Origin of the sequence: Algoriphagus boritolerans DSM 17298 = JCM 18970, assembly GCF_900108085.1 — a bacterium.
In the GTDB taxonomy this organism is placed as follows: Bacteria; Bacteroidota; Bacteroidia; order Cytophagales; family Cyclobacteriaceae; genus Algoriphagus; species Algoriphagus boritolerans.
This window is the reverse complement of sequence record NZ_FNVR01000002.1, coordinates 57,672-115,342: the sequence shown is the minus strand read 5'-3', so window position 1 is coordinate 115,342 and position 57,671 is coordinate 57,672. Positions and strand designations below refer to the sequence as shown.

Below are 57,671 nucleotides of genomic sequence, written 5' to 3'. Positions count from 1 at the left end.
TGGTCAGTCTTTTACCGTCAATTCTTAGCGAAGAAAGTCGCTCAATCATCTGATCATATCGTGGTTTTAATCGCACTTCTCTCCCCTGAGGCGCATAAAATCCCGGACAGGTTAGGGTTACACCTTTCACAAAGTTTTGGTCAAGCTTTTCAATAAGACTAACCGAAGCAGAAGCTTGATAGGGTAGAAATGAAAGGCCTAACTCCGCCTGAATAGCCTTTGCCAAGCTTTGATCTCCCCTCAATTCTGGATAGTAAACCATCAAGGTATCCATGCCGATCGCTATCTCGGATGCCAACAAGGTCCCAACTGGCAAATCGGTCTGCATGCTACCTGAAGTCCCCATTCGAATGATCTGAAGGCTTGTTTTCTCAGGTTTGATTTCCCGGTTTTCCAAATCCACATTAACCAAAGCATCCAACTCCGTCATCAGGATTTCGATATTGTCCGTACCCATTCCGGTACTTATGCAAGTGACCTTTTTGCCATTTTTCAAACCGGTATGCGTGACAAACTCCCGCTTGCCCATCTTAAAATCAATCTGATCAAAATACTTTGAAACCAAATGGACTCGGTCTGGATCTCCTACAGTAAAAACAAGTGAAGCCAGATTTTCTGGCTTCAAATGCAGATGGTAAATGCTCCCGTCAGGATGGATGATTAACTCAGACGCAGGAATTTTCTGATTTTCCATGAATTTTTTTGTTGAGTTCCTTTTCTGGCCTACGGTGAAGACCCTTGTAAGGATTGTATCCGTTGGTATTTTTTTGATAATAGCCGGTCCCATCGTAAGGTCGCTTGTCGGGGTTCTCTTTGCACTCAACAGAGCAAGCGCCGTCCAGTTCCCAACCGCATTTTTCACAGATCGGGAGATGCTCGTTGCAAGTAGGATTGGCGCAGTTGACCATGCGGTCACTTGCCATGCCACACACGTGACATTTAGAAATAATGGTTGGGTTTACCTTGTTTACTTCTACAGCAATTCGATTGTCAAAGACGTAACACTTGCCCTCGAAATCTTCACCACCAGCTTCCATTCCGTATTTGATGATGCCGCCATGAAGCTGATACACATCTTCAAAACCTTGCTCTAAAAGGAATGCTGAGGCCTTCTCGCATTTAATTCCTCCGGTGCAATAGGTTAGCACTTTCTTGTTTTTCAGGTGCTCCAGCTCCTTTACTTTCTCAGGAAAATCCCGAAAATTGTCAATATCAAGCGTGATCGCATTCTTAAATCGCCCGAGTTCGTGCTCATAATTGGAGCGAACATCCAGGATTACCACATCCTCCTGATCTTTCAGTTTTTTGAATTCTTCAGGCTCGAGGTGCTTTCCTGTTTTCACATTTGGATCCAAGTGGCGAAGTGCAGAGTGTACAATTTCAGGCTTGTACCGCACATGAATTTTGGTAAACGCATGCTTGTCAAAGGAGTCGATTTTGAATTCAGTCTTGGCAAATCGAGGATCGGCGTGGATATAAGCCATGTACTTTTCACAGTCCTCGATAAGTCCAGAAACTGTACCGTTCAGCCCTTCATCAGAGATAATGATTCGGCCACGGATGTTGTTTTCGACGCAGAACAGGTGATGTTCTTCCCGATATTCCTCGGGATTATCAATTTTTGCGTAGCAATAGTATAGCAGGATGCTATAAGGCTTGTTTGTTGTTGTTTCCATAACTAATGCCCTGTTTCGGCAGGGTGTTTGGTATTTGTTTGATGTCCGATGCTGGATGACCGATGTTTTACTTCATCATTCGATATTCAACATTCAGAATTCAATATTCAACTTAATTTTTTTTCTACTTCACTCGAACAATGACTTTGATTTCACTAAGTCCTCGTGTTTCTTAAATCGTACTTCTTACTTAATCTTCGCCGCTGGATTCCCAAAGACTGTTTCATTTTTTCCAACGGAACCTATTACGACCGAGCCTGCGCCGACTCGAGCGCCTTTACCAATTGTTACACCAGCCACGATAGTGACTCCGGAACCGATAAATGCCCCTTCCTCGATCGTCACATCAGCATTTACTATCGATCCGGCACCGATCTGGACAAAGTCACCAATCACTACGTTGTGATCAACGATCACGGCGGTATGGAAGATGCAATGACTACCCACTTTTGCGCCGGCACCAATGGTCACTTTGGCATTGATAAAGTTGCCGTGACCCAAAGCTGCATCTGTGGAAATGTAAGCACGCTCATGAATGGCGTTTACCGGCTGGACCTTTCGGTTTTCGACCAGCATTTCGACAAGAAATTTGCGGTATTTCACATCGTCCACTGCAACGAAGGCTTCCGTCTTTTTCCCGATCAGTTTCAAAAAACCTTCATCTTCAGGATTTCCCAAAATCGGAATATTATTGATTTCTGTTCCATAAAGGCTCTGATCCTCATCCAAAAAGCCATAGACGATGACTTGATTGCTGTTGAAAATCTCAAGTGCGGGATGAGCGATTCCTTTTGCTCCCAGAATGATCACCGGTTTGTCCATGAATTCTATTGGTTTTGGCCTGCAAAAGTACGGGAAATGACTCGCTTACGCAAAGCTTCATTTGGATTGGGAAAGCGAAGCACGAATGGATAAGCGTATAATTATCTCTCAAAAAAATCGGATGAGGAACTTTTGTCTTTAACCCTTTTGATTTAAACCATTAAGGTTATTTAGGAAATTAAGAACCGATGATTGCCATCAATGAATAAAAACAGTCAAACCTCAGGATTGAACAAAATCCTTAATGTCCTTAATTCCTTCATGTTGAATTTTTTGTTTCGGTCAGTGGAGACACTGACCTAGGCTATGCTACGTCTCGCTTACGCAAAGCTTCATTTGGATTGACCCTTGAGGAGACTTTGTCCGATTTTGCAGGAAAGGCATTTCTGTGGCTGACAATAGTTGCGAAAAAGACCGATCATGCCTTGCGAGTCAAAAGCATTTTCAGCTTTCCAACCTTTCTCCCCATACTTTCGGATGATGAAATTATTCTCTGCAGGAATCGTCTGCATCAGGTCAAAGCAGCGCTCCTGCCACTCTGACTGCTCAAAGTATCGACCGTACGCAAACCAAAGCGGAATCACAAAGTTGATAATCAATAGCTCCAATGAACTGCCTGAAATGCCCTTGGAGGCGATTTTTTCGGTAGGCTTAGCAAAAGAATAATGATACTTCCAATAGTCGGATGGCGGAACTTGAAGGAGTTTTTTAAAAACTGAAAATTCCCGACTGTCTTCCATCACGGCTTGCAGCAAGTTTGGTGCTTTGGAAAGAATTGCTGCCAATTGCGCAATTCGTAGTGTCGGAAAATTAGTAGGCCGAGCACCCATGAAGGTCCAATGCTGACGGAGCATGTTTGTGGTGAACCCGAACTTTTTCTGATAAAAATTATACTCAGAAATCAAATGCTGAACGTAGGGTTCATCGCTTTTTTCGGGCAAAAGTCCGGCTTGACCCAAGAGCATCGCTTCCAATGCCGAAACCTGCGTCCGGTGTTTTTGAAGGATTTTATAGGGAACCAAAGCTGCCAATTCACCCATCGGCTGACTGTTGATTTTGAATCCAAAGCAAGTGAACAGCCAACGATAAGCAGTTTCTTCCCAATCACCTTTGGTTTGATCCAGGATTTTCAATATCATTTCTGATTTCTCCTGAAGCCGCTCCACCAGGGCTTTTTCAAGTGCCGAAAATCGAATGATTTCCGGAACCATACCCAAGGCATGGGCACAGGGTAGGTCGGATTTGAAATCGAGCAGTTGCTCATAATTTCTCCAGATTTCAAGATAGATTTTGCCTTTGAGCTCGATAGTTGGAAGTGGAGTTCCATCATTTCGTAGGACTTCCTGATCATTTTCCCAAACCACGTGAAGAATGACGGAATTGTATGCCGGATCGCCGCCGTGGGCATGCTGCTTCCATTCAGAGGCCAGCCGGTGAACTTCCACATGTCCATGAAGGGAAACGCCATCCAAGACCACTGTAGCATCTCTGAAGTCCGGACCTTCGCTTTGGTTGTGAAAGCCAACATTCATAATCTGTACGTTCTGACCATCTGTGGTCAACAGCGATTTTTTGTCGAAGTACTGATACTTCCAGACCAGCTGTAAAAAATCCTCTTTGAAATTCATAATTCCCAAAGACTAAAAGTTTATGGAATTTAGAGAATTCAGAAATAGAAGTCAAGGCTTGATTTAGGCAAACCCTCCAAGGGTTCGAAACCCTTGGAGGGTTAATCGTAGATCAAAGATACTTCTCCAACAGCACCTTCATCTCTTCCTGCAGCATTTGCGCTTCTTTTCTCGCAGCTTTCCCAAAGTCTTTCTCACCAGAAGCATAGATTATTCCCCGACTTGAATTGACCAAAAGTCCACAGGTCGAGTTCATTCCATATTTCGCGACTTCCGATAGGCTACCGCCTTGGGCACCGACTCCCGGCACCAAAAAGAAATGATCAGGTGCAAGTTTCCGCACTTCTCCGATCAATTCTCCTCGAGTTGCTCCGACAACATACATCAGGTTTTCGGGACTTCCCCATTCTTGGCTTTTTTCCAGCACAGACTGATATAGCGGTTTGCCATTTTGGTCTTCGATTAACTGGAAATCAAGCGAACCAATATTTGAGGTCAAAGCCAATAGGATCACCCATTTGTTCTCAAATTCCAAAAATGGCGTTACGGAATCCTTTCCCATGTAAGGTGCCACAGTGATCGAATCAAAATTCATGGACTCAAAAAATGCCTTTGCGTAGAGTTTGGAAGTATTTCCGATATCTCCCCGCTTGGCATCGGCAATGGTGAAAATATCCTTGGGAATGAGCTCAGTTACTTTCGCCAGCGTCTCCCAACCTTTAGCTCCTAAGGCTTCGAAAAAGGCAATGTTGGGCTTATAGGCCACTGCAAAGTCCGCAGTTTCTTCAATGATTTGCTTGCAAAAAGAAAAAATCGGATCAGGTTCAGACAACAAATGAGCGGGAATTTTCTCCAAATCCGGGTCAAGACCGACGCATAAAAAGGATGATTTTTTCTGGATTTGGGAGAAAAGCTCGGCTCGGGTCATGTTTTTTTGAATTTAGGCAAAGGTAGGGAAAATGGCATTTAACCATTTCCCCCTATTAATCTAATCTTTTGTAAAATTCCCATCAACCCAATCGCATTGGCATTTTCCGACAGCGGAAATTCTTCTTTTCCTGCATAAACCAAGAATCGATGGGTGGCTTCCACATCTTCTGCAGCGATCGAAAAGCCCTTGGACAGCTTGGGACTAAGCGTTCGCTTGATCTCGATGGCCCAAAGTTGGGAGCCCATTTGAACTACCAAATCCAACTCTGCTCCGGCAGAGGTTCTGTAAAAACCATAATCTGCATTCTTGGGCAAAACCGACAGGATATGCTCAATCACCAAGCCTTCCCAGCTAAGTCCTGCTACAGGATGCGCCAGTAGATTATCCATTGAACTGATCTGCAAAAGTGTATGGACGATTCCCGAGTCTCGGATATAGACTTTCGGACTTTTCACCAATCGCTTCCCGACATTACTCATCCATGGTCGGATGGATCGGATCAGCAAAAGATCTTCCAGCAGCTCCACGTAGGATTTGACCGTCGGTGAACTCAGATCCAGACTTGCCCCAAACTTGGAAAAGTTGATCATTTGCCCCTGCTCATGAGCAAGCATTGTCCAAAGCCTGCGTAACCGATTTGTCGGCACAAACTGTGCGATTTGAGGGATGTCTCTTTCCAGATAAGTCGTGATGAAGTTTTGCCGCCAAGTCATACTTGCCCGGTCCGAACTCGCTAGAAATGAATCCGGAAATCCACCGCGAAGCCACAGCTTTTCCATGTTTTTTCCCTCATCTCCGACTTCCAAAATGGTGAAGCCAGGAAGCTCTTCATAGGCGATTCGACCAGCCAGTGATTCTGAAGATTGGCGTATCAGCTCCAGCGAAGCAGAACCCAAAATCAGAAACTGACAGGCTCGAAATCCCTTTTTCCTTCTTCGGTCGATGAGTCCCCGCAGGACAGGAAACATATCCGGCATCCGTTGGATTTCGTCCAAGATGATCAGCTTTCCTTCGTGAAGGTCAAAGTATTGCTCCGCTTCAGCGAGTTTAGAACGGTCCGATGGGTTTTCCAGATCCAAGTAAATGAACTCTTGATCAAAATGCTCCGCCAGGCTTTGCGCAAGCGTAGTCTTCCCAACCTGCCTGGATCCCAGGATAGCAATAGCCGGGAAATCCGGCATCAGTTCTTCGAGTTTATGGAAAAGTAATCGCTTAATCATCCTTGCAAATTTAAAATTTGATTTTAAATTTGCAAGGATGATTTTTTATAAAAGTGTTGAATTACAAGTTTTTATGATTTTTTAGATAAATCAACTTTAATAAAAGATCCAACCAAAGAAACAGCTGCAGAGATCAGAAAAAACAGTAAACTGAAAGCAACCGCAACTGTCTCCTCTATGCCTGCATAAGCATGCGCATAGACAAAAACCAACTCACGGGCACCGACACCGCCAATCGTCAGCGGAAGCACTGCCACAATAGAGGATAGTAAAAACACCAATTGGTAAGCAAGAATATTCTCGGTAATCCCAAGGGACTTTAAAATAAACCAAGCACAGATGAGCTGTGCGATTTGTCCGGCAAATGACCACCCATTGGCAGGCCAGAATGAGGGCAAAAAGTCAAGAAAGAAGAACTTTTGTGCCAGCCAAAAAGCGGGAATGGTCAAGAGCAATCCAGCAATCATCAGTCCGTTCCAAAGCTGACTTTCCAGAAAATCCAATTGGATATCTACAATCAAAAACAAACCAAAAAGCAGGAAAACAATCGCCACCAATCCTCCTAATCGATCCAACAAGGCCGATTGAATCAACTTTTTTACAGGAGTTTTAAAGTGTTTGTTGAGTAGGTAAACTTTGTAGCCGTCACCACCGATACCTCCCGGAAGAAAGAGGTTGTAAAACATCCCGATCAGGTAGAGTCGCCAGTTTTGGTTTTCGGATATCTGTAATCCGATATTTTTAAAATAAAGGTTAAGGCGAAAAGCTGTGAAAACTTTGCTTGCTACAAAAAGTAGAACTGCCGGAATCAACCAGATCCACTGAATGGTCTTGGTAATCTGCCAAAGTTGCCCGGTATCGATTTTTCGAAAAACCAAGTACAAAGCCAATCCTGTCAGCAACAGCTTCAGGGCAGTTTTGAGCTGGTTTGAAAATCCCTTAGATCCGTCTTTCACCTAACTAATTAATCTTCACCGTTTACTCTTACCGGATCACTTTCTGGAATTAAATCAGGTCTAGCAACTACGCCTTGATAAATCGCCTTCACCGAGTACGTCTTTTTATTCTGAGACTCAAAGTAAGTTCGGACAATGATCTCCGCGATGATTCCCGTGGTGATCAATTGAATTCCTCCCAATAGCAAAATGAAGCCCACAATCATGATCGGTCGACCCCAAATATCCTCTCCCATGATTTTGATTACCAGCAAGTAGAAATTGATCAAAAAACCTAAAACTAAAGCCATTAAGCCCAATCCACCAAACAGGTGAATCGGCCGCTGAAAGTACTTTTGAAAGAACAGCATCAAGATCAGATCGGCCATGACCTTGAAAGTCCGGCTTAGTCCATATTTCGACGTACCATGAATCCGTGGATGATGCTTGACATCTACTTCCGTCATTTTTGCACCCTGCTGCTTAGCCAAAACCGGGATAAATCGATGTAATTCACCGTAAAGCCCCATGTTTTGCGCAATCTCCGCTTTGTAGACTCGCAACGTACAGCCGTAGTCATTGAGATATACTTTGGTCGTATTGCGGATCACCCAATTGGCGATTTTACTGGGAATTTTTCGGAGGACAAAACCGTCTTTCCGCTTGGCACGGCGACCAGCCACGACATCCCATTCCTCATCTATTGCTTTATTGAGCATGAAAGGAAGATCAGTAGGATCATTTTGCAGATCTCCATCCATGGTGGCGATGTACTCCCCGGTTGCCATATCTATCCCGGCTGCCAATGCAGTCGTCTGGCCGAAATTGCGATTAAAAATAATCAGCTTCGTCCGCTCATTCGCATACTTTTTTACTTCTGCCACCGTCCGATCCGTGGAGCCATCTTCGATCAAAATGACCTCGTAATCTATCTCAGCAAGCGCTGCGTAAGTCGCGTCCAAAAGTGGCTTGATGTTTTCTTCTTCGTTGTAAATGGTAATGACAACGGACAAAAGTGGCTGGCTCATAAGGTAAAATTTGGTCAAAAATACCGAATAAACCTTCCTGCAGCAAAAAACACCGAATTAGCTTTTAGCCGCAAAAGGAAATTTGGTATGAAAAAGCCCAATAAACCTATCTTTGCGCCATGATTTCCCAAGAATTGCGAATCAATCCCTGGATCCTCATGCTCGCCTTTACCGTACTGGTAGGGCCATTTGCATTGAATTTTCACATGCACTATCCGGATGAGATTTTTTATCGGGACGCAGCTATCAAAATGCTGCAAAACAATGATTACCTCACCACGTATTTGGGTAGCGGGGAGCTGCGATTTAAGAAACCGATTTTGACTTATTGGGCCGTTTTAGCGGGATTCAAGCTTTTTGGAGTCAATGAATTCGGCTCCAGGATTTTCTTTTTACTGGCTGGGGCAGCAACTGTTGGACTGACTTTCCTTTTAGCCAAAGTCCTGTTTCGCAATTCCAAAATTGCCGGGATTTCAGCTTTGATTATGGCTGCAAACCCTGTTTTGATCCTCTCTTCAGGCAGATCCATTCCGGATGTCCTGTTGGTGATGACCATGACTTTGAGTGCGGTTGGTTTTGCAGGATTACTTCGATATGGTAATGAAGCGCCAAAAAAATACACTTGGATCATGTATTTGGGTTTAGCCTTAGCTTTCGAAGTAAAAGGACTTCCAGCGGCTGCTTTGGGCGTTTTGGGAATTATTTATCTTCTTTTTAATCCTTGGAAACGAGTTTCTTGGAAAACACTATTAAATATCCCGGCTCTGAGTGTCAGCATTTTTATTGCGCTTTTTTGGTTTGTGGCCATGTGGAAAATCCACGGACCAACTTACCTCGATAGCTTTCTGGAAGATCAAGTCGGCATACGCGTTGCGTCAAGGCTATTGTTGATTTTTCAAAACGGACTTCTTGCCTATGTTTTACTGATTGCCATGTTTATTCCCTGGGTTCTTTTAGCTATTCCTAGTTCTAGGATAGTTATTTCCCAGTGTTGGAAAGAAAATGCTACCTTTTTTGGCTTCGCGATTCTTTGGGGCTTGGCTATTCTGGCAATGGGCGCTATGACGAGTAAGTTTTATGAACGCTATTTACTTCCTGTCGCACCGGTACTTGCTGTTTTGCAGGGATGGATCTTGGTTAGAGGAGAATTTGAGTTGAGAAAAATCGGCTCAAAACTAGCTTCAATCCTATTTCTGTCTCTTTCTGGAGTTGTTTTGATAGCGGGAATTTGGCTTGGGGTAAAAGGGGAAACACATTGGTCTGTTTGGATTCAGATTGGCTTGGCATTTCCGATTTTTGGCTATCTGATTCTTTTAACCAAGAAAGAAGCAAAGCTACCAAAAGTGATCACCTATGCTTTTTTGTTAATTTTCTTTTTACTTTCCACCGTCACTTACCATATCTCACTTCCGCATCAGGGTACTCAGGTCAGAGATTTTATCCAGAAATCAGGGATAGATTCCCAAATGCTGATTGCCTTTGTAGGAAATCTCGACGCAGGAAGCAAAATCCGTATGAGCCTAGGTCCGGAATTTCATCTTATTGATTTACCTAAATCAAGTTGGAAAGAAAGGGTAAACGAGTATCAACGTCTTATTATCGAAGATAAATTTCTCGATTCCTTAAGTATTTCAGAATTTGAGGTGGGCCAGGCTTCGGTTAATTGGGACTCGAAGCAAATTCCTGAACTCCTAAAATCATACGGAAAACCTGAATTTGATCCTTTGTTGAATGCAACCGGTAAAAAGTATTTCTTTTTGCAACGAAAAAAGTCTTCTGAAAAGTCAAAATAAAAACCCCCAGTTTCCTGAGGGTTTTGGTTAATTATTAGAGGGTTTACTGTTTAACCAGCACCACTTTCTCTTTGTATTTTTTGATTTGTCGTCTCAGTCCTTCGATGGCTTCATCGGCAGCTGCTTCAAAGGAATCATCCTGATGCTTTGCAAAAAACTGTTTCCCGGGCACATTCAGTTTGATTTCGACTATTTTATTCTCATTTCGTTCGTTTTTATCAATTCTCATAAAAACCTCCCCATCGATGATTCGGTCATAGTAGGTGTCCAGTTTGTCCGCTTTTTTCTGGATAAAGTCGATCAATTTGCGATCCGCGTCAAAATGGATGGAGTGCATCTGCAGTTTCATAATGATTTGCATTTAAGTGGTTGAACAATTGATTTATTTACGCTTTAGGATGTGCCTGTTCAAACACAGCCTTCAGTTTTTCCATGGAATTGTGCGTGTAAACTTGAGTCGCCGCCAAGCTGGCATGCCCAAGAAGGTCTTTCACGGCATTGAGGTCGGCACCTTTGTTGAGTAGATGAGTGGCAAAGGTGTGCCGGAGCAAATGCGGGCTTCTTCGCGAATTCTGCGCAAAAAGATCCAAATAATGTCTCACAATCCGGTAAATCATCATAGAATAGCTTTGCTTTCCCCCATTACTCACAATAAAGTAGGCATTCCCGTCTAGTTTTGAAAACCTTTCCTCAAATACTTTTTGGTACAAAATGATATTCTGTTTTAGCTTTTTTGTGATAGGAATTATTCGCTCTTTTTTTCTTTTCCCTAAAACTTTCACTTGGTCCTCAATCAGATTTAGATCGGCCCACCTCAACCCGTTGAGCTCCGACAGACGGACGCCGGTCAGATAAAGGAACTCCATCACCATGCGGTCCCGCTGCCCCTCAAATGTGGGTTCATACACGTTCTCATCTAAAACGGCCTCAATGGTCAATTCCTGTACAAACTCGGGTAGTTTTTTGGCGTTTTTAAGGGATTTTAACTTATAGGTAGGATCAGAGGCGATGAATCTCGACCGAAGTAAAAACTTAAAAAAAGATCGCAATGTGGCAATTTTCCGGTTGACAGAAGTGGTCGTCAGCCCTTGCTCTACCAAGTCGATCACCCAGGCACGAAGCTCAGCATGAGTACATTGACTCAGGTCATGTAGTTCAAATGAAATTCTGACAAACTCCAGCACCTGCTCCAGATCGGTGCGATAGGCTGTCACCGTGTGAGTACTACTGCGTTTTTCGTATTCGAGGTAATTGATAAATGAGTCAATCATCACTCAAAAGGTAGCAGAAAAACTGAAAAATATCGGTGACTTTGGTCAGAGATTAGAAACAAAAACGCACTTACCTTTGTGAGCAAGTGCGTCTGTATTTGGAATCAAATGTGATTACTTCATCTCTTCGTCACGAAGATGTTGCTTGTAAGCAGCTTTGATGACTTGTGCTCTTCTTACGATAGAGGGCTTTATAAAAGCCTGACGGGCTCTGAGTTCGCGAACCGCACCGGTTTTGTCAAACTTCTTTTTAAAACGCTTCAGCGCTTTTTCGATGGACTCGTTCTCTTTTACGTTTACAATGATCATAGTATACACCCCCTTTCGTGGCTGCAAAGGTAGGAGAATAATTTAAAAATTGGAATAATCGAAAATTTAAAAATTGTGAGGTGCTGTTGGGAGGTCTAGGAGTCATTGAATTAATAATGGATAGAGATTAAAACCACTCAAACTAAATATTTAACCCCCCCCCAATAGAATTTGACCGATAATCAGATTTACAGCAAATTTCTTAGGTGATTTTTTGGCATTCAACTTCTCATTTTCTAGCTTTAACTAAGCTAGCTTTTTAATAAATCTTTTATCTAAACAAAAAATGAAATGAAAAAAACGATGTATTTAACCCTGGCCGTACTGGGTATGGTCTTGGGTAGCTTTGCGGTAGTGCAGCCGGTGAAAGCACAAGGTGGACCATGTGGTCCCGAAATTGAAAGTGGAGATTGTACAGTTAAAGAATGCGGTGACTGCCTTTATATCTCATGTCCGGATGGAGATAGTGTTCAATGCTAATCAATTAATTATTGACATATGAGGCCTAAAGAAAATTTGATTTTTTCTTTTTTAATTATAGGAATGTTTTCCTGTAATCCAAGAAATGAGATCCATGAATATCCAAAGTTAATTGACATAGAGTGGATAGATTCTTTGGAAGTTATTGAGAAAAACGAGTTCTTTAACGGAAGCTCTGATGTTCAATTAATTGGAGATAGTCTTTTGGCTATCTCCAGTTTTTTAACTCCTGGTGTTTGGTTTATAGAGCTAGATAGCGGAGAAATAAAACATAGAATCGCAGATAGAGATATCATGAATATCCCGCTATTCCCAGCTGGTATTCATAGTTTCAAATTTCCAATCTTACAAATATTAGACCCAAGACAAAACACAATTTTCGTTTTTGATGTTTTTCAAAAATCACTACTACAAAAAATAAAATTGAGTCTTCCTCCAAATAAAATGGTCAAAACAGTCGATTCCTTTTTTTGGGTGGATAAAGACTATTACTATATAGAACTCTTTCCTTCATTCCTTAACCATAATGCACTTGAATTTTATTCTGAGGTAGATGAATTGGTAGGGGTATTTGACAAGAATGGCAAAATGGAAAGCAAATTTTTAAATTATCCGAAAGAATTAAAAGAACTAGAATTCCATATCAAACCATATCAAACATTCGCTCAAAGTTACAACCCAGACTATCCTCTTAAAATCGCGTTTCCGGTATCTGGAAATGTCCTCGAGTTTAAGGACATATCGGTATCCAAGGGGATTGAGTACTCAGGTATACCAAGAAAAAGCAGGTTTTTTGATTTTTCCCCGGCTCGCCTTGAGAAAGAGTTCAATTCAGAATTCCAGAAGCACTGGCAAGTTCCCAACTCTCACTTTTTTAAGAAAATAGTAGAAAATGAGAAATATCTAATCATACAGACAATTATGAGGAATAACGATAATTTAGAAAAATATGAAGCAAAAAGCCATCTCTTCATTTTTGATAAATATAATAAGGATTGGTCTGAATCCTCAAATCCCGTGAATATTAATCGAATGGGATATTTAGCCGGAATCATTAATGAAGAGTTAATCTTTTTTGAGGGTAGCCAGAAAATAACCCAAGAAAAATACATCAAAAGGGCGGTACTGAAGCCTATTGAGGATTGATAGATTCTAAACTTTTCCAAAGTTTACAAACTTTGGAAAAGTTCTACTGCTAAAACCAAAAAAGTCCAACCCTTGCGAGTTAGACTTTTTTTATTTTGAATTGGAGCTTTAGTCGATTACTTTCTCAGCCAATACCACAATCACGTTGTCTTTTACCTCTACTACTCCCCCATCCACGATGAAGGACTGCTTTCCCTCCGCTGTAGTGAAAGACACAGCCCCTTTGGCCAAAGCCGACACGATCGGTGCGTGATTATTCAACACCTGAAAGGATCCATCAGCACCAGGGAAACTGGCCTCTGATACTTCTCCCTGAAATACTTTCTTCTCCGGTGTGACGATTTCTAACTTCATAGATGTTTGGTTATTGAGTTATTAGATTAGGAGCTATTGGTTTCTAAATACTTGTATCTACCAATACCTAATAACCATTAACTAATTTATCTTACTTCGGCAAGCATTTTCTCACCCTTAGCGATGGCATCATCGATGCTACCTACCAAGTTGAACGCTCCTTCCGGAAGGTGATCCAACTCGCCGTCCATGATCATATTGAAGCCTTTGATGGTGTCTTTGATATCTACCAACACCCCCTTCAAGCCAGTAAACTGCTCGGCAACGAAGAAAGGCTGAGATAGGAAACGCTGCACACGTCTCGCACGGTGTACGACTTGCTTATCCTCGTCAGAAAGTTCTTCCATACCCAAGATCGCAATGATATCCTGCAATTCTTTGTAACGCTGAAGAATCTCTTTCACTCGCTGTGCACATCCGTAGTGCTCATCACCCAAGATGTCTGGAGAAAGAATTCGTGATGTAGAATCCAACGGATCCACCGCAGGATAAATACCCAATTCGGAAATCTTTCGGGAAAGTACAGTAGTAGCGTCCAAGTGAGCGAAAGTCGTTGCAGGAGCCGGGTCAGTCAAGTCATCGGCGGGCACGTAAACCGCCTGTACCGATGTGATCGAACCGTTTTTGGTAGAAGTAATACGCTCCTGCATGGCTCCCATTTCGGTAGCCAACGTCGGCTGATAACCTACCGCCGATGGCATACGTCCCAAAAGTGCAGACACTTCAGAACCTGCCTGTGTGAATCGGAAGATATTGTCAATAAAGAACAGAATGTCTTTTCCCTGACCTGTACCATCACCGTCACGGTAATACTCTGCAAGCGTCAAACCGGTCAAAGCCACTCGTGCCCGTGCTCCGGGAGGCTCATTCATCTGACCAAACACGAAGGTTGCTTTAGAGTTTTCAAGCTCTTTCAAATCAACTTTGGAAAGATCCCATCCACCTTCAGTTTCCAGAGAGTGGACAAAGTCTTCTCCGTAAGTCACGATGCCTGACTCGATCATTTCCCGAAGCAGGTCATTTCCCTCACGGGTTCTTTCACCTACACCGGCAAATACGGATAGCCCTGAATAAGCCTTTGCGATGTTGTTGATCAATTCCTGGATCAATACCGTCTTACCTACCCCGGCACCACCGAAAAGACCGATTTTACCCCCTTTTGCATAAGGTTCGATCAAGTCAATTACTTTGATACCGGTATAAAGTACTTCGGTAGAAGTAGAAAGGTCCTCAAATCGAGGCGCGGATCTGTGGATTGGAAGTCTTTTGCCGGCAGGGACTTGAGGAAGGCCGTCGATTGCCTCTCCTACCACATTAAAAAGTCTTCCTTTGATGGCTTCGCCAGTTGGTACGGAAATCGGTTGACCCAAATCCCGCACTTCCATGCCACGTACCATCCCTTCGGAGGCATCCATTGCGATGGTTCTTACTCTGTCTTCGCCAAGGTGTTGCTGTACTTCCATTACGACTACCTGACCGTCTTCTTTGGTCACTTCGAGTGCGTCAAGGATGTTTGGCAGCTTACCGCCTTCAAAGGAAACGTCCACCACGGGGCCGATTACCTGAGTTATCTTTCCAAAATTTGCCATTTTTGCTTGAAATGTAAAAAGGATCCGCTTTTTTTATTCGAGCGCAAAATTAGGCAGAAAAGCCTAATCCCAAAGGATATTTGGAAAATTAATCCTGAGCATGAACTGATTCATTAATTCTTTGGAGAGGAATTGCCAATTCACTCGTCTTTTTGTAGGGTTAATTTCATTCCGGAATTACAAACCAATAATCACAAAACTGACCTTTCAACTCCAAAACAGATTAAACTAAGAAAATAGAAATATTTTTCACCCTGCTCAACATCCGTTTGAGGAGGTGTTAATTCATTGAGGAGCAACAGCTGATCAATAACGTAAACCAAAAAAATAACAAAATTTTTTAGCTCCTTCTATTTGGATTGAATCCAAATAAAGATACTTTTGCATTATTATTTATAATTGATCTTAATAATGGCTAGACTGATTTTTGCTTTTCTCCTCCTCTCATTCTGGGCTTGTAAATCACCCGAAACTCAAAATTCTGTTGAAGAATCGCGAAAAATAATAACTGCCGGAGGAACAATTACCGAGGTCGTGCATGAATTGGGTTTTGGAGATCAAATCATCGCTACAGATATTACCTCCACCTATCCGGCATCAATGCAACAATTGCCTTCGATCGGTTATAGAAATCAGATTAAAGCTGAAGGCATCCTTGCCCAAGCGCCTGATCTGGTTTTGATTGAAGAAGGATATCTCAATCCCGACGTGGTCGAGCAGCTCAAAGCAGCCCAAGTGAACATTCACATTTTTTCAAAACCACTCAGCGTGGACGGCACTAAAAAACTTGTTACCGATTTGGCTGAGCTATTTGATTCCGCCGTAAAAGGCCAGGAAATCAACGCTTCTATCGACCGGGATATGGAAGAATTGAACACCTACTTAGTTTCGCAGGAATCCATGCCCAAGGCTGTCTTTATCATGGCTCGAGGTCCTGAGACTGTATTTATTGCGGGAGAAAAAACCTTTGCCAGCGAAATGTTCAATCTGGCCAAAGTCGAAACGGCGGCAACTGGATTTGATGAATTTGCCCCCCTGACTCCTGAATCACTGGTATCCATGAATCCTGATTACCTGGTCTTTTTTGAATCCGGTATCCAAAGCCTTGGAGGCAAAGATGGCGTGAAAAAAATTCAGGGAATAGATCAAACCACTGCCTATAAAGAAGACCAAATCGTAGCATTGGACGGATTGTACTTATCCGGATTTGGTCCCCGCGTAGGGAAAGCCGCATTGGAACTTGCAAAATCAGTCAGAAAGTAAAGTAATAACATGATCTCAAATTTGAATCATACAAAAGTCCAAAGTCAGAATCTAACTCTTATCGGGTTTGGGGTTGTGCTGATCGTGGTGCTCTTGACCTCCCTTTCTTTGGGAGCCTATAGCATTCCTTTTCCACAGACTCTGGCTATTTTGTTTGATTATATCGGGTTAAAGCTTGGGACTTTTGAAGTGCAGCAGGCAAACGTACTGCTTCAAATACGGCTGCCCCGTATTATTATGGCAGTTGTTGTCGGAGGTGGATTGGGTATCGCCGGGGCTGCTCTTCAGGGCATGTTCAGAAATCCCCTCGTCGAACCAGGATTGATTGGGGTAAGCAGTGGTGCTGCCCTCTTTGCTGTTATTTTTATCGTGTTGGTACCTGTGGCTTCTTCTTTGGCTTGGATCAGACCACTTGGATTACCGCTTTTTGCATTCGTTGGAGGCTTGATTAACGTGCTGGCGGTGTACAGTCTGTCAAAATCCCAAGGAAGAAATGACGCCGCCACCCTCATACTGGCAGGGGTTGCGATCAATGCCCTGACAGGAGCGCTCATTGGTTTGGTATTGTTCTTTGCGGATGATTCCGCCTTGCGCAATTTCACTTTCTGGAGTCTTGGAGATCTGGCAGGAGCCAATTGGAGCAAAATTCCGGTCAGCATGATTCTCATTTCGGTCCCATCCATACTGTTGCTATTGAATTCCCGTCAGCTCAATGCGTTGGCTCTTGGTGAGCAGGAGGCTTTTCACATGGGCGTGAATGTGCAGCGGGTCAAAATCCAATTGCTGCTTTTCAGTGCTTTGATCGTAGGTACGGGGGTTTCTATGGCCGGAATGATTGGATTCATCGGTCTCGTGGTGCCTCATTTGATCCGGATTTTATTCGGGTCTGATCACCGACTAGTACTTCCCGGTTCATTTCTCCTAGGTGCAATTCTATTAAACTTTGCGGACCTGATTTCCAGAATTGTCGTCATTCCTGCAGAGATGCCTATTGGAGTGATCACCGCATTGATCGGAGCACCGTTTTTTATCTGGCTTATTTTCAACCTGAATAAATCCAAAAACTGATGTTGAAAGCTTCCAAGGTACATTTCTGTGTGAAACAAAGACCGATTGTAGAACAGATCAGTCTGGAAATCAATCCGGGAGAAATTCTTGCCGTCTTGGGTCCCAACGGAGCAGGAAAATCAACTTTTTTCAAAATCCTCTCAGGTGAAATCAAATGCAAACATGGCAACGTCGGCTACAATGGTCACAGCATCGAGTCTCTAAAGCCAAAAGAACTTGCCGCAATTCGGGCAGTAATGCCGCAGCATTCTCAGGTCAATTTCCCTTTTACCGTTCAGGAAGTAGTGGAATTGGGCTTGATCAGCACAAAGTCAAATGATCCGGTCAAACTCATAGCGGAAGTTTTGGATGCTACCAACACCTCTCATTTAAAAAGCCGAGTTTTCAATAGTCTTTCAGGGGGTGAAAAACAGCGGGTTCAACTGTCCAGAGTATTGGTTCAAATCTGGGAGACGAAGCCATTTCCACGGTATCTGTTGTTAGACGAACCTACCTCTAGCCTTGATATTGCTCAGCAGCATGCGGTACTCAGCATCCTTCAGACTTTGAAATCAAGGAATATTGGAATATTGATCATCCTGCATGAGCTCAATTTGGCTGCTCAATACGCGGATAAAATTGCTTTGATCAAAAATGGAGCGATGACCAAAATGGGAATTATAGAAGATGTCTTAAATGAAAAAATTTTAGAAAATGTTTTTGACCATCCTATCCGCTTGATCCAAAATCCCGCAACTGGACGATTAATTGTCGCTTCCGGTGCGCATTCTTATTCAACTTTAGCCACATCAAAACAAGCCTAACATGGACACTATTCAAGAATCCGTCACTTCGCTAAAACAAGCTTGGGAAAAGCTCAAGCTTACTGAACCTTCATTGAGAATCAGAGATGCTGCTGCCAAACTTGGAACCAGTGAAGCCGAATTGCTGGCTACAGGAATCGGCGAAAACGTGATCCGCCTGAGTGATCAGTTTGAAGAACAAATGCTGGAATTCCCAAAACTTGGTCGAGTGATGGCTTTGACCAGAAGTGAAGGTTGTGTGTTGGAGCATAAGGGTCCCTTTCAAAAAATTGAAATGCACCAGGCAGGTCCACACAAGATCGCCACTGTCATTGGTCCGATTGAGCAGCGCGTATTTTTTGCAGGTTGGAAGTTTGGTTTTGCGGTGACGACAGCCACTCCGAGAGGCACCATGAAGAGTCTTCAGTATTTTGACAAAGAAGGAGAAGCAATTCTGAAAGTCTATCTTCAGGACAACTCCAATAATGAAGCTTATGAAGCGATTGTGAAACTTTATACAGCAGCAGATCAAAGTGCAGAATTGGAATTGGAAACTTTTCCCACTCCTGAGTACACGACACGAGAAGAGCTGGACTTTGAGGGCTTCAGGTCTGACTGGGAAAATATGAAAGACACCCACGACTTCTTTGGCATGCTGCGCAAATACAAACTGAATCGACTGGATGCTGTCAAATGGATCGATGACAAATGGGCGTATCCTGTAGATCGACTTTCCGCCCGGATTGTGGTAGAAAAAGCAGCCGAAACCCAATTGCCGATCATGATTTTCGCAGGTAACAAAGGAAACATCCAAATCCATCAGGGAAAAGTGCGCACGATCCGTCAATTGGGCGATTGGTTGAATGTCCTCGACCCGGATTTCAACATGCACCTGAATGAAAATGTGGTAGATTCTGCCTATGTAGTTCATAAAAATACAGAAGACGGACTGGTTTCGGCTTTGGAGCTTTTTGATAAAAGCGGAGAAATGGTGGCCCAGTTTTTTGGCCTGAGAAAGCCGGGTTTACCTCAAAAGCCTGAGTGGAAAACTTTATTGGATAGACTCAATTAAAATTCTCTACCGGGATGACCTATCCCGCAAAAATTTTGACCCAATGTTTAGAATTAATCTAATTAAATTATCCATTTTACTCTCCTTTTTCTTCTCCCATCCAGTTTTGGCAGCGGTGGAAAACCCCAAGCAAATACTAGATGAGGATGGCAAGCCTATTCCTAATGCTACCATTCAGGTAAGAGGTGCTGCGCCGGTATTGGTTGATAAGGAAGGGAAAGTCACAGCGAATTTACCCGAAGGAGAATCCATTCTGATCTTTGCCTTAGGGTATGAGTCGCTGCAGATTTCCCGGGAAGATTGGTTGGCGAAGGAAGTATTTATCCTCAAAGAAAAATCAGGATCACTGCAGGAAGTGGTGGTCGCAGCCACCCGGACTGATCGAACGGTCGAGGATCTCCCACTTCCAGTAACTGTACTAAATGAAAAAGCTATTCAGGAAACCGGTGGAATCAGGCTCTCAGAAATCCTTCGTGAACAGACCGGTCTTCAAATCGAAGGCGATCATGGGGCAGGACTCCAGATGCAGGGTTTGGATTCGGATTACATTTTGATCCTTTTGGATGGTGAACCGCTTATCGGAAGAACTGCGGGTACGTTTGACCTGGATCGGATTTCGGTTTCCAATATTGAGCGGATTGAAATACTCAGAGGTCCATCCAGTGCCATCTATGGCAGTGAAGCAATGGCTGGGGTCGTCAATATCATAACTAAATCCACGGAGGAAGAGACCAGACTGGATTTGGGACTTCGTCATCGCTCCTTCAATTCCTGGAATCCCTATGCGGATTTAGGCTTTTCCAAAGGAAAATGGAGCACCAAACTCTTCTATGATTACATGAGAACTGACGGTTATGATCTGACTCCGGAGGCAGTTGGTCAAACTCAAAATCCTTATGATGCACATACCGCACAGTTAAAAATTAATGGGGAAATTCATCAGAATTGGGACCTGAGTTTATTCGGGAGAGCTTATGTAGAGAATTCATCCGGCTTCCTGGAAACTGCAAGTTCATCAGGACGTGAACTTTTGAGTTTAGACAATTCAAGGAGAGATTTCCATTTCAATCCGACTCTGCGCTTTAAGCCAAACTCCAAAATCCTGATGACACTTCGGGGAATGAGTTCTTGGTTTTCGACAGTGTCTGATACCCGATTTGAATCCGATGGACAGGCTTTTGACTTTCAGGATTTCAATCAATTTTACCACCGAACAGAGTTTCAAACTGATTATCAAATCAAGGAAAACCAATTGTTGACCCTTGGAATGGGCCATCTAATCGAAACGGTCGAAGCCACGCGATATGATGAAAACAACCGATTTGATGCCGGTTACCTTTTTCTACAGCATCAGTGGGATCCGGGTACCAAGACCAACATCATTTCAGGCTTTCGTGCTGACCGCCACAGTGAATATGCAAGTAGAATAAGCCCAAAAATCTCGGGCCAATATCGATTTTCAGAGAATTTCAGTTGGCAAGCCTCGCTTGGAGCAGGCTTTAAAGCGCCAGATTTCCGGCAGCTTTTGCTGAATTTCAACAATGCTGCTGCAGGATATTATGTCTTCGGCTCTACACTAGCACAGGAAGGAATTGAAAAACTTCAAAATGAAGGGCTGGTAGCCAGAATCCTTTTGGATCCGGCGACACTGGGAGATCTTAAAGCGGAATCATCGTGGGCCTTAAATACTGGTCTTAGATGGAAACTTAATCCAAGACTGATGTGGGTAGCCAACGCCTATAGAAATCACATCAATGACCTCATAGAAACAGCACCCATTGCGCAGCTGGTTACCGGCCAGAATGCTTTTTCCTATTTCAATATCTCACAGGTGGTCACCCAAGGGATCGAAACCGACCTGAGCTTCCAAGCGACCAGCAACCTCCAATTGAGTCTGGGTTATGCCTTTCTGGATACTCAGGATGCTACGGTGCTGGATCAAATAGATGCCGGAGAGATCTTCAAGCGGGATGATCAAAACCGAACAAGCCGTGTAGTCAGAAGCGATTATGGAGGACTTTTCAATCGCAGCAGACACAGTGGAAATATCAAGGTTAATTATAGAGAAAACCGCACAGGCATTGACTTAGCAGTGAGGGCCATCTTCCGAGGCAAATTTGGCTTCGCAGATCTCAATGGAAATCTCATTTTGGACGATGAAAGCGAATACGCTCCCGGCTGGATGAGCTTGAATCTCACCGCTTCCAAAACTCTCGAAAATGGGGTTTTCCTTGAAGTGGGGGGCACAAATCTGAATAACACCCAAACTACTTTCCAACCTACAAATCCAGGCAGAGTGCTATTTGCCGGTCTAAAAATTCCTTTTGCAAACTTTATTCAAACCAAATAATACAATGAAAACTACTCTAAAACTCAGTTTTATCACACTCCTTTCAGCTTCTATCTTCGCTTGCGCAGAGGATACACCCGAACCTATCGTACCACTTGAAGCAATATTGGTAGAAGACCTTGCAGCTCCAAATGATGTCATCAACCGCAATACAGGAGAAGTCACAGAAGTTCGTCCATTTCAGTTTTTCAGCCTGGAAGAAAATGCGCTTGTTGAGGAAACCGAAGATTGGGATCTAGCTTTCAAAGGAACCACTATCCGAGTGAATGCTACAAAAAACGTGACTGCAGCTGTAGTCACCGGAATATTTGATGAAATAGCTGAGGTTCCTACTTCTGCAACATTTGCTACAGACTCAGGAGAATCCTTTGCTATCCCAACCGGCAGTGGCAACGGCTGGTATAATTATAATTCAGCCACATTCACAGTCACGCCGATTCCTGGCAGAGTATTATTAGTAAAAACAACCCATGGTAATTATGCGAAAATTGAGATTCTGAGCTACTACAAGGGAAATCCTCCCGCTGCTGAGATTGATCCAATGAGCACCCCAAGTGCACACTACACGTTCAGATATATCCTACAGCCAAACGGAACTACAACATTTTAGTCAATATGGATAATTTTTTAAGCTGGGTAAACAGGAGCGCTTCGGCGCTCCATTTTTTTTATAAGATTCGCTTCGCAAAAAGAAAAGCCCCGGACCAATAGCGATTGCTCAGGTAGTCTTCAGTCACGCCAAGGGAGGTGGAAGCGTGAATAAACCGGATATCTCCATTGTTCACCTCAGTGACTATTCCGGAGTGAGTGACTTGATTTTTTCGTTTGCTAGTCGCAAAAAACAAAAGGTCTCCAGGCTGTACCTGATTCAGATTTACCTTTTGCCCAAGCTTACTTTGATCAGCAGACATCCGGGGAAGATTGATCCCCACTGCATAATATGAGTGAAAAACCAAGGCTGAACAGTCTATCCCTGCGCGAGTAGTTCCTCCAAAACGGTATGGAGTCCCCCGATAAGTTTTGGCAGTTTCGATTACGGTAAAGGCCGGATTGTCCTTTGCTGCCTTTTTAGACTTACAGCTCTGGGCAAAGACAATTCCCAGAAAGAGAAAAATGGGAAGGAATTTTAAAAAAGCTTTCTGAACAGGCAATGGAATACTTTTTTGGTCTTTCAAGTTTAAGGGGTACAGCTGGTTTTACCAAAGTTTTAAAGGATTGCTAAAGATGTTTTTTTAAAGTGATTATCGTCACAGAATTGAGGATCCCCTCCATTTTACATTTGTATCAAAATTCAGAAACAATACTTAATAACTATGAATATTCAACAGTTCTATGACGAAGGATTAGCCCATGCAAGCTATGCCATCCTGAGTGAAGGCAAAGTCGCTCTGGTGGATCCGGGCCGGAATCCTCAGCAGTATTCTGATTTTGCGCAAGCAACTAATGCCAAAATCGTAGCTGTAATCGAAACTCATCCCCATGCAGATTTTGTAAGCTCGCACCTGGAATTTCACAAAAATGAGGATGCCAAAATCTACGTATCCAGACTAGTCGGAGCAGAATACCCGCATGTCGGGTTTGATGAAGGAGATTCATTCCACCTTGGAAACGTGACCTTGCATGCCCTACATACTCCTGGCCATTCGCCTGATTCGATCAGCATTTTGCTAAAAGATGAAAACGGAAAAGACCATGCACTTTTCTCTGGAGATACACTTTTCATCGGTGATCTAGGACGACCTGACCTGAGAGAAAAAGCCGGAAACCTGACCGCACAGCGGGAGGAATTGGCAAAAATGATGTACCACACCGTACAGAATAAACTGAAGCCCTTGGCCGATGATGTCCTGGTATTCCCCGCCCATGGCGCAGGTTCACTCTGTGGCAAAAATCTCAGCGATGCACGTCAGTCTACGATCGGCGAACAGCGAGCAACCAACTGGGCCTTCAATGATCTGGACGAAAAAACCTTCATTGATTCTTTACTTCAAGGTCAGCCCTACATTCCAAAATACTTTGGATATGATGTGGACATGAACAAAAAAGGCGCTCCTGCCTATCAGCGATCCATTTCTCAAGTGAGCATTTGGCCAGAGGGATCTACTTTGCCTACGGATGCTTTGGTAATCGATACCAGAAACAAGGTTGATTTCGCTGCTGGACACATTGCCGGAGCAATCCATATCATGAACGGAGGCAAATTTGAAACCTGGCTTGGCTCAATCGTCGGACCAGAAGAAAAATTCTTTTTGGTAGCAGGCTCATCCACAGAGTTGGAGATTTTGATCGCCAAAGCTGCAAAAATCGGTTATGAGCAACTGATCAAAGGTGCTGTCGTCAATCCGGCCGAAATGACCGAAAAAGGTATTTCATTTGACTTGGAAGCATTCAAAGCAAATAAAGGGCACTATACCATCGTTGATATCAGAAGTAGAGATGAGCATGCCACGGCACCGATTTTCGAAGAAGCGATCAATATTCCGCTTCAGGAATTAAGGGAAAGAGCCAAAGAAATACCTACTGGAAAACCAATAGTAGTGCATTGTGCAGGCGGTTATAGATCTGCCGCAGGATCAAGTATTGTTTCAAGGGAATTGAAAGAAACCAAAGTATTAGACCTCAGCGAGGCAATCAAAGAGTTTCAACTGATTGCTCACTAATCAGGAAATAGAAAAGTTGTCACACCCAAACCTCCGGCCCAAACCGGAGGTTTTTTGTTTACCGGAGTAAGGTGATCAGTCGCCATCTTGGAATGGCTTTATTCTCCTAATGAAGTTTTGAACTTGCTTTTTATCAATTTCACGATCAATAAGCTGAACCAATTTGTCTAAATTGGGGTCTTTGTCGAGTAACAAAACAGGTATGAGTCGAGAAGAATTTAGCGTTTTACCTATCCATCTAAAAATCAGAACCCTCTTTATCGAGGGTACTTTTGTGGTGGGCATTCGCTATTACCAACATAAGGTGAATCTCTATTTGCTTGATAATGAATACGTCGAAGTCTTCTACAATCACAAACTGGACAAAATCGATCAAATCGAATACCTACAGCGGGATCATAGCCGGATGAAGTTCTACTTGGATCAGATTAAAATTGTAAATTGAGTTAGGGAAAAGCTAACAATCAACATCTTGGATAAAAAAGCCCTTAAAAAGCTTCAAGAATAGTAAATAAAAAATTAATCGAGATCCCTCGAAAATCCTACTTTCAAATCGTTGATTGGGAAAAATACAGTGGCATCCTTCCAAAAATACCAATCTCTGAAATCGAAAAAGAAATCGCTGAATTGAGAAATTGGGAACAGTGATTTGGGATACTAATTCAACCATTTTTTTTCTTCGAGATCTACTTCCTGAGTCGTCAAAATTCTTTCTGATTCAAGAACTTAAGTGAAGCAAACCTCATTTTTCAAAAATCTCTAAATTGAAAAGGGAAACTTTGATTCCCCTGAACATTCTTCTCAAAAGAGTAAATACTCCGGAGAGAAGGATTGGGTATTTACAAAAAGAGAATTACTGCAAGCATTCAATGGCTTTGTTTAAGCTCCTCTTGGCTTGGTCTCCAAATCTTTCTGACTCTTATTATTAAACTCATTTTCAGTATGTTATTTCATTTTTTATTAAATTATGGGGAACCAAAACCCAAAATAAAATGAACGCTATCACTAAAATCGAACATTGGGCGGAATCTCATCATCCCAACTGGATTGACATCATTCGCATCGCACTCGGACTCACCATCCTTTACAAAGGGATTCTGTTTATCTCAAATACAGCTGCCTTGTTACAATTGATGGAGCGCGCAGACTTACAGTTTGTTCATTTAGGAATCGCCCATTACGTAGCCTTTGCACATTTGGTAGGTGGAATTTTGATTGCACTGGGTCTGGTTACCCGAATTGCAATCCTTTTCCAGCTCCCGATCCTTCTCGTAGCAGTTTTCCTGGTCAATGTAAAGCAGGGTTTCTTTACCGTTTCGAATAATTTAGAGTTTGAACTCTCCCTGATCGTATTGATTCTTTTGATCGTATTCCTAATTTACGGTTCCGGAAAATGGTCGATAGATCATTGGATGAAAATGCATCCCAACGAATAGCGTACACTTAATCGATTGACAAAAATTATCATAAAAAAAGGCTCCAAATTGGAGCCTTTCATCTTCTTAAGTGAAGAACTTCAACCGAATCACTTCCTGCTCGGTAAGGAAGCGGTAGTGACCCCGCTTTAGATCTTTCTTATCCAAACCGGCATAAATTACCCGGTCCAGCGCAGTGACTTCATAGCCCAAATGAGCAAAAAGTCTTCTGACGATTCTATTTCTGCCGATGTGGATTTCCAGTCCCAAAATCGTCCGGTCCAAGGAAAGGACCTGCATATCATCTACAGTCACATCACCATCCTCGAGTGTCAAACCCGCTCTGATTTCCAGTTCATGATTTTGAGTCAGAGGCTTGTCCAAAGTCACCTGATAGATCTTTTTCACTTCATTGGAAGGATGTGATAGCTTGGCAGTCAATTCACCGTCATTGGTAAACAGTAGCAGCCCAGTCGTATTTCTATCCAGTCTACCCACAGGAAAAATGCGCTCCTCACAGGCATTCCCCACTAAGTTCATCACAGTCTTACGCTCCATCGGATCATCTGTCGTAGTGATGAAATCTTTGGGTTTGTTCAGCAACAGGTAAACCGGCTTTTCGGGATTGATTTTCTTGCCTTGATAGATTACCCGATCCGATTTCTTGACTTTGTAACCCATCTCAGTGATCACCTGACCATTGACGGAAATCAAGCCTTTGGCAATCAGATCATCGGCTTCTCTTCGTCCACAGATGCCTGAGTTTGAAATGTATTTATTCAACCGAAGTGAATCGGTTTCTTCCTTGCCTTTTACCTTTCTGGCGGGTAGGGCATCGAAATTGTAATCCGGTCTTTCGATATCCAGTTCCTGACGATTGGGTCGGTTTTTTCCAAAGCCTCGCTTCTCAGCTGGTTTTTCCTCGTTGAATTTGGGTTTTTCCGGTGCAAAAACAGGCTTTTGGTCACGTCCTCTTCCTTTGTAGACCAGTCGCTCTCCATGTTCTTTTGGAGTCTGATCTTCAGAAAAATCCTTTTTGAAGAAAGGCTTTTCTGTTCTTGGTTTGGATTCGTTTCCAAAATCCTTGGAGTCCGAATCCCGTTTTGGAAAGCGGTCTAATTTATCACCGTAAGTCTTCTTAGGAGAATCAGATTGGTCACGTTTTTCGAATTTCTTTCCTGTAAAACCTTCTTTTTTGAATCTGCCTGGCTTATCGCCAAAAGATTTCTTGGGATAGTCTGCTCCGTCTTTTTTCTCAAACTTCTTTTTGAATCCCTCGCCTTTGTCAAATCGCTTTTCCCCAAATGACTTCCTTTCGGAATCTCCCGCACCATACGACTTTCCATAACTTGACTTTTCTCCGCTCTTTTCCTCAGAATTAAAAAATCTTCCTTTCGGCTTGTCACCAAAGGACGATTTGTAATCAGGCTTTTTACCAAAGGATTTCTTTCCATAGGAATCCTCTTTTTTACCATAGGAAGGCTTGGAATCATCCCGCTTTCCATATGACGGTTTGCTAAAAGAATCGTCCCTTTTACCGTAAGATGGCTTGGAATCGTCTCTTTTTCCATAGGAAGGCTTACTGTATGAGTCTTCCTTCTTTCCGAAGAATTTCCCTTTTGAGGAAAATTCACCCTCTCCTTTATCGAAGCGGGATCCGCTTGATGAAAAATCTGATTTTCCGGATGATCTTGGCGCACCGGAATCTTTGCGCTCGTCGTTAAAAAACGGCTTTCTTGAGTTGTTTTTTTTCATAGTATGCAGCATCACTGCTGTAGTTTGTTGTGAAGAATAGGGTGTCAAAGCTGAAACGCCCATTCGGGGTGCAAAGATACACCCTAAGTGTTGATATTCAGTATGCTTCCCGAAATATTCTTAAGGATTACGCTTTACTTTTGTAATAATATTCTGTTGCCTTGCGAACTGAGCCTTGGGAAAGCAATAAATCATTGGCAGTTTGGTAATCCACACCTGTGGCTTCCATGATCATTTTGGTCCCGCGATCCACCAATTTGGCATTGGAGAGTTGCATATCGACCATCTTATTGCCTTTCACCCGGCCGAGCTTTATCATGACCGTGGTAGAAATCATATTCAATACCAGCTTTTGGGCGGTTCCGGATTTCATGCGTGTACTGCCCGTGACAAACTCCGGACCTACTACTACTTCGATGGGGTGTGCTACTTCTCTTGCCAATAGAGAATCGGTGTTGCATGTGATGCAGGCGGTAAGCAAACCCTTCTGACGGGCAGTTTTGACCCCTCCGATGACATAAGGGGTCGAACCGGAGGCTGCAATTCCAATTACCGTATCCAACTCAGAGAATCCGTATTCCTGAATATCCTTCCAGGCCATCTCGGGATCATCCTCGGCGTTTTCCACTGCTTTACGAATGGCAGCATCTCCACCAGCAATAAATCCTATTACCCAGTCATGGGGAACCCCATAAGTTGGCGGACACTCAGAAGCATCCAAAATTCCCAGCCTGCCACTAGTTCCCGCTCCGATATAGAATAATCTTCCTCCTTCCCTCATCCTGGGAACGATCTGATCGACCAGTGCAGCGATCACAGGAATTTTATCTTTTACGGCAGGAGCTACTTTATGGTCTTCTGCATTGATGTTTTGAAGAAGCTCGGTAGTTCCCATTTTCTCCAGATTCTCATAATTGGAGCTGCTTTCGGTGACCTTCGTCATAGTAGTTCTTGGTGGTAAAGTGTCAGTCCTGCGATGGGGCTCTCGATGATCATATTTACACTTATTCCGGCATCCGCCGCAGCTTTTCTCAAGATATCACTGTTGTAATAGGCAATAGACCCGACAAAGTTTACAGGCTTATTCCGATAATCCTGATACTTAAAAATATGCTTTTTAAAGAAGTCCATAAACGAGTTGTAAAACAATCCATAGCAATAAGGATCAGCTTTATTTTCTGTAATAAACCGGCAAAAACTTGCCATATACCGACTGGGGAAAGGCTGTCGGTAAACATGATCCTGAATGATATTCTGGGTGATATGAAACCGATCAATAGCGGCTTTTCGGATTTTATCCGGCATTTCTTCGTGAATAAAATCCATCAAAAACTGCCTTCCCACATAGCAGCCTCCACCTTCATCGCCCAAAATATAGCCGGCCGCCGGGCGCGTGGCAATGATCTCTTTGCCATCGTAATCACAGCTATTGGAGCCGGTGCCCAAGATACACGCGATCCCGGAGTGATGCCCGCATGTGGCATGCGCCGCAGCTGCCAAATCATGATCTACCTGGATTTGGGCATGATGAAAAATAGTCTCAAGGGCACTTGAAACTTCGGCTTTACGTTCAGAAGAAGAACATCCTGCTCCATAGAAGTAAATCTCCTCGATTTCCGTTTCGAGATTTACCAGGAAATCGTTCCGCATCTGAATTGCCATCTCCTCCGAAGTCATGTAATAGGGATTGAAACCTACTCCACGATGTTGACTGATTTTTCCGTCGTGATGGATGACCCTCCAGTCTGTCTTACTGGAACCGCTGTCTGCAATTAATATCATATCAGGTAAGTTGACCAATGGCCATAAACTTTTCAAACACTTTTTCGGTGTGAGGGGCATCTGCGAGTTCATCGGTAAGATCCTGTCCTGCCCAATGCTCATAGTGCATCCCTTTTTTCCAAAGCTTGGAAATCGACACGTCATAAATGATCCCTTTGTAAGCTACCCAAATTTCAGGTCGGTCTTGCCCATTTCTCAGCGCAAGTTGTTGCTTGGTATAGTGCTTCATCAGAACAACTTAATCTGTGCATTGATCCAACGCTCAGGAATTTCGCCCTTTTGTGCCAATTGATAGTCTGAGTAGCTACAGGGTACAGTACTCACGCGATCAAATCGATTTGTTTCGTTGTGCGGAATTTCCATCCACCATTTTCCGCTTCGTTTGCTTTTATAAAAAACCAATGCATTGGGCTTAGTATCCAATGAAACGGTGTATTTGATGTAATCCGCACTTTTGAAAGAAAGACTGTCTTTTCTTGAGTAAAATCCCTCAATAAAATACCAAATCATCACCGCCGCGACTTTGGCAGACTTGTTATTCGCATCATCGTAATAAGGATCATAGCCATACAGACCAATGGAGCTCAACTTTTCATTCATTCCGGCAAACCAAAATATCTGGCAAGCCTCCTCGGAGGTCAAGCCAAAAGGCTGAGCATCCACTGCACCCGGTGCATCAGCGGATTGTATGGCACATAGATCAAAACTCAACAAATCAGCATCTCTTATCAATGGCTCGGTCTCTTTGAAATTATCCCTTACCTGACCCAATCTGACATGGTCAAAGTAGAGCTTTTCCATTACATTGATAAGCGTAGGATCGACCAGGAAGCTTTGATATGCCAAATGGGTATAAGAAAACAGGAAATTTGGTTGATGGAGAACGATCTCTTGGGTATGCCGGTCGTCTTCGGGACCCAGCTCCTCCATATCGACTTTTGCGTCGATTGTCACCAAACTAACCAGTTTTTTCATTTTTTGATAGGACAAGTATTGTCCATAGTCCAAATCATGTGATCCTCCGAAAAAAACAGGCAAAATTTGTTGCTTCATCAGGGCCTCTCCGACTTGGCGGATATTCTGATAGGTGTCATTCAATGTGGCACCGGATATCAAATCACCCAAATCGGCTATCCGATAAGGCACAAGGCTTTTTTTGAGGAAATAGAGCTTTTCACGGATTTCAGAACTTCCCCTTTCAATACTTTCTGACTGTTTTGCTCCCCGGTTTTCTTTGATCCCAACCAAGGCGATTTGCATGCCCTTGAGGTCGGGGAAATTTTCACCATGGACATGAATTTGATTGTAAAAAGAGTTTTCCGGGTATTTTTTCTCCTGAAGAAAATCAGCGATAGGCTCAAAAAAGGTTTGAATGTTCATAGGGTGGGGTTGTGATTTTAAAAATAATCAAAAATGGTACTAAACTAAAAAATCCCGCCGAGGCGGGATTATTTTAAATTTTATCCTCCGAAATCATCGAAGCGGATATTTTCCTTTGGAATTCCCAAATCATCGAGAAGCTTCAAAATTGCCGCGTTCATCAATGGAGGACCGCAGAGGTAATATTCGATTTCATCTGGCTCGGGATGATTTTTGAGGTAATTGTCATACATCACCTGATGAATGAATCCCAAATAGCCGTCCCCGTCCCCGTCGAGCGAAGCTTTCACTTTCCAGTTATCTTCAGGAAGCGGTTCTGATAACGCGACATAGAATTGGAAGTTGGGGAATTTTTTTTCTATATCTCTAAATTGGGGAATGTAGAAAAGTTCTTTTTTAGATCTACCTCCATACCAATAAGATACTTTGCGGGTAGTTTTTTCGGTATGGAAAAGATGAAAAATGTGCGAACGCAACGGTGCCATTCCCGCTCCACCACCGATGTAGATCATCTCTCTTTCGGTTGGATTGATGTGGAATTCACCGTATGGACCTGAAATAGTCACGACATCCCCTGGCTTTCTACTGAATACGTAAGAAGAACAAACACCCGGATTCACATCCATCCATCTGTTATTTGCACGATCCCAAGGCGGAGTCGCAATTCGGATAGTTAACATGACAATATTACCTTCTGCGGGGTGATTGGCCATCGAATATGCCCGGAACAGGGGCTCGTCATTTTTCATGACTAAGCTCCAAAGCCCGAATTTATCCCAATCACTCCTGTAGACATCAGCAGGGTGACCCAAGTCAGGATGTGGGGTAATGTCCATACCCTTAAAATCCACCGTAATGGCTGGGACATCTATCTGAATGTATCCCCCTGGTTCAAAGTGGAGTGTTTCTCCCTCAGGCAATTTCACTTTGAATTCTTTGATGAACGTGGAAACGTTGTAATTTGAGACAACTTCACAATCCCACTTTTTAATACCAAAGATTTCTTCAGGCACGCGGATTTTCATGTCCTGCTTTACCTTCACTTGACAGGCAAGTCTGACTTTTCCCTGCTGCTCAGCCCGGCTTAGGTGACCGACTTCAGTTGGAAGCACATCTCCTCCCCCATCTTCTACGACGCACTTACACATGGCACAGGTACCTCCTCCACCGCAGGCAGAGGGAAGAAAAATCTTTTGACCTCCCAAGGTAGAAAGCAAGCTTGAACCTGCAGAGGCGATGATTGGATTACTCTCGTCTCCATTAATAATGATCTTCACATCTCCGGAGTTCACCAGCTTTGACTGTGCGAAGAGGAGAATAAATACCAGTAGCAGAATAATGATGGTAAACGCTACAATGGAAGTAATAATTACAGAACCCATGAAATCTTGGTTTTATTTATTCGTATGGATTGAACCCCTTAAGGGTGCACAAATATATTTATTAATCCAGAAAACTGGCCAAATACGTGTTCAAATTTGGCTTGAAAGTGGATGTAATTTGATGAGATAACTGATTAATTGTTCAGGAGGTTTAGCAAAGTGGTCAATCGCGATTTCAACTGTCGGCGATCGATGATGAAATCCAGAAATCCGTGTTCCAACACAAACTCTGAACTTTGGAAACCCTTTGGCAAATCTTTACCGATAGTCTCTCTGATCACCCTTGGACCCGCAAAACCGATGAGTGCTTCCGGCTCAGCTATGTTAAAATCCCCCAACATGGCGTAAGATGCGGTCACACCCCCTGTGGTCGGATCAGTCATGAGTGATATATAAGGTACGGCAGCTTGATCCAGAAGCGCTAGCTTAGCTGAGGTTTTTGCCATTTGCATCAAAGAAAAACCTGCCTCCATCATTCTGGCACCGCCGGATTTGGAAATCATCAAGAATGGGACTTTATGCTTCAGCGAGTAATCTATTGCCCGGGCGATTTTTTCTCCTACCACCGAACCCATTGATCCTCCGATGAAATTGAAGTCCATACAGGCTATGACAATCTCCAATCCATTCATTTTGCCATGGGCCGTCCGAACAGCATCATTCAACTCGGTTTTCTTAATTGTTTCCTCAATTCTGGAGGAATAAGGCTTGGTATCGGAGAAATTCAATGGATCACCAGACTTCATGTTTGGGTCAAGCTCGGTGAATTTATTGTTGTCAAAAAGAATCTCAAAATATTCTTTGGAACCGATTTTCACATGAAAATCATCATCAGGACAGACGAACGCATTGTTTTTGAGCTCTCTGGTATGAATAATATTTCCGTTTGGTGTCTTAAACCAAAGCCCATCGGGAGCATCTTTCTTTTCAGCGGTAGAAGTTTTGATGCCTTTATCTTTTCTTTTAAACCAAGCCATAGAGAATTAGATCAACATTTTGACAAGTTAAAGGACGCAAATTTAGGCCTATTATCCATTAAATAAAACCTTCTTTCGCTTCAGTTGGATTATTCCTTACTTATGTCCATCTGCAGTTTGAGATGTCTAGTCCCTTTAAGGAAATTCAATCAAACAGGTCAGGAAACCTGCAAATCGCTGATTTCCAATCCTTCAAATCAATTTGGGATGCTGAGTAAAGCGACCAAAGCCATCATTTCTCCCAAGGAGAAAATTCGCTCGCTGCTGGATTGTGTAAAATCCATTAATGCAGGCAATGGTAAATCCCCATTTTTGCCAATGAGCGGCCAATTGGGTGGATTTGAAAGCCAATTCCCTTCCGAATCCTTCATATGACTTCTGTCTGACACAAAGGAATTCAGGTAATCTCTGGCATCTATTGCTTTGAAACAGGGAGATTGTTCAGGGTTCAAATCTTCTATACCTCCAAAAGTCAGTTCCATATATTCCATCCCTGAGGTGGGCACAGGTAGGGAGGAATCGAAATCATATACCAAGGTAGATCCTTCCTGTGATGCCAATAAGATCACATGGTAATTCCACCAAACGATCTCATGATTGTTGATGGATTTATGAAATCTAAAAGGACAATAACTGGAGCTGTTAGAGACGATGAGCACTTTTTTGGAAAAATCAGCCAAGGCTGGGTTCTTGCACAGGTGCCAGATATTTTCCTCGCAAAAATTTGCGGAATACTTGAATTCTTTAATTTCCATTTCACAGCAAAAGTAGCGCACTTCCCTGGCAAAAAGATTGAATTCCATTTATTTAGTTTTTTCCCTATGAGGTCAAAAATCCATGAACTACTGTATTTATTAAAGAAAAGATTACGAATTTCCACTTCAAATTCAGATCCTCCAAAATTGCCCGATAACCTATGAATCTTGCTATCCTATTATTAATCTCAGCTGTCATACTTTTATTAGCCTACCGATTCTACGGAAATTTTGTTTACAAAAGGTTTGGACTTAACGACACACAAAAAGCGCCTTCACACTTGCTGCGCGATGGTGTCGACTACGAACCGAGCAAACCAATCGTCGTTCTTGGTCATCATTTCGCCTCAATTGCAGGCGCAGGACCGATCGTAGGACCGATTATCGCTGTGACCTTTGGGTGGATTCCAGCGGTAATCTGGATTTTGGTGGGTGGAATTTTCTTTGGTGCGGTACACGACCTGGGCAGCATGGCGGCTTCTTTGCGGACTGACGGGAAATCGATCGGAGTCATCATACGGAATCAGATCGGACCCAGAGGAAAACAGCTTTTCGTGATTTTCAGCTTCTCTACCCTGATTCTGGTCATCGGTGTTTTTGCCGATATTATTGCCAAAACCTTCATCGCTAATCCCGGAGTGGCCTCGGCCTCTATTCTGTTTATTTTTCTGGCGGTCGTATTTGGATATTTTAATCGGTGGGTGGGAAATGGAAAAATTACATTCGTTTTGATCACCGTAATCGGGGTTATTTTGATGTATTATTTTGTATATCTCGGTACTCAAATTCCATTTGCCATGTCTTATAATTTTTGGATTTTAGCCTTATTGGGATACGCTTTTTTGGCTTCAGTTACCCCTGTCAGCTTGCTTTTACAGCCAAGAGACTATCTCAATAGTTATCTGCTTTATGGAATGATGATTGCTGCAGTGGTGGGGGTTTTCATCGCCAATCCTCAGATTGAGATGACTTCCCAAATACAAACCTCAAGCGAAAGTCTGGGTTACATGTTCCCGGTATTGTTTGTCACCATTGCCTGTGGGGCAATCTCAGGTTTTCATTCGCTGGTGGCTTCCGGCACGACCTCCAAGCAGTTGGACAAAATAAGCGATGCCAAAGTCGTGGGATTTGGAGGGATGCTGATCGAATCATTCCTTGCCATCATCTCTGTTGGGGCAGTTGCTGTGCTTTCAAAAGAAGACTATACCAGCAGACTGGAAATAGAAGGACCTGTGGCTCTATTTTCCAATGGGATTGGAGGCATGATCTCTACCTTGGGTATTTCGGAAACATTCGCCGTTGGATTTGTGGCACTGACAGTTTCAGCATTTGCCCTGACTACCTTGGATACCTGTACCCGTCTGGCAAGATTTACCCTACAGGAATACTTTGAGGATATGCCACAGCCTGCAGCTCAGGTCGTTGCCAAAAACCGCTATCTGTCCACTACCGTAGTGGTAATCTTATCCATTTTGCTTTTGGCATCGGGAGAGTTTAACACGTTATGGCCGATCTTTGGCTCAGCAAATCAACTCTTGGCCGCACTGGCTTTATTGACGATTGCAGTTTGGCTGATCCGAAAAAAGATACCCGCTACCTTCGTCACGATACCCATGTTTTTTATGTTCACGGTGACTTTGGCTTCGTTGGGTTTATTTGCCTGGAAGAATTTTCAGGAAAAAGGATATGTCCTCGCTGTCATTGCCGCATTGCTGTTTGTCTTAGCCATTTCCCTGATTTTCCTGGCATTCAAAAGCTTAAAAAATGAGGTCAAAGAGCCTGCCAAAGCCCTTTGACCTCAAAAATCAAAGCGAATTAAATACTTCGGGGATTTTCTTGGGAATCCTCCAAACCAAGCCAAAGTTGATCAGATAATCCGCAAAAGCAGCGTCTCCATGTCTGTAATTGTCCGGCGTGGAATCTGCAATGTCGGTTAGACTACGGGTTCTGTTCCGTACCAAAGCCACCGGTACATTCAGAGTAGCTGTCACATTTCCCAACATATAGCTTACACCAGGCTCCACAGAAATCACATAACCGGGTCGCCTGAATCCACCGCTTTCTCCGATCACATCCCTAATGGGAACTCCCTCAAGACGGCCTCCAAGCGAAAATCCCAATCCATGAATTTGTTTGATGCTATAGAAAAGCCCCGCACGCAGGGCGTATTGATCTGGCACACTCATGATGGCTTCACTTTGGCGGGAGCGAGACGTTCGGGTTCCGTTGGTGTTGCGGGGATTGAAGAGATAAAAGGCATTGTAATACCCAAAAAGGGCAGATTTAAATTGCTTTATGCCTTGTGATTCCAATGTGATTCCAAATCCTCCATCGCCCAATTGGATACTTTGATCGACAGGCCTGATTTCGGAAGTCCCATTAGGCCCTACGTTGTAAAAGGTACTTTGCGCATTATAATTCCCCGTGGGCAACTTGAAACCCAACCCTAAAGCAAGATTTCCTTTGGTAGCCTTTTCGCCGGAAAGGAGCCAATAGCCGGCCCCAATTCTCATATCCGCCAGACCTCCCGAATAAGACAGGTGTCTGGACTGACGCCCATGTTCATAAAGCGAACTCCGCTCATTGTATGCGAAGGGAAGAGATACTGTTCCAAACAGTCGGTCTGTAAATGAGTAGCTGATGTTGAAGTCAACGCCATGTGACCAATTGATCACTTCAGTGCCTTGCTCAACACGCTGAGGCTGCTCCTCTGTACCACTGAAATGTCGGAAAGATCTAAAATACCGGTAATTGGTACTGATGTTCCAGTCCCCTTGAGTCTGAACATTCAGCTGGCCGACTGCGTTGCCAATTCCAGAAAACTGCCTGATGGCAACACAGCCTTGGGCAATGGATTTTTGACTCAGGAGCAATATCCCAAAAATAATTGCTGATAGAAGTATATATCTTTTCATTTTTTTGATTTTTATAATTTTATTAATCTGCCTGATCAAGTTTGGCCTTTGCCACAGAATAGGCAGCGACAGCCTTTCCTTGATTTAAACCCACTTCAGCATCAAATCGGTAGTGAATGCCCCCATAAACCCGAGACATCGCTGCTTCATTGGCCCACTTTCTAAATTGCGAAGCATCAGTAGGGAAGAAATGTGACAGAACTTCGGCTGCAGCAGCAGAGAAAGTGCTGTGCCCTGAAGTATAAGCAGGGAAATTTGGTGTACCCAAAATGGTCTTGAAACCAGGAATAGTCTGAATCGGTCGTGGATAGTGGTAGTAATACTTCGTATCCCAACAACTGATCCCGGCATCCACGATGGCCATATTCATATAAGCAAAAACACGGGCAGTTCGAACCGGACTCAAGCGATACTTTACAGCCGTTTCTTTGGCAAATCTATTCCAATGGCCGGGCGGACTGTAAGTGTTCAATCCATCATTCCAGAAGTTGGCAATTCTACGCTGTTCATAGGTAAGGTTGGCTGCATAGCGCTTCAATTCTTCAGCGTTTTCATTAAACTCTTCCGAACCAGGCGCAGGAGGAACACCCGGGCGAACTTCTTCAACTGTTGGAACATTCCACATTTTCACTTTTCCGAAAAGAGGAGTTAATCCGACTGGCCTTTGGGGAGATTCCATGTTGTCCCATTTCCACCCAAAGCGCTCAAATGCGGCATTTTTGATAGAATCAGAGATGGGTTTTGGCGTTTGGGCATTTCTCATTCCGTCAGTGGAAGCTCTGGCCAAGACAGTTTTTGAAATCGCTGTGCCAATCAGTATTCCTGCCTCCACATCACTGCTAAGGTTGATTCCTGCAATCACCAATGATTCTAAATGCTCATTTGCCAATTTTGCCAGGTATTCTTTTTCCAAAGGAAACATGACGGAAAGGATCTCTCTTGAAGTAATGGCAATTACTGCTCCATCAGATGGATAGGACCTTAGTCCGTTTTCGGAGTAAGCAGAACTGATTTGAGGATCCAGTTTATAGGGAGCTTCACGACCAAATTTCTTCTTATAATGCCAGGCTGTAATCAATCCATCATATTGCGCTACACTGAGGTAAGCAAGCATTCGGCTGATGTAAGGCGGATGGGCAAAAGGGAAGTTGGGGGTGGCTGAAGGATCTGCCGGATTAGGCAGTGTGTAAGTTCCATCGGGATTTGGGCCGGGAATCAAGTTGTATTTCACAGATAATTCCAGCGCTATTTCATTCCAGCGAAGCAGGGAATTGTTGGTCCAATACTTAACTGACTCTCGCTGGGCTGAGGTAGCATTTGCAATTTTGGTTTTCGCATCCTGAAGTTCCTGATTTAGGTCAGGTGAACCTGCTGGAGCCGGATTTGGAATTGATACTTGTTCTGGATTAGTCAGTAGAATTAAATTCCAATTTCCAGCATCTTCATCTAATTCAGCATATTCATATCCTTCATATTCCAATCTGGTAGGCAATTCTTCCATACAGGAACCAGTCAAGACACAAAAGGAAGCAAAAAGGAAAAGATATCGTAGTTGTATTTTCATATTTTTGTCTCTTAGAAGGCTTTAAACTGATAGGTTAATCCCAAGCCGTAGCCGGAAAATTGTCCCATATTTCTACCGGAAAGCATGTGATTGTAATAAGCCAATACTCCTAGTCCTCCGTCTTTTTTAAAATAATACTGAGCAAACCCACCAACTTGGTCAAAATCCACTTTATTGGTTGGCTGTGGGACATTGTAAGACCGGATATCGTCTCCCGAGGTACATCTTATCGTATTGAAGGTAGCTTCGACACGAAGTTTTTTCTGTAGAAACCAAGATCCGATTGCTAGTTGGGCTTGGAGCGCATCGGGCACGTTCATCGTGGAGGTATAGAAGCTTCCATCCTGATAATAATAATCCCGCTCAGCCTCAGTAGCACCCCGATGTAGATATGCCAAAGAACCTCTGACATAAGGACCTTTATCTAATTCATAGTGACCAATACCTCTGATTCCTAATTCATTTGCTCCAAAGCCTAAACTAAAAGGCATGTAGTCAGACAAATAATTTGAGGCGGGTGTACTAAAACTAAGATTGGAGAAAACCATCAATTGGCCTGGGCCTAAAGTTTTGTCTACAAGCTGTGCTTTAAGCGACAGTCCGAAATCCTGGATCCCCTCTACTCCTGTCATTTGTCCTCCGGTGGCGGCGGTCTTTACATAAGGTAAACTGACGATAACATTAATCTTGTCTGTGATCCCGCCAACAACCATCGGCATCAGCATTTTTCTGTTGAATGTTCCGATGTTTCCATTAGTGCGGAGAGCTGTTCCCTCCCAATAGTGATCCCAGTTAGCCTCTTCATAGACTACTGCGAGGCAGATTTCACCTTTAGGCATCATCAACGCATCCATAGGTGTCTGGGCAAAGGATATCTGTACAATTGCCAAGCTTCCAAAAAGGAAGCTCAACAATTTTGAATTCAAGTTCATAAATTTTGATGGTTTGAATAGATGGATAAATGGTGCTGCTCCATGACCTTTCCTTTGACTTATGCAGGTCAAAAGAAAACTTTAAACAGCACTAAAAAGAATCAACAATCACCCTTCATCAATACAACGATATGCATTGGAAGCCATGATGTTGTCCCATTCAGAAAATATCAGGAAACCTGTGGAGGGGGTGAGTCTAGCGTGAAATAAGGACTCATGTAAGCCGAAAAAATAAACCCAATCATATTTTTGACGCTGATTTGTGGCACCAGATCTGTTTGATAAACCTCTGGCTCAAGGTAATCCTTGGCGAAAAGCTTCAACTGCATTTTGCCTTTTTGATCCTGGGGAAGATCGTCATCCGTGAGGGATGAAATCCAACTTTTAACAGTGGATTCCAAAACACTCCTTGCAGTATCAGGGACATACACTACCTGTAGCGTGTCGTTTTGATAGCGTTGTTTGATGGCTCGAAAGTACTTCCCGTCTTTTTCGAATCGGGTATTTGTGAGTTGGAAATCCTCCTGATTGGCCATGTAGGGTGCCGAGAGGGGTATTTCCATCATCCTTTCTTCTAAGGTCCCAACTTGTTCTCCGTATATTTTATCCTTCCAGCTGCTTTCCAATGAATATTGGTAGGAATAATAGAAGGCATAGTAGCCAAAGTGATAGATGGCAAAGCAAAGTAAAAGTGCTATGGCTACGGCTTTTCTCAAGGGTAAAGATTATTCGAACTGAAAATTGATTTAAAATTCCTAGAAAAGAAAGTTTCTTCCTATAAAAAATAAAATTCGAAACTTTATTTGAAAATACTGCCTTAAAAACAAATATTATTTCAAAAAGAAGCGATTAATTTCAAAATTATCAAGAACCCTAAACTAATCAAAAAGGCAGTTCCATAGATCTGAAGTACAGTCAACCGATTGAATCGGTCCAAAAACCACAAAACCAACACCGGTTTAACTAATCCTAAAATCATACTTAGCAAGGAAAGTATGGCAAGACCAACTGTTAAAACCTGAATGGCAATTAGCATAACCTTAAAATAAAAAGGAACGACCTAAGCCGTTCCCTTTTCTATAAATAATTTCAAAACTTTACTTTTTACGTTTGATCTCTTTCAAATCAAATCCTTCAATTGTATCATCGATCTCGATGTTATTGAAGTTTTTGATCGAAATACCGCATTCGTAGCCGGCCTTAACCTCAGCCACATCATCTTTGAATCGCTTCAACTGATCTATTTCACCTTCGTGAATTACGATTCCACCCCGGATGACACGGATCTTATTCTTTCTGGTAATGAATCCGTCGGTCACATAAGAACCTGCCACGGTTCCGACTTTAGTGATTTTGAAGACTTCTCTGACGATAATGTTACCCGTGATGACTTCTTCATATTCCGGCTCAAGCATCCCTTCGATCGCATCTTTGATCTGATTGATCGCATCGTAGATGATGGAATAATGACGGATTTCAATCTCTTCCTGCTCAGCAAGTTTCTTCGCATTGGGAGATGGCCTTACCTGGAAGCCTAGGATAATTGCATCGGATGCCGAGGCAAGCAATACATCGGACTCAGAGATCTGACCTACACCCTGGTGGATGATGGATACTTTCACTTCATCTTTGGATAGCTTCAGCAAAGAATCAGATAGTGCTTCGACCGATCCATCCACGTCACCTTTGAGGATGATATTGAGTTCTTTGAAGCTACCGATTGCCAAACGACGACCGATTTCATCCAGGGTGATATGCTTCTTGGTGCGCAAGTTTTGCTCACGCTGAATCTGCTCTCTGGAGTTGGCGATTTCTCTGGCTTCACGCTCTGTGTCGTACACTTTGATCGTATCACCTGCCTGCGGAGCACCACTGAGGCCCAATACCTGAACAGGTGTAGAAGGTCCTGCTGCTTTCAGCTTTTTGCCTTTGTGGTCAAACATCGCTTTGACACGGCCATAATGCTGGCCGGCAAGCATGATATCACCGATTTTCAAGGTGCCAGCCTGAACCATGACCGTGGCTACATATCCACGACCTTTATCCAAGGAAGCTTCAACGACCGTACCTACGGCATTTTTATTTGGATTTGCTTTGAGCTCAAGAATTTCTGCTTCCAGCAATACTTTTTCCAGGAGCTCCTCAACTCCAAGACCTGTTTTCGCTGAAATATCCTGAGACTGGTATTTTCCGCCCCACTCCTCTACGAGTAGATTCATACCTGCCAACGCTTCTTTTATCTTAGCTGGATTGGCATTTGGTTTATCGACTTTGTTGATTGCAAAAATCATTGGAACTCCACCCATCTGAGCGTGATTAATCGCTTCCTTGGTTTGAGGCATGATGTTGTCATCTGCTGCAATGACGATGATAGCCAAATCCGTAATTTTTGCACCACGGGCTCTCATCGCTGTAAAGGCTTCGTGACCTGGAGTATCCAGGAAGGCGATTTTATGTCCTGTCTTAGTCTTCACCTCGTAAGCTCCGATATGCTGTGTGATTCCTCCGGCCTCTTCCGATGTCACTTTTGCCATACGAATGTAATCGAGCAAGGATGTCTTTCCATGATCGACGTGTCCCATGATGGTAACGATAGGCGCTCGATCAACCAAATCTTCAGCTTCATCGGCAACTTCTTCCACCATTTCATCCTCAATGGATTTTGTGAATTCCACGTCATATCCGAATTCATCGGCGATAATGGTGATCGCTTCGGCATCTAACCGCTGATTGATCGAAACGAACATGCCCAGTGACATACAGGTAGAAATGATCTGATTGACAGATACATCCAAGAGGGCTGCCAAATCGTTGGCCGAGATAAACTCGGTAACTTTTAGGATTTTTGCTTCTTCTCCTTCTACCTCGACCTCTCTATCCCTGGCCACACGCTTATCTCTTCTGGATTTGGATTTACCTGATCCGGGCTTTGTCCCTTGGAGACGGGCAAGCGTCTGTTTGATCTGGTCCTGTATTTCTTTAGGCGTTGGTTCTGCTTTTTGTACCCGTTGTTGGGGAGCACCACCCCGTTGTTGATTTCCACCCGGACGTTGATTGGCCAGTCTTGGAGCGCCGCGTTGATCCTGAGGAGGTCTTGGCCCGCCGGCTTGGCCACCTTGTCCAGGTGTCCCTGGCTTATCTATACGCTTACGGGGTCTTTTTTTGTCTCTGTTTCGCTCATCAGAAGAAGCCACAGGACCACCTTTCTTCTTAGGACGGTCAACTGGCAGCTCAATTTTTCCGAGGACTGTCAAGCCTTTCAAAGAATCTGCTTTTGCAGAAATTAATTCTTCCGTTACTGCTTCCTCCTTTGGAATAACAAAAGGAGCCTTCGGCGCTTCCGGAGCAGGGGCTTGCACATTGGGTTTAGGAGGCTGTTGTACTGGCTTTTGGCCTTGGGGGTTTGGCCTGTTTTGAGGCTGACCGGGTTTGTTTTGCTGTTGACTTGGCCTTTGATCCGGCCTTTGCTTTGGCTGATTAGGATTTTGCTTTCGCTGATCCTGTGGTCGTTCCCCTCTTTGTTGGTATGAGGGCTTAGGAACTGAAGCCGACTTTATTGCCGGTTTCTTATCCAAATCTATTTTTCCCAAAATCTTGATTCCTTCCAACTTTGGAGGATCAGAGGAGACTTTCTCGGGTTCTTGTTCCGGTTCAGGAACTGGTGTGGGAGTAGAAGCCTCAGGTGTCGGGGTTGATGGAATTACGGCAGGCTTTGGTTCTTCCTTATGAACCGGCGCAGGTGTTGGCTCAGGGGCTTTTTCCTGCTTAGGCGCTTCAGGCTCTAGCGAAATAGGCTCATGGCGCTTTCCTATGGATAAGTGGGAAGCTTCCTCTTTGTCGAGGGCAGAGGATTTGAATTCCTTTTCCAACATCGCCACTTGTTCCATGGAGATTTTGGAATTAGGATTATTTTCAACCTCAAAGCCCTTTTTAGCCATAGACTCAACGATGGTTGCCGTTCCCACGTTAAGTTTTCTGGCTATTTGGCCTAAACGCATCATTTTCTCTTCTGACATAAGCAAAAACCGCTTTCGAAATTCTAAATAAAATTAGGTAATCTAGAGGGAGGTCCCTCTGTTATTGTTCAAATTCTTGTCTGAGGATTCTGAAAATCTCGTCGATTGTCTCTTCCTCCAATTCCGTTCTTCGAGTCAGGTCCTCTTTGGTCAAGGCCAACACACTCTTGGCTGTATCCAAACCAGTCTTCTTCAACTCCTCAATGATCCAACCTTCGATTTCGTCAACAAATTCACTCAAATCAACATCTTCATCATCATATTCATTCAGTTCACGGAAAACATCGATCTCATAACCGACCAAACGGCTTGCCAATTTGATGTTGTATCCGCCTTTACCGATGGCAAGGGAAACTTGATCGGGCTTAAGAAAGACTGAAATCCGCTTTCTCTCCTGATCTACTGTAATAGAGGAAACCTTGGCCGGACTAAGTGCTCTGGTGACATAGAGGTCCAAGTTTTCGGTGAAATTAATCACGTCAATATTTTCGTTCTGCAATTCCCGCACTACAGCGTGAATTCTGGACCCTTTCATCCCCACACAGGCTCCCACAGGATCAATCCGATCATCGTAAGACTCTACGGCCACTTTTGCTCTTTCTCCCGGTTCACGGACGATTTTCACGATTGTGATAAGCCCGTCATAAACTTCAGGAACTTCATTCTCAAACAATCGCTCTAAGAAGACCGGAGAAGTTCGGGACAAAATGATCTTTGGGTTACCATTGTTCATGTCTACCCGGTGGACGATTGCCTTTACTGTATCTCCTTTTCTAAATCGGTCTTTAGGGATTTGCTCCCCTTTCGGAAGAATTAACTCATTGCCATCACTGTCGATCAACAGAATCTCCCGACCCAAGATCTGGTACACTTCGGCAGAGACAATCTCCCCAACCTGCTCTTCATATTTAGTGTAAAGAATGTCCTTCTCAAGATCTTTAATTCGCTGAATAAGGGTCTGACGTGCCATTTGAACGGCTCTTCGGCCAAACTCTTCCAACTCGATCTTCTCGTACACTTCTTCACCGATTTCAAAGTCGGGCTCGATTTTCCTTGCTTCAGTAAAGCTGATTTTGTCAAAATCCCAAATGTCCTCGGAGTTATCGTCTACGATTTCCCGAATACGGAAAATTTCAAGATCTCCTTTGTCAGCATTGATCGTGACGTCAAAATTCTCGTCAGTCTCAAATTTTTTACGGATCATGGCTCTGAACACATCTTCCAGAATACGGATCATGGTAGGTCGATCCACATTTTTAGACCTCGCAAACTCTGCGAAAGACTCTATTAAGATTTTGGCATCCATTTGAGTTATTTAAAAGATACTTGTACGATAGATTTTTTGATTTCAGAAAAAGGAAAAACCAGTTCCTCTTCGGTCGCCTTCTTTCCTTTTTCCTTTTTCTTTACCAATAACTTTATTTTTTCTTCATCCAATTCGAGTAATTTACCCACCACATCAGTACCGGTAATAAGCGACAATTTAAGCTCACGGCCGATATTCTTCTGATATTGTCTCATGTTGCTGAGCGGAAAATCAACTCCGGGAGAAGAAACTTCAAGTACGTAGGCGTCTCCGATTATTTCATTTGCTTCCAATTCTTCTGAAACCTTACGACTGACTCTGGCGCATGCCTGAATCGTGACTCCCTGATCAGCATCGATGAGGATCAACACCTTTGTTTTGCCGGAAACTTCCTCCACTTTTAGGTCCACCAAAAAATGGGAATCATCCGGAAGATGCTTTTCTACCAATTCTCTGATCGCTTTACTGAGCTCACTCATAGATTTCAATAATGAAAGAGGGGACTTGTTGTCCCCTCCAGAAACTTTCGAATACGCTGCAAAAGTAATATAAAGAAATCCGAAATGCAAAGCAGGCGCCTTTAATCCAGATTGTACAGCAATTTTTATTGTGCAAATCCCAAAAAAACTTCCGATTGGGCGGGTCAATAAATCATTTACGCTCAGGGAATAAAAAAATCTTCTTTATCTGAGTTTTGTCGATTTAAGATAATAATTTTGCCGACCCACGTTTAAAAACGGTACTCAGGTACTATCTTAAACCAGAAACTCCAAAACAACGCCAATCAATAAGCACAAAATGGGATTATTTGATTTTTTCTCTAGTGATATAGCCATTGATTTGGGTACCGCAAATACCCTTATCATCCATAAAGATAAAATTGTGGTCGACGAACCCTCCATCATCGCCATCGACAAGACCAACAACCGTGTGCTCGCTGTCGGCCGAGAGGCGATGAACATGCACGAAAAGACACACGAAAATATCAAAACAATCCGTCCGCTGAAAGATGGGGTGATTGCTGACTTTTATGCTGCCGAGCAGATGATCCGAGGTTTGATCAAAATGATACCGGGACAGAAAAAGGGATTGTTTCCTCAATCACACCGGATGGTGATCTGCATCCCTTCAGGAATTACCGAAGTGGAGAAGAGAGCAGTCCGTGACTCTGCTGAGCATGCCGGGGCCAAAGAGGTCTACATGATCTACGAACCCATTGCAGCAGCCATTGGTATCGGTATTGATATTGAAAAGCCAATGGGTTCTATGATCGTAGATATCGGGGGTGGTACCACTGAGATTGCTTTGATCGCCTTATCAGGAATTGTAGCCGATCAGTCCATTCGCGTGGCCGGAGATACATTTACCAAAGATATTTTGGACTACATGCGCCGTCAGCACAACTTGCTGATCGGGGAGCGATCTGCCGAAAAGGTGAAAATCGCAATCGGGTCCGCGTTGACAGAATTGGACGATGCGCCCGAGGATTACGAAATCAGAGGTCGTGACTTGATGACCGGTATCCCTAAAGTGATCAAGGTTTCCTATTCTGAGATTGCTTTTGCTTTAGATAAGTCAGTTTCCAAAATTGAAGAGGCAGTCTTGAAAGCCTTGGAAATTGCTCCACCGGAACTTTCTGCGGATATCTATGACAATGGAATTCACCTTACCGGAGGTGGTGCACTTTTGAAAGGGCTCGACAAAAGGCTTCATCAAAAAACCAAACTTCCGATCCACATCGCAGAGGATCCGCTGAGAGCTGTAGTAAGAGGTACAGGCACCGCCCTTAAAAATATTCAAAACTTCCGAACCGTCCTGATGTCTTAAACGCTGAATGCTACGCATCCTACAGTTTCTTTACCGAATACGGGCTTTTATCCTATTCGTTTTTCTTGAAGTTTTGGCAATCTGGATGATTGTCACCAATAATTCTCCACAGGGTGCCGCTTTCTTTAATAGTTCCAATCGCTTGGTGGGCGCTGCCCTTGAAAAGCAGGCGAATGTGGTGCAGTTTTTCTCTTTGGCTGAAGCAAATGAGGCACTCACTGCCGAAAACGCTGAGATTCTCCAACGGTTAAGCTTCCTTCAGGTTAAGCCGGACAGCATGGGTATCGAGCTCGATTCTGCATTGGCGGCAACTTACCAGTTTAAAGGAGGGAGGGTGATAGGCAGCTCATTGCGATTTTCACAAAACTACCTGACTATTAATAAAGGTGCCAAAGACGGCATCAAACCTGGAATGGGAATATTTAACCCACAGGGAGTAGTTGGCCGGGTAAAATCAGTTTCGGAAAATTACGCTGTGGCATTTTCCTTGCTCAACACTGACCTGTTGGTCTCTTCAAAAATTAAATCGACTGACGTTTTTGGATCAGTGCAATGGGACGGGGAAAGTTCCACAGAGGCAAAACTGCTTTTTGTACCCCGACATGTCAAAGCACAGGAAGGAGACACTATTGTGACCTCCGGATTTAATGCGGTTTTTCCGGAGGGGATCCTGATTGGGATTATTTCCAAAATTTCCCCGGATGAAAAAGACCCAAATTACCTGGATCTCACAGTAAAACTCAGTACGGATTTTAGCAAAGTCAATTATGTCTATCTCGTAGAAAACACCCTTTTCAACGAACTGGACTCGCTCTATCGCCAATCAGAGATAAGCAATGAATATTAGAAATCTGTTTTCTTTCGTTCTTTTGATCATTTTTTTGGGGGTGATTCAGATTCTGTTTTTAAAGAATCTGGCACTATTCGGAGTTGCCTTTGTCTTTATTTATCTGTTGGGGATCCTGTTGTTGCCTATTTCTGTGAAAACTTCCCCGCTTCTTTTCCTTGCCTTTTTTCTAGGTCTGATGATTGATGTATTCTACGAGACTATTGGAATGCATGCAGCAGCAGCCACTTGTTTGGCTTTTTTCAGATCACTGTGGCTACGGGTCATTAGTCCCACGGGAGGCTATGTGGACACGGAGGAGCCATCCTTGAATGAGATGGGATTGGTATGGTTTTTAACCTATTCATTCCCTTTGATTTTCGTTTATTCTTTGGTGTTTTTTATAGCGGATCAGTGGGGTACCAGTGGGTTTTTAGGCGTACTAAACAAAAGCTTTTTTTCCTCAATTTTGACTTGCCTTTTGGCTATACTTGTACAACTCCTATTCTTTAAACGCAGAAGAGGAATCTAATGAAATATCCAAGAGAAAATGTTTCAGACACAAAGGGATGATAATCTGATGCATTCTCTGTCTGTCGACAGACAGGCATGTGACCTTTAAGAAACAATTATAACTACATGAAAGACCAACGGCCCATAGTCATTCTCATCTTCATATTTCTGGTGAGTATTGTCTTGCTTATCCGGCTTTTCATGATTCAGGTGGTAGACGACAGTTTCATGAAGCGTGCTGAAAGCAATGCGATCCAGCGAATCGTGGATCACCCTTATCGTGGGTTGGTCTATGACCGAAATGGAAAGCTTTTGGTATTCAACAATCCGATATTTGATGTCATGGTGGTACCGAAGGAGTTCAAAGTAGGCGACACGACACGATTCTGTGAGCTTTTCAAAATCTCCAAGGAACAGCTCATCGAATCCTATACTGCTGCGCGAAAGTATTCTTCTGTCAAACCCTCCACATTTATCAAGCAAATCTCTACAAAAGACTTTGCCAGAATCCAGGATTTTTTGGTGGACTATCCCGGACTCTTCATCATGACACGATCGGTCCGATCCTATCCCAACTCCACTGCGGGTCATGCCTTAGGATATATCGGTGAAATCAGCTCTGCCCAGCTTGAGCGAGACTCCTCAAGATACTATTCTCAAGGCGATTATGTGGGATTGAGTGGTATGGAGCGTTATTATGAAAATGAGCTTCGGGGTAAAAAAGGGGTGAAATACAAAATGGTCAATGTACGGGGAATCGACAAAGGTCCGTTCAAAGAGGGAGAATACGATACGGCATCCGTGGCCGGGAAAAACATCACCTCCACCATCGACATGGACCTTCAGCTATATGGTGAAATGCTAATGGCAGGAAAAACCGGATCAGTAGTGGCTATCGAGCCCAGTACGGGTGAAATTTTAGCCATGATCTCAGCTCCCTTTTACGATCCTAATGTCCTCACCGGAGCGGAGTTTAGTAAGAATTATGGACTCTTAACCAAGGATTTGGAGAAGCCACTTTTCAACCGACCAGTCATGGCCATGTATCCTCCGGGCTCAATTTTCAAAATCGTTCAGAGTTTAATCGGGCTCCAAAAAGGGATTTTGACACCAAATTCAACCTTCGCCTGCAATAGATCCCTGGTAGCTTGCCACAATCATCCCAGTCCTTCCAACCTGTTCGGCGCGATACGGAATTCCTGCAACCCCTACTACCATCAAGCATTTCGCCAAATTATCAACCGGGAGGTTTCAAGCAACACCTTCACAGACACAAAAATCGGACTCGATGAATGGAGAAAAAGTGTACTCAAGTTTGGGCTTGGCACTCCCCTTGGCATTGATATGTTTGGAGAAAGAGGGGGCGATATTCCTTCAAGTAAGCTTTATGACCGGATTTATGGAGCGGGTAGATGGAAATATTCCACTATCTATTCACTATCAATCGGACAGGGCGAACTTCAGGTTACTCCAATTCAGATGGCCAACTTGGTTTCCATTTTTGCAAATAAGGGATATTATTACACCCCGCACCTGATTAAGGAAATCGACGGGGATCCTACTCAAATTCCGTCAAAATATCAGATCAAACATGAGGTTGGAATCGATGCCCATCATTTTGACTTAATCCACGATGCCATGGCCGAGGCAATTTACGGTACAGCAGCAAGAGCTGTAATCAAGGATATTGTGATAGCCGGCAAGACAGGTACTGCACAAAACCCACACGGCGAAGATCACTCGGTGTTCTTTGCTTTTGCGCCCAAAGACAATCCGAAAATTGCGATTGCCGTCTATGTGGAAAATGCAGGTTGGGGAGGAAGAGCTGCTGCCAGCACGGCTTCCTTAATGATTGAAAAATATCTGAGAGGGGAAATTACCCGCCCTGCTCTTCAGGAATATGTTTTAGCCGGAAATTTTATTTACTAATGCGGGAAGCTGATATACAAATCAATCGGGTTGACTGGATCGCCGTATCGATTTATTTCGCCTTGGTCATTATTGGCTGGTTCAACATCTACGCCGCTGTCTATGATAGCCAAGTCGAAAAAAGCATTTTTGATTTATCTATAAACTCTGGAATCCAGTTAGTTTGGATTGGAACAGCCCTTGTGCTAATTACCATTATAATGGTTGCCGATTCCAGATTTTTCGAGAATCTCTCCTTGGTGATTTACCTGGTATTTTTGGTGCTTTTGGTTCTTACTCCATTTGTGGGTAAAGAAGTCAATGGACAAATACTCTCCATAGGCTTTGGAAACTTTCGTATTCAGCCCGGTGAATTTGCCAAGTTTGCCACCGCACTGGCATTGGCAAAAGTCATGGAGCGGCCGACTTTTGACTTGAGCAAAAAGAATTACCAGCTGATCGCTTTCGGAGTTTTGTTGCTTCCGATGGTACTGATTATCCTCCAGCCAGATACCGGAACGGCCATGGTCTATTTTGCCTTTTTTTTGATGTTTTACAGGGAGGGTCTTCCCTCCTACTATTTCATCTTTGGTTTTGGATTTGTGGCCGTTACACTCCTGGCACTAGGCGTGGCGAACAACTTATTCCTAGTGGCCGGAATTGTGGGGATTGTTCTGATATTGATCTTTTTGGGAAAAAGAACCTGGCAACGGATCGTTGCTTTTTCATTGATCGGGTTAGGAGTGATCGTCTATATCTACTCCATTGATTTTGTTGTTTCGAAACTTCCTCCCCATCAGCAAAACCGAATCATGGTGCTCTTTAACCCCAATTTGGATCCACTTGGAGTCGGTTGGAATGTGACCCAATCCAAAATTGCCATTGGTTCAGGAGGGCTATTCGGAAAAGGTTATCTGGAAGGAACACAAACCAAATTTGACTTTGTGCCGGAACAGCATACCGACTTTATCTTTTGTACGCTAGGAGAGGAATTTGGGTGGATGGGAAGTTTGGTCGTTATTTCACTTTTTGTGGGCCTGCTTTATCGACTAGTCATCATGGCCGAACGGCAGAAAACCAGGTTTACCCGAATCTATGGTTATTGCGTGGTATCTATTCTGCTTTTCCACTTCATGATAAACATTGCGATGACCATCGGATTATTTCCTGTAGTGGGGATTCCGTTGCCGTTTTTCAGCTATGGAGGATCTTCGCTATGGTCCTTTACTGTGCTCCTGTTCATTTTCATTAAAATGGATTCCTCAAGGGCGACGCAGTTGGGAAGGTTGGGGTGAAACAGTAGGCAGTTTTCAGTTATCAGTCGGAATTTTCAGTTCGCAGTTTTTAATACCACATAGTCATATAGAAAACATAGCAAGAGATCTTTGCGGATTGGGAAGTTATGTGGTAAAAAAAAGCAAAACGACTTTTAACCCCTCCTTCCCATTTTAATCCGAATATTTCCTGTAGACCAACTGCATAAACTCCCGAACTGGTTCAGAGTCCGTTTCCCAGCCCAACTCCGATACAAACCGCGTATTGATCAATTCAACCGCAGAATCGAAATTACCTGCCTCATCGATCGATTTGAGCGCATGGCGCAGCAAGTCTGCATTTCCGTCGAACAACACTTTGGTAAACATAAACCGCTGATTCAGCGCAAGACTCTCAGAAAGGTCACCCACTATGCCCTTCATCCCACGATAGGATTCGGTTGCAAAATGTGCCTTCAACTTGGACGCATTCAGCCGGTTCCCCTCGCTGGATACCGAAACTTTCTCGACTGTGACATAGTTTGAATCTACTTTTTCTTCCTTCGGAGCAGAAGCTGTCGGAGTGACTTTCCGGACCGGAGTTTCCATTTCTACAGAATCAAAAAACGATCCATCCGCAGCCTCCACATTTACTACAGGTTCATTTTCCGAAATAAACTCAGCCTCGTCCACACCCAAATACAAGTCTGAATCGAAAGCCATGACATCGCCCAAAGTTGCAAGCAATAAATTGACTGACTCCAGTGAGTCTTTGACTACTTGGTAGTTGGCCGCGATCGCCCTCAGATAGGAGTCCGGATCATGTCCAAAACCTGTTTTGTCAATCAGAAATGAGACCACTTTATCATGCCACTTGTAGTATTTTTTATTCTCCCGGAGGTAATCATTGATTTTGCCCTGAGGTGCTTTGCCGATTTCCTTTTGATAAAAGGACACCGGATCAGTGGCTACCTGGATTGCCTGAGCGACTGCTGATTTGATCAAGGGTTCCAGATTTGACCGCTCTACTTTGATTCGGCGGGAAAGCACATTCATGAATTGTGTCAGCGCATCATGCACCGCTATATCTCTGTAATCGAAGTAGGGGCTGCTTTTCAGCTTGGCCAATTCTTCCTGCCAAAGCTCAAACAGGCGCTTGATGATAAAAAAATTGACCTGAGTACTACTCGTCAACTGAATGATATCCTGACCTGTAATAAATTGCCTGTCGGTGAAAAACTTCTCACAAACCCGGCGCGCATAGTCCTCTGAATATTTTTCTAAATAATTGGTGTTAATTTGAACTGTCATGAGTGGGTCTTGTTTTCAAAAGCAAACGAAGAAATGCCCCGAATAGTCATTCAAAACCTGGGAAATCTTAGAATTGATTCGGAACACCCTGATCGTAAAGTTATCGAAATTATTCATCAAAACGGTACGGACTGGATGCATGCCTGTGGAAAAAAGGGGCGCTGCACTACCTGTAAAATGATTGTGGTGGAAGGAATGGAGAACTTGAGTCCGGAGACTGACCGGGAGGTTTTTTACCGAAATCAAAACCGCCTGAAACCCAATGAGCGACTCTGTTGCCAAAGTTTGCTTCTGAAAGATGAGCTGGTCATTCGTGTTGCCGAGGTCAACAAATTTCCGCATTTAGATTATACTGAGTAAGCATGTTTATAGAACCCTCCCTGAACAGCCGCAGACAATCTGATCGAAAAGGTCAGATTGAAGTCATTTGCGGCTCGATGTTTTCCGGGAAAACAGAAGAATTGATCCGAAGGCTGAATCGTGCCAGACTGGCCAAGTTGAAGGTGGAAATCTTCAAACCTTCCGTGGACAAGCGCTACCATGAGCAAGATATCGTATCCCATAATGAGAACAGCATTCGTTCTACACCGGTTAATTTTGCAGGTGACATTCTTTTGCTCTCGGGAGACTGCGACGTGGTGGGGATCGACGAGGCACAGTTTTTCGATGAAGAAATAGTTCGAGTAGTTCAGTTACTGGCAAATAAAGGCAAGCGGGTAATTATGGCAGGACTGGATATGGACTTTGAGGGAAAGCCCTTTGAACCGATGCCCCGACTGATGGCTATCGCAGAGTATGTCACCAAAGTCCATGCGATCTGTATGAAATGCGGTGACTTGGCTGCGTTTTCGCTGAGGCTCTCTGAAGCTAAGGAAAAGGTGGTCTTGGGGGAAAAAGAAAGCTATGAAGCCCGGTGCCGCAGGTGTTTTTTCGAGGACAAGAAATAGACGTCATTGCGAAGGGCTGCTTTAGACTAAAAATCTTGCTAGAATATTTCCGCCCTGAAGCAATCTCTACCAATTTTCAATATCCTCATACAAATCTTTCCACTCTGGGTTTTAAAGGTTATTTTATCTATTTAACGGCTGAGACCCTTCGCAATGACGACAGGTCACGTAGATTCACCCTAGACTTCTCTTTTACGATGATCCGAAAAACTTCAGGCATTGTGCTCAGTTCGATCCGATACAAGGATACGAGCATCATTGTGAAGATTTTCACCCGGGAGCTAGGCCTGAAATCTTACCTGATCAATGGCGTCAGAAGCATCGGCAAAGGCTCTAAAATGGCACTTTACCAACCTTTGACTTTGTTGGATCTGGTGGTGTATAATAAGGAGAACTCCGGACTCCAGCGAATCTCCGAAGCCAAACTGCAACGGGCACATCAACGGATACCTTTTGACTTTTCCCGAACCAGCATCGCACTTTTCATGACGGAAGTAATCAATCGAAACATTTATGAAAATTATCAAAATGAACTACTCTTTGATTTTCTTGCAGAAAGTGTAATCGCACTGGATCAGGGTGAAACCTTGTTGGCCCATTTTCCACTGGTATTTTTGATTGAAAAAGCCAAATACCTGGGATTCTCTCCAGAGGATGCGGAAGGCTTCCTTTCGGAGTCCAACAATCAGCCTTTCACCCTCGAAGAGCTACCGGTTACTCTGAATTACCTCCAAAAACTGCTGGACGAGAAGTTTCAATGCTGTGAAAAGATCTCCGGATCCCTTCGAAGAAAACTGCTGGATCACTTGCTTGACTTCTATGCACAGCACATGGAAAATCCCAGTTCATTCAAATCTTTGGCAATTATCAGACAAGTAATGGAGTAAATGATCTGACTGTCAAAAAACTGTATCACAAACAAAAAATTTGTTAAATACAAAAGCATCGTTTAATATTGTGCCATCATCGTGAATGAACAAGTCGCCCACATTGACTTGAGTTTTTCCTGCAGACGTTTTTTGCTCAGAAAATCATTCCCGTTCCCAAATACCGCATTTTACAATATCTTATTTATTTCATACCCTCTTTATGTATAACATAGAAGAACTCCGAATCAGGCTTTTATCTGAATTGAAGGAGATTGCTGAGGAGCTTAAAGTCAAAAACTTCAAAACCCTCAAAAAAGACGAACTCGTCTATGCAATTCTAGATCAGCAAGCCATCACCCCAGAGCAAGCCCTCCCCAAGAAAAAGCCCTCCGCCGTGGATACCCCTTCCACCGAGGCAGTAAAACCCGCCGAATCCCCCTCCCCGAGCGTACCAAAACCTGAGGATCCGGCCGAATTCAAACCAAAATTCAGAAGACAAAACGTCACTGAAATACCTGCCGCACCTGCGGCTGAAAAGCCAGCTACCAGCGAAGAGCCGGCAACCCCGGCAGAACCCAAACCGGCTAAACCTGAGTGGAAGCAAAAGCGTGAAGAACGTCCGACTTTTGAAAAAAGAGAGCCAAGACCAGTTCCGGAGAAAAAAGAGCCGGTAGCTGAGACCAAAGAAACTGCTCCCAAAGAAACTCCTGCTACCGAGGAACCAAAGACCTTCAGACCGCGAAGAAGAGCATTTGAAGAAGTGGAAATTTCCGGTAACACCATCGAAAATCCGAATCAAGGTACTCCGATATCCGGAAACTCTCCCAGACAAGAAACTGAAATCGAACTCCCGAGAAGGAAGAATTTCAGATCTCCCGATGAACTCATGGCTCCAGCAGCTGAGACCGTTCACAACCCCAACAGAAAGAAACCATTTGTCAGTCCCCGTGAATTTGACGGAGTGATCGAAAACGAAGGCGTATTGGAAATGATGCAGGAAGGCTACGGTTTCCTACGTTCTTTGGATTACAACTACCTCGCTTCGCCGGATGATATCTATGTGTCACCCAGTCAGGTAAAACTTTTTGGTCTAAAAACAGGAGATCACATCAAAGGATCCATCCGACCGCCAAAAGAAGGTGAGAAGTATTTTGCCCTACTAAAGATCGGAACTGTCAACGGCAAGACGACAGACGAAATCCGCGATCGGGTTCCATTTGAATACCTGACTCCACTTTTCCCGGAAGAAAGGTTGAACTTGTCAACCAAGGCAGACGGATACTCCACCCGAATCCTTGATCTCTTTGCTCCTATTGGAAAAGGTCAGCGAGGGATGATCGTAGCACAGCCCAAGACCGGTAAGACAGTTTTGCTGCAACAGATTGCTAATGCCATCACGAAAAATCACCCCGAAGTTCACCTGATGGTTCTGTTAATCGACGAGCGTCCCGAAGAAGTAACAGACATGGCTCGCTCGGTAAATGCAGAGGTAATTTCCTCCACATTTGATGAGACCGCAGATCGGCATGTGAAGGTTTCAAATATCGTGTTGGAAAAAGCAAAGCGAATGGTGGAAGTCGGTCACGATGTGGTGATCCTTTTGGATTCTATCACACGACTAGCCCGTGCTCACAATACGGTGGTACCTAGCTCCGGCAAAATCCTTTCCGGTGGTGTGGATGCCAATGCGCTTCACAAGCCAAAGCGCTTCTTCGGTGCGGCAAGAAATGTAGAAAATGGGGGTTCATTGACCATCATCGCTACTGCACTGGTGGAAACGGGTTCCAAGATGGATGAGGTGATCTTTGAAGAGTTCAAAGGAACCGGCAACATGGAACTTGCCCTTGACCGTAAGTTGGCCAACCGAAGAATCTATCCTGCGATTGATGTCTTAGGTTCAGGTACCCGTCGGGAAGACTTGCTCATGGACAAAGAAGAGATGCAGCGTGTCTGGATACTGAGAAAACTGATGAGCGATATGAACTCACAGGAGTCTATGGAATTCCTCTTGAACCGAATGAAAGGCACCCGTGACAATGCGGAGTTTTTGATCAGTATGAATGGGTAAAATTCCTAATTAAAAAATTTAATTCTGACCCCAGCTGAAAAGTTGGGGTCATTTTTTTGTATTTCAAACCCATGTTTTTGAATAAGTATATCCCGATCAATTTCACCCCATCTGTTCACCAGAAATTTGTTTAAACAAGCTCAATTCAATGCTGGTTATATTTTTGAATGTATTCAACAGAACTTAAAAGCCCTAATTTCCAACAGCTGCTTTGTAAGTTCTTTGGGACTCCTTTCAAAATTGTATTATATCAAGAGTCATTTATTGTACTAAAAAAATATTTGGTATACTAATTGCGTACTTTTGTAAATTAACTGTATATTCTCTCTTGAATTGAGTTAAATTTTAAGTATCACCCACTAATTATTCCAACCTTGCTGTCCATCTTTAAGTATCTTCAAAAGGTAAGCTTTACTATTTTGTTTTTACTGGGAATCCATCTTCAAAGCTTGGCCCAATGTGCCGAGTGCGGAAGCCCGAGGACATACATTGATTCGAATACTTCGCTTAAAAATAGCCCACCTAATGCTACATTGGGTGCTTCTTATTGGTCGGGGTCAGGAAATTTTTTATCAGGTCAAATCGCAAAATTCGATAGAAACTTAAATTTCACTTGGGAAGCAAGCGACTTTACTTTGGGTGGAATTATACTTACCAACGGTGCAGATCTTACCCTAGATCGCCCAAACAACGGGGACAATCCAGCATTTACAATTTCCGGACAATGCATTTCCATTGGTTCTGGATCAATTCTTAACTTGATTTATATCACCTCCTTATCAAATTTCACCATTTGCATTGAAGAAGGGGGTAAATTAATATTGGATTCCAGGAATGGAGGCAGGAACACGTTTACATTTGATGCCGTGGAGATCAATTTACAGGGCCCTAATGCAGCGATAGAATTTGGAGATGCAGAAATTAATATTGTCGGTGAAGATGGTCTTGAAATTAACGGATGGACAGGTACTGAAGTCTGTGAAAACGGTAATGCTCCAGAGAGCAACGGTTCTGGGAATATAACATGGACAAATGAGACTGCTAATATTTGTGATTTATTGAATTTGAGGGTACTACCCATTCAATGGGCTGCATTTTCTGCAAGATATGAAGCACAGATTCGTCTTTCAAATCTTACTTGGTCCACTACATCCGAGTGGGAAAACTCCCATTTTGAGGTGCAGCGATCAGTGAATGATGTCCGTTCCTGGGAAACCATCGCATCGGTTAAAGGTGCCGGATATTCGGATCAACCTGTAGACTACGCTTTTCAAGATTTAAAATTGCCTATAGCCGGTGGAAATATCTTTTATCGAATCCGGCAAGTAGACCTAAATGGAAATGCAACTTTCAGTGATACGGAAGCTATCCGGGTGGAGCCAATCCCTGGAACCACTTATTGGAGCGTCTATCCCAATCCGACCACAGGTGATACCATAAATTTGGAGCAGCTGGTAACCGCAAGGAAAAATGACACAAAAGTGCTGGTGCGGGTCATCTCAAGCTCCGGACAAGTTGACATGATTGAAGGCTATGCAGCTACTCAGCTTAGTCCACTGCTTTCCGATGTGATGAAAAGAAAAAATCCAGGAC

Annotated in this window: 52 protein-coding genes (2 of these 52 cut by a window edge); 22 read left to right on the top strand and 30 right to left on the bottom strand. The window is 43.5% G+C overall.

Annotated features, from left to right (window positions below):
- The 8 genes from C4S61_RS02585 to C4S61_RS02550 all read right to left on the bottom strand — a co-directional run.
- Positions 1-694: the 5' portion of a nucleoside phosphorylase gene (locus C4S61_RS02585; protein ID WP_103923242.1), read on the bottom strand. Its footprint begins 170 nt before the window's first position; 694 of the gene's 864 nt are visible here — the first part of the coding sequence; its start codon is at positions 692-694; the stop codon falls past the left edge of the window.
- Entirely contained in the window at positions 666-1,676 is a 1,011-nt protein-coding gene (gene trhO / locus C4S61_RS02580) for an oxygen-dependent tRNA uridine(34) hydroxylase TrhO (RefSeq protein ID WP_103923241.1), read from the bottom strand. The genes C4S61_RS02585 and trhO overlap by 29 nt, the downstream gene beginning before the upstream one ends.
- A gap of 186 nt (positions 1,677-1,862) precedes the next feature.
- Positions 1,863-2,498: an acetyltransferase gene (locus tag C4S61_RS02575; RefSeq protein WP_103923240.1), complete on the bottom strand. Its 636-nt coding sequence runs from the start codon at positions 2,496-2,498 to the stop codon at positions 1,863-1,865.
- A 332-nt stretch (positions 2,499-2,830) separates the two neighbouring features.
- Positions 2,831-4,126, bottom strand: coding sequence for a DUF2851 family protein (locus tag C4S61_RS02570; RefSeq protein WP_103923239.1), 1,296 nt, complete (start codon positions 4,124-4,126; stop codon positions 2,831-2,833).
- Positions 4,127-4,238: 112 nt separating this feature from the next.
- A complete protein-coding gene (pyrF, locus tag C4S61_RS02565) occupies positions 4,239-5,054 on the bottom strand; it encodes an orotidine-5'-phosphate decarboxylase (RefSeq protein WP_103923238.1) in 816 nt (271 codons plus the stop codon).
- Between the two features lie 38 nt (positions 5,055-5,092).
- Positions 5,093-6,277, bottom strand: coding sequence for an ATP-binding protein (locus tag C4S61_RS02560; protein WP_103923237.1), 1,185 nt, complete (start codon positions 6,275-6,277; stop codon positions 5,093-5,095).
- A gap of 71 nt (positions 6,278-6,348) precedes the next feature.
- Entirely contained in the window at positions 6,349-7,233 is an 885-nt protein-coding gene (locus tag C4S61_RS02555) for a lysylphosphatidylglycerol synthase transmembrane domain-containing protein (protein ID WP_103923236.1), read from the bottom strand.
- 8 nt (positions 7,234-7,241) lie between these two features.
- Complete coding sequence (locus C4S61_RS02550; RefSeq protein ID WP_103923235.1) at positions 7,242-8,240, bottom strand: glycosyltransferase family 2 protein; 999 nt, start codon at positions 8,238-8,240, stop codon at positions 7,242-7,244.
- 119 nt (positions 8,241-8,359) lie between these two features.
- Here C4S61_RS02550 and C4S61_RS02545 point away from each other — a divergent pair, with 119 nt between their 5' ends.
- Complete coding sequence (locus C4S61_RS02545) at positions 8,360-10,033, top strand: ArnT family glycosyltransferase (protein WP_103923234.1); 1,674 nt, start codon at positions 8,360-8,362, stop codon at positions 10,031-10,033.
- 43 nt (positions 10,034-10,076) lie between these two features.
- On the opposite strand, the gene hpf is transcribed toward C4S61_RS02545, so the two are convergent.
- The 3 genes from hpf to rpsU form a co-directional block, all read right to left on the bottom strand.
- Entirely contained in the window at positions 10,077-10,382 is a 306-nt protein-coding gene (gene hpf / locus C4S61_RS02540) for a ribosome hibernation-promoting factor, HPF/YfiA family (protein ID WP_103923233.1), read from the bottom strand.
- Positions 10,383-10,419: 37 nt separating this feature from the next.
- Entirely contained in the window at positions 10,420-11,304 is an 885-nt protein-coding gene (locus tag C4S61_RS02535) for a tyrosine-type recombinase/integrase (RefSeq protein ID WP_103923232.1), read from the bottom strand.
- A gap of 114 nt (positions 11,305-11,418) precedes the next feature.
- Positions 11,419-11,613, bottom strand: a complete 195-nt coding sequence (gene rpsU / locus C4S61_RS02530; RefSeq protein ID WP_103923445.1) for a 30S ribosomal protein S21 — start codon at positions 11,611-11,613, stop codon at positions 11,419-11,421.
- A gap of 498 nt (positions 11,614-12,111) precedes the next feature.
- On the opposite strand from rpsU, the gene C4S61_RS02520 reads away from it, so the two are divergent.
- Complete coding sequence (locus C4S61_RS02520) at positions 12,112-13,239, top strand: hypothetical protein (protein ID WP_103923230.1); 1,128 nt, start codon at positions 12,112-12,114, stop codon at positions 13,237-13,239.
- Positions 13,240-13,347: 108 nt separating this feature from the next.
- On the opposite strand, the gene atpC is transcribed toward C4S61_RS02520, so the two are convergent.
- Both atpC and atpD read right to left on the bottom strand, forming a co-directional pair.
- Positions 13,348-13,593, bottom strand: a complete 246-nt coding sequence (gene atpC / locus C4S61_RS02515) for an ATP synthase F1 subunit epsilon (RefSeq protein ID WP_103923229.1) — start codon at positions 13,591-13,593, stop codon at positions 13,348-13,350.
- Positions 13,594-13,679: 86 nt separating this feature from the next.
- The gene (gene atpD, locus C4S61_RS02510; RefSeq protein ID WP_103923228.1) at positions 13,680-15,182 is read right to left on the bottom strand and encodes a F0F1 ATP synthase subunit beta; all 1,503 of its coding nucleotides are present in this window, start codon (positions 15,180-15,182) and stop codon (positions 13,680-13,682) included.
- Positions 15,183-15,593: 411 nt separating this feature from the next.
- Here atpD and C4S61_RS02505 point away from each other — a divergent pair, with 411 nt between their 5' ends.
- The 6 genes from C4S61_RS02505 to C4S61_RS02480 are packed head-to-tail and all read left to right on the top strand — an operon-like array spanning position 15,594 to position 22,327.
- On the top strand, positions 15,594-16,445 hold the full coding sequence (locus C4S61_RS02505; RefSeq protein WP_103923227.1) for a heme/hemin ABC transporter substrate-binding protein: 852 nt from the start codon (positions 15,594-15,596) through the stop codon (positions 16,443-16,445).
- Between the two features lie 21 nt (positions 16,446-16,466).
- The gene (locus tag C4S61_RS02500) at positions 16,467-17,513 is read left to right on the top strand and encodes a FecCD family ABC transporter permease (protein WP_235009772.1); all 1,047 of its coding nucleotides are present in this window, start codon (positions 16,467-16,469) and stop codon (positions 17,511-17,513) included.
- 29 nt (positions 17,514-17,542) lie between these two features.
- Positions 17,543-18,316 (top strand): heme ABC transporter ATP-binding protein, encoded by a 774-nt coding sequence (locus C4S61_RS02495; RefSeq protein WP_407640569.1) that lies wholly within the window; start codon positions 17,543-17,545, stop codon positions 18,314-18,316.
- Between the two features lies 1 nt (position 18,317).
- A complete protein-coding gene (locus C4S61_RS02490; RefSeq protein ID WP_103923224.1) occupies positions 18,318-19,367 on the top strand; it encodes a hemin-degrading factor in 1,050 nt (349 codons plus the stop codon).
- A 43-nt stretch (positions 19,368-19,410) separates the two neighbouring features.
- Positions 19,411-21,717, top strand: a complete 2,307-nt coding sequence (locus C4S61_RS02485) for a TonB-dependent receptor (protein ID WP_103923223.1) — start codon at positions 19,411-19,413, stop codon at positions 21,715-21,717.
- 4 nt (positions 21,718-21,721) lie between these two features.
- Positions 21,722-22,327, top strand: a complete 606-nt coding sequence (locus C4S61_RS02480; protein WP_103923222.1) for an HmuY family protein — start codon at positions 21,722-21,724, stop codon at positions 22,325-22,327.
- A gap of 58 nt (positions 22,328-22,385) precedes the next feature.
- Here C4S61_RS02480 and C4S61_RS02475 read toward each other — a convergent pair whose 3' ends face one another.
- Positions 22,386-22,892: a C40 family peptidase gene (locus C4S61_RS02475; protein WP_235009770.1), complete on the bottom strand. Its 507-nt coding sequence runs from the start codon at positions 22,890-22,892 to the stop codon at positions 22,386-22,388.
- Positions 22,893-23,030: 138 nt separating this feature from the next.
- Between C4S61_RS02475 and C4S61_RS02470 the strand changes: the two genes are divergently transcribed.
- From C4S61_RS02470 to C4S61_RS02455, 3 genes are all read left to right on the top strand, one after another.
- Positions 23,031-24,377, top strand: coding sequence for an MBL fold metallo-hydrolase (locus tag C4S61_RS02470; protein WP_103923221.1), 1,347 nt, complete (start codon positions 23,031-23,033; stop codon positions 24,375-24,377).
- A 202-nt stretch (positions 24,378-24,579) separates the two neighbouring features.
- The gene (locus C4S61_RS02465) at positions 24,580-24,822 is read left to right on the top strand and encodes a hypothetical protein (protein ID WP_103923220.1); all 243 of its coding nucleotides are present in this window, start codon (positions 24,580-24,582) and stop codon (positions 24,820-24,822) included.
- A gap of 547 nt (positions 24,823-25,369) precedes the next feature.
- Entirely contained in the window at positions 25,370-25,813 is a 444-nt protein-coding gene (locus C4S61_RS02455) for a DoxX family protein (protein ID WP_103923218.1), read from the top strand.
- A 66-nt stretch (positions 25,814-25,879) separates the two neighbouring features.
- Here the strand turns inward: C4S61_RS02455 and C4S61_RS22535 are convergent, their stop codons facing one another.
- The 8 genes from C4S61_RS22535 to C4S61_RS02415 form a co-directional block, all read right to left on the bottom strand.
- The gene (locus C4S61_RS22535) at positions 25,880-27,559 is read right to left on the bottom strand and encodes a pseudouridine synthase (RefSeq protein WP_317046038.1); all 1,680 of its coding nucleotides are present in this window, start codon (positions 27,557-27,559) and stop codon (positions 25,880-25,882) included.
- A 115-nt stretch (positions 27,560-27,674) separates the two neighbouring features.
- Positions 27,675-28,490, bottom strand: a complete 816-nt coding sequence (gene murQ, locus C4S61_RS02445; protein ID WP_103923217.1) for an N-acetylmuramic acid 6-phosphate etherase — start codon at positions 28,488-28,490, stop codon at positions 27,675-27,677.
- Complete coding sequence (locus tag C4S61_RS02440) at positions 28,487-29,329, bottom strand: N-acetylglucosamine kinase (protein WP_103923216.1); 843 nt, start codon at positions 29,327-29,329, stop codon at positions 28,487-28,489. The genes murQ and C4S61_RS02440 overlap by 4 nt, the downstream gene beginning before the upstream one ends.
- A gap of 1 nt (position 29,330) precedes the next feature.
- Positions 29,331-29,558 (bottom strand): cytochrome b5 domain-containing protein, encoded by a 228-nt coding sequence (locus tag C4S61_RS02435; RefSeq protein ID WP_103923215.1) that lies wholly within the window; start codon positions 29,556-29,558, stop codon positions 29,331-29,333.
- Positions 29,558-30,709: a formimidoylglutamase gene (locus C4S61_RS02430; RefSeq protein WP_103923214.1), complete on the bottom strand. Its 1,152-nt coding sequence runs from the start codon at positions 30,707-30,709 to the stop codon at positions 29,558-29,560. The genes C4S61_RS02435 and C4S61_RS02430 overlap by 1 nt, the downstream gene beginning before the upstream one ends.
- A gap of 80 nt (positions 30,710-30,789) precedes the next feature.
- The gene (gene nqrF, locus C4S61_RS02425) at positions 30,790-32,091 is read right to left on the bottom strand and encodes an NADH:ubiquinone reductase (Na(+)-transporting) subunit F (protein ID WP_103923213.1); all 1,302 of its coding nucleotides are present in this window, start codon (positions 32,089-32,091) and stop codon (positions 30,790-30,792) included.
- Positions 32,092-32,225: 134 nt separating this feature from the next.
- Entirely contained in the window at positions 32,226-33,068 is an 843-nt protein-coding gene (gene accD, locus C4S61_RS02420) for an acetyl-CoA carboxylase, carboxyltransferase subunit beta (protein WP_103923212.1), read from the bottom strand.
- 197 nt (positions 33,069-33,265) lie between these two features.
- The gene (locus tag C4S61_RS02415; RefSeq protein ID WP_103923211.1) at positions 33,266-33,871 is read right to left on the bottom strand and encodes a protein N-terminal glutamine amidohydrolase; all 606 of its coding nucleotides are present in this window, start codon (positions 33,869-33,871) and stop codon (positions 33,266-33,268) included.
- Positions 33,872-33,984: 113 nt separating this feature from the next.
- On the opposite strand from C4S61_RS02415, the gene C4S61_RS02410 reads away from it, so the two are divergent.
- The gene (locus C4S61_RS02410; RefSeq protein WP_103923210.1) at positions 33,985-35,619 is read left to right on the top strand and encodes a carbon starvation CstA family protein; all 1,635 of its coding nucleotides are present in this window, start codon (positions 33,985-33,987) and stop codon (positions 35,617-35,619) included.
- Positions 35,620-35,628: 9 nt separating this feature from the next.
- Here the strand turns inward: C4S61_RS02410 and C4S61_RS02405 are convergent, their stop codons facing one another.
- The 7 genes from C4S61_RS02405 to C4S61_RS02370 form a co-directional block, all read right to left on the bottom strand.
- Positions 35,629-36,738, bottom strand: a complete 1,110-nt coding sequence (locus C4S61_RS02405; RefSeq protein ID WP_103923209.1) for a hypothetical protein — start codon at positions 36,736-36,738, stop codon at positions 35,629-35,631.
- A 22-nt stretch (positions 36,739-36,760) separates the two neighbouring features.
- Positions 36,761-38,302: a phosphatase PAP2 family protein gene (locus C4S61_RS02400; RefSeq protein ID WP_103923208.1), complete on the bottom strand. Its 1,542-nt coding sequence runs from the start codon at positions 38,300-38,302 to the stop codon at positions 36,761-36,763.
- Between the two features lie 11 nt (positions 38,303-38,313).
- Positions 38,314-39,234 (bottom strand): transporter, encoded by a 921-nt coding sequence (locus C4S61_RS02395; protein WP_103923207.1) that lies wholly within the window; start codon positions 39,232-39,234, stop codon positions 38,314-38,316.
- Between the two features lie 170 nt (positions 39,235-39,404).
- Entirely contained in the window at positions 39,405-39,950 is a 546-nt protein-coding gene (locus C4S61_RS02390; RefSeq protein ID WP_103923206.1) for a hypothetical protein, read from the bottom strand.
- A gap of 381 nt (positions 39,951-40,331) precedes the next feature.
- On the bottom strand, positions 40,332-43,250 hold the full coding sequence (gene infB / locus C4S61_RS02380) for a translation initiation factor IF-2 (protein WP_103923204.1): 2,919 nt from the start codon (positions 43,248-43,250) through the stop codon (positions 40,332-40,334).
- A gap of 61 nt (positions 43,251-43,311) precedes the next feature.
- Positions 43,312-44,556 (bottom strand): transcription termination factor NusA, encoded by a 1,245-nt coding sequence (gene nusA, locus C4S61_RS02375; RefSeq protein WP_103923203.1) that lies wholly within the window; start codon positions 44,554-44,556, stop codon positions 43,312-43,314.
- A 5-nt stretch (positions 44,557-44,561) separates the two neighbouring features.
- Positions 44,562-45,035 (bottom strand): ribosome maturation factor RimP, encoded by a 474-nt coding sequence (locus C4S61_RS02370; protein WP_103923442.1) that lies wholly within the window; start codon positions 45,033-45,035, stop codon positions 44,562-44,564.
- Between the two features lie 319 nt (positions 45,036-45,354).
- On the opposite strand from C4S61_RS02370, the gene C4S61_RS02365 reads away from it, so the two are divergent.
- The 5 genes from C4S61_RS02365 to rodA all read left to right on the top strand — a co-directional run bounded on the left by C4S61_RS02365 (position 45,355) and on the right by rodA (position 50,925).
- Complete coding sequence (locus C4S61_RS02365) at positions 45,355-46,383, top strand: rod shape-determining protein (protein WP_103923202.1); 1,029 nt, start codon at positions 45,355-45,357, stop codon at positions 46,381-46,383.
- A gap of 7 nt (positions 46,384-46,390) precedes the next feature.
- Positions 46,391-47,230 (top strand): rod shape-determining protein MreC, encoded by an 840-nt coding sequence (mreC, locus tag C4S61_RS02360; RefSeq protein ID WP_103923201.1) that lies wholly within the window; start codon positions 46,391-46,393, stop codon positions 47,228-47,230.
- The gene (locus C4S61_RS02355; protein WP_103923200.1) at positions 47,220-47,741 is read left to right on the top strand and encodes a rod shape-determining protein MreD; all 522 of its coding nucleotides are present in this window, start codon (positions 47,220-47,222) and stop codon (positions 47,739-47,741) included. Before mreC ends, C4S61_RS02355 begins: the two co-directional genes overlap by 11 nt.
- Positions 47,742-47,848: 107 nt before the next feature.
- The gene (gene mrdA / locus C4S61_RS02350; RefSeq protein ID WP_103923199.1) at positions 47,849-49,651 is read left to right on the top strand and encodes a penicillin-binding protein 2; all 1,803 of its coding nucleotides are present in this window, start codon (positions 47,849-47,851) and stop codon (positions 49,649-49,651) included.
- On the top strand, positions 49,651-50,925 hold the full coding sequence (gene rodA, locus C4S61_RS02345; protein WP_103923198.1) for a rod shape-determining protein RodA: 1,275 nt from the start codon (positions 49,651-49,653) through the stop codon (positions 50,923-50,925). Before mrdA ends, rodA begins: the two co-directional genes overlap by 1 nt.
- 153 nt (positions 50,926-51,078) lie before the next feature.
- Here the strand turns inward: rodA and C4S61_RS02340 are convergent, their stop codons facing one another.
- The gene (locus C4S61_RS02340) at positions 51,079-52,194 is read right to left on the bottom strand and encodes a hypothetical protein (protein WP_103923197.1); all 1,116 of its coding nucleotides are present in this window, start codon (positions 52,192-52,194) and stop codon (positions 51,079-51,081) included.
- 33 nt (positions 52,195-52,227) lie between these two features.
- On the opposite strand from C4S61_RS02340, the gene C4S61_RS02335 reads away from it, so the two are divergent.
- The 5 genes from C4S61_RS02335 to C4S61_RS02315 form a co-directional block, all read left to right on the top strand.
- The gene (locus C4S61_RS02335) at positions 52,228-52,554 is read left to right on the top strand and encodes a 2Fe-2S iron-sulfur cluster-binding protein (RefSeq protein ID WP_103923196.1); all 327 of its coding nucleotides are present in this window, start codon (positions 52,228-52,230) and stop codon (positions 52,552-52,554) included.
- A 2-nt stretch (positions 52,555-52,556) separates the two neighbouring features.
- The gene (locus tag C4S61_RS02330) at positions 52,557-53,141 is read left to right on the top strand and encodes a thymidine kinase (RefSeq protein WP_103923195.1); all 585 of its coding nucleotides are present in this window, start codon (positions 52,557-52,559) and stop codon (positions 53,139-53,141) included.
- Positions 53,142-53,176: 35 nt separating this feature from the next.
- Positions 53,177-54,028: a DNA repair protein RecO gene (gene recO, locus C4S61_RS02325; RefSeq protein WP_317046037.1), complete on the top strand. Its 852-nt coding sequence runs from the start codon at positions 53,177-53,179 to the stop codon at positions 54,026-54,028.
- A gap of 202 nt (positions 54,029-54,230) precedes the next feature.
- Positions 54,231-56,078, top strand: a complete 1,848-nt coding sequence (gene rho / locus C4S61_RS02320; RefSeq protein WP_103923194.1) for a transcription termination factor Rho — start codon at positions 54,231-54,233, stop codon at positions 56,076-56,078.
- Between the two features lie 374 nt (positions 56,079-56,452).
- Positions 56,453-57,671, top strand: partial view of a T9SS type A sorting domain-containing protein gene (locus tag C4S61_RS02315; protein WP_160111194.1) — the 5' portion only. It continues 65 nt past the right edge of the window; 1,219 of the gene's 1,284 nt are visible here — the first part of the coding sequence; it begins with the start codon at positions 56,453-56,455; its stop codon lies off the right edge, out of view.

What these genes read in the sequence shown, in the direction of transcription:
- trhO (WP_103923241.1), bottom strand. Translation starts at nt 1,676, where the DNA reads ATGGAAACAACAACAAACAAGCCTTATAGCATCCTGCTATACTATTGC.
- C4S61_RS02575 (WP_103923240.1), bottom strand. Translation starts at nt 2,498, where the DNA reads ATGGACAAACCGGTGATCATTCTGGGAGCAAAAGGAATCGCTCATCCC.
- C4S61_RS02570 (WP_103923239.1), bottom strand. Translation starts at nt 4,126, where the DNA reads ATGAATTTCAAAGAGGATTTTTTACAGCTGGTCTGGAAGTATCAGTAC.
- pyrF (WP_103923238.1), bottom strand. Translation starts at nt 5,054, where the DNA reads ATGACCCGAGCCGAGCTTTTCTCCCAAATCCAGAAAAAATCATCCTTT.
- C4S61_RS02560 (WP_103923237.1), bottom strand. Translation starts at nt 6,277, where the DNA reads ATGATTAAGCGATTACTTTTCCATAAACTCGAAGAACTGATGCCGGAT.
- C4S61_RS02550 (WP_103923235.1), bottom strand. Translation starts at nt 8,240, where the DNA reads ATGAGCCAGCCACTTTTGTCCGTTGTCATTACCATTTACAACGAAGAA.
- C4S61_RS02545 (WP_103923234.1), top strand. Translation starts at nt 8,360, where the DNA reads ATGATTTCCCAAGAATTGCGAATCAATCCCTGGATCCTCATGCTCGCC.
- hpf (WP_103923233.1), bottom strand. Translation starts at nt 10,382, where the DNA reads ATGAAACTGCAGATGCACTCCATCCATTTTGACGCGGATCGCAAATTG.
- C4S61_RS02535 (WP_103923232.1), bottom strand. Translation starts at nt 11,304, where the DNA reads ATGATTGACTCATTTATCAATTACCTCGAATACGAAAAACGCAGTAGT.
- rpsU (WP_103923445.1), bottom strand. Translation starts at nt 11,613, where the DNA reads ATGATCATTGTAAACGTAAAAGAGAACGAGTCCATCGAAAAAGCGCTG.
- C4S61_RS02520 (WP_103923230.1), top strand. Translation starts at nt 12,112, where the DNA reads ATGAGGCCTAAAGAAAATTTGATTTTTTCTTTTTTAATTATAGGAATG.
- atpC (WP_103923229.1), bottom strand. Translation starts at nt 13,593, where the DNA reads ATGAAGTTAGAAATCGTCACACCGGAGAAGAAAGTATTTCAGGGAGAA.
- atpD (WP_103923228.1), bottom strand. Translation starts at nt 15,182, where the DNA reads ATGGCAAATTTTGGAAAGATAACTCAGGTAATCGGCCCCGTGGTGGAC.
- C4S61_RS02505 (WP_103923227.1), top strand. Translation starts at nt 15,594, where the DNA reads ATGGCTAGACTGATTTTTGCTTTTCTCCTCCTCTCATTCTGGGCTTGT.
- C4S61_RS02490 (WP_103923224.1), top strand. Translation starts at nt 18,318, where the DNA reads ATGGACACTATTCAAGAATCCGTCACTTCGCTAAAACAAGCTTGGGAA.
- C4S61_RS02485 (WP_103923223.1), top strand. Translation starts at nt 19,411, where the DNA reads ATGTTTAGAATTAATCTAATTAAATTATCCATTTTACTCTCCTTTTTC.
- C4S61_RS02480 (WP_103923222.1), top strand. Translation starts at nt 21,722, where the DNA reads ATGAAAACTACTCTAAAACTCAGTTTTATCACACTCCTTTCAGCTTCT.
- C4S61_RS02470 (WP_103923221.1), top strand. Translation starts at nt 23,031, where the DNA reads ATGAATATTCAACAGTTCTATGACGAAGGATTAGCCCATGCAAGCTAT.
- C4S61_RS02465 (WP_103923220.1), top strand. Translation starts at nt 24,580, where the DNA reads ATGAGTCGAGAAGAATTTAGCGTTTTACCTATCCATCTAAAAATCAGA.
- C4S61_RS02455 (WP_103923218.1), top strand. Translation starts at nt 25,370, where the DNA reads ATGAACGCTATCACTAAAATCGAACATTGGGCGGAATCTCATCATCCC.
- C4S61_RS22535 (WP_317046038.1), bottom strand. Translation starts at nt 27,559, where the DNA reads ATGCTGCATACTATGAAAAAAAACAACTCAAGAAAGCCGTTTTTTAAC.
- murQ (WP_103923217.1), bottom strand. Translation starts at nt 28,490, where the DNA reads ATGACGAAGGTCACCGAAAGCAGCTCCAATTATGAGAATCTGGAGAAA.
- C4S61_RS02440 (WP_103923216.1), bottom strand. Translation starts at nt 29,329, where the DNA reads ATGATATTAATTGCAGACAGCGGTTCCAGTAAGACAGACTGGAGGGTC.
- C4S61_RS02435 (WP_103923215.1), bottom strand. Translation starts at nt 29,558, where the DNA reads ATGAAGCACTATACCAAGCAACAACTTGCGCTGAGAAATGGGCAAGAC.
- C4S61_RS02430 (WP_103923214.1), bottom strand. Translation starts at nt 30,709, where the DNA reads ATGAACATTCAAACCTTTTTTGAGCCTATCGCTGATTTTCTTCAGGAG.
- nqrF (WP_103923213.1), bottom strand. Translation starts at nt 32,091, where the DNA reads ATGGGTTCTGTAATTATTACTTCCATTGTAGCGTTTACCATCATTATT.
- accD (WP_103923212.1), bottom strand. Translation starts at nt 33,068, where the DNA reads ATGGCTTGGTTTAAAAGAAAAGATAAAGGCATCAAAACTTCTACCGCT.
- C4S61_RS02415 (WP_103923211.1), bottom strand. Translation starts at nt 33,871, where the DNA reads ATGGAATTCAATCTTTTTGCCAGGGAAGTGCGCTACTTTTGCTGTGAA.
- C4S61_RS02410 (WP_103923210.1), top strand. Translation starts at nt 33,985, where the DNA reads ATGAATCTTGCTATCCTATTATTAATCTCAGCTGTCATACTTTTATTA.
- C4S61_RS02405 (WP_103923209.1), bottom strand. Translation starts at nt 36,738, where the DNA reads ATGAAAAGATATATACTTCTATCAGCAATTATTTTTGGGATATTGCTC.
- C4S61_RS02400 (WP_103923208.1), bottom strand. Translation starts at nt 38,302, where the DNA reads ATGAAAATACAACTACGATATCTTTTCCTTTTTGCTTCCTTTTGTGTC.
- C4S61_RS02395 (WP_103923207.1), bottom strand. Translation starts at nt 39,234, where the DNA reads ATGAACTTGAATTCAAAATTGTTGAGCTTCCTTTTTGGAAGCTTGGCA.
- infB (WP_103923204.1), bottom strand. Translation starts at nt 43,250, where the DNA reads ATGTCAGAAGAGAAAATGATGCGTTTAGGCCAAATAGCCAGAAAACTT.
- nusA (WP_103923203.1), bottom strand. Translation starts at nt 44,556, where the DNA reads ATGGATGCCAAAATCTTAATAGAGTCTTTCGCAGAGTTTGCGAGGTCT.
- C4S61_RS02370 (WP_103923442.1), bottom strand. Translation starts at nt 45,035, where the DNA reads ATGAGTGAGCTCAGTAAAGCGATCAGAGAATTGGTAGAAAAGCATCTT.
- C4S61_RS02365 (WP_103923202.1), top strand. Translation starts at nt 45,355, where the DNA reads ATGGGATTATTTGATTTTTTCTCTAGTGATATAGCCATTGATTTGGGT.
- mreC (WP_103923201.1), top strand. Translation starts at nt 46,391, where the DNA reads ATGCTACGCATCCTACAGTTTCTTTACCGAATACGGGCTTTTATCCTA.
- C4S61_RS02355 (WP_103923200.1), top strand. Translation starts at nt 47,220, where the DNA reads ATGAATATTAGAAATCTGTTTTCTTTCGTTCTTTTGATCATTTTTTTG.
- mrdA (WP_103923199.1), top strand. Translation starts at nt 47,849, where the DNA reads ATGAAAGACCAACGGCCCATAGTCATTCTCATCTTCATATTTCTGGTG.
- rodA (WP_103923198.1), top strand. Translation starts at nt 49,651, where the DNA reads ATGCGGGAAGCTGATATACAAATCAATCGGGTTGACTGGATCGCCGTA.
- C4S61_RS02340 (WP_103923197.1), bottom strand. Translation starts at nt 52,194, where the DNA reads ATGACAGTTCAAATTAACACCAATTATTTAGAAAAATATTCAGAGGAC.
- C4S61_RS02335 (WP_103923196.1), top strand. Translation starts at nt 52,228, where the DNA reads ATGCCCCGAATAGTCATTCAAAACCTGGGAAATCTTAGAATTGATTCG.
- C4S61_RS02330 (WP_103923195.1), top strand. Translation starts at nt 52,557, where the DNA reads ATGTTTATAGAACCCTCCCTGAACAGCCGCAGACAATCTGATCGAAAA.
- rho (WP_103923194.1), top strand. Translation starts at nt 54,231, where the DNA reads ATGTATAACATAGAAGAACTCCGAATCAGGCTTTTATCTGAATTGAAG.